Source organism: Actinacidiphila sp. bgisy160 (genome assembly GCF_057707815.1).
On record NZ_JBYIQW010000035.1, the window covers coordinates 1 to 57,671 of the forward strand.

At 69.7% G+C, this 57,671-nt stretch carries 50 protein-coding genes and 4 pseudogenes (1 of these 54 running past the window's edge); 35 read left to right on the forward strand and 19 right to left on the reverse strand.

Annotated features, from left to right (window positions below; genetic code table 11):
• Window positions 1-610, reverse strand: a 610-nt coding sequence (locus tag AC3EUJ_RS24645; protein WP_431964858.1) for a GntR family transcriptional regulator, incomplete at its 3' end; no start/stop codon positions are given.
• Window positions 611-1,003: 393 nt separating this feature from the next.
• On the opposite strand from AC3EUJ_RS24645, the gene AC3EUJ_RS24650 reads away from it, so the two are divergent.
• From AC3EUJ_RS24650 to AC3EUJ_RS24705, 12 genes and pseudogenes are all read left to right on the forward strand, one after another.
• Complete coding sequence (locus AC3EUJ_RS24650; RefSeq protein WP_488180966.1) at window positions 1,004-2,428, forward strand: extracellular solute-binding protein; 1,425 nt, start codon at window positions 1,004-1,006, stop codon at window positions 2,426-2,428.
• Window positions 2,429-2,508: 80 nt separating this feature from the next.
• A complete protein-coding gene (locus AC3EUJ_RS24655) occupies window positions 2,509-3,375 on the forward strand; it encodes a carbohydrate ABC transporter permease (RefSeq protein ID WP_431964862.1) in 867 nt (288 codons plus the stop codon).
• Window positions 3,375-4,286, forward strand: coding sequence for a carbohydrate ABC transporter permease (locus AC3EUJ_RS24660; RefSeq protein WP_431964864.1), 912 nt, complete (start codon window positions 3,375-3,377; stop codon window positions 4,284-4,286). The genes AC3EUJ_RS24655 and AC3EUJ_RS24660 overlap by 1 nt, the downstream gene beginning before the upstream one ends.
• The gene (locus AC3EUJ_RS24665; RefSeq protein WP_431964866.1) at window positions 4,286-5,353 is read left to right on the forward strand and encodes an ABC transporter ATP-binding protein; all 1,068 of its coding nucleotides are present in this window, start codon (window positions 4,286-4,288) and stop codon (window positions 5,351-5,353) included. Before AC3EUJ_RS24660 ends, AC3EUJ_RS24665 begins: the two co-directional genes overlap by 1 nt.
• A complete protein-coding gene (locus tag AC3EUJ_RS24670; RefSeq protein WP_431964868.1) occupies window positions 5,353-6,429 on the forward strand; it encodes an ABC transporter ATP-binding protein in 1,077 nt (358 codons plus the stop codon). Before AC3EUJ_RS24665 ends, AC3EUJ_RS24670 begins: the two co-directional genes overlap by 1 nt.
• A gap of 35 nt (window positions 6,430-6,464) precedes the next feature.
• On the forward strand, window positions 6,465-6,629 hold the full coding sequence (locus AC3EUJ_RS24675) for an FAD-linked oxidase C-terminal domain-containing protein (RefSeq protein WP_431964870.1): 165 nt from the start codon (window positions 6,465-6,467) through the stop codon (window positions 6,627-6,629).
• A 76-nt stretch (window positions 6,630-6,705) separates the two neighbouring features.
• Window positions 6,706-8,166: an NAD-dependent succinate-semialdehyde dehydrogenase gene (locus AC3EUJ_RS24680; RefSeq protein ID WP_431964872.1), complete on the forward strand. Its 1,461-nt coding sequence runs from the start codon at window positions 6,706-6,708 to the stop codon at window positions 8,164-8,166.
• Window positions 8,163-8,642, forward strand: coding sequence for an Ldh family oxidoreductase (locus tag AC3EUJ_RS24685; RefSeq protein ID WP_431964874.1), 480 nt, complete (start codon window positions 8,163-8,165; stop codon window positions 8,640-8,642). The genes AC3EUJ_RS24680 and AC3EUJ_RS24685 overlap by 4 nt, the downstream gene beginning before the upstream one ends.
• Window position 8,643: 1 nt before the next feature.
• Complete coding sequence (locus AC3EUJ_RS24690) at window positions 8,644-9,879, forward strand: iron-containing alcohol dehydrogenase (protein ID WP_431964876.1); 1,236 nt, start codon at window positions 8,644-8,646, stop codon at window positions 9,877-9,879.
• 263 nt (window positions 9,880-10,142) lie between these two features.
• Window positions 10,143-10,692 (forward strand): annotated as a pseudogene (locus tag AC3EUJ_RS24695) (IS701 family transposase); the annotation flags it as partial.
• Window positions 10,693-10,713: 21 nt separating this feature from the next.
• A pseudogene (locus AC3EUJ_RS24700) lies at window positions 10,714-11,294 on the forward strand (transposase); the annotation flags it as partial.
• A gap of 247 nt (window positions 11,295-11,541) precedes the next feature.
• On the forward strand, window positions 11,542-12,102 hold the full coding sequence (locus AC3EUJ_RS24705; RefSeq protein ID WP_431964878.1) for a hypothetical protein: 561 nt from the start codon (window positions 11,542-11,544) through the stop codon (window positions 12,100-12,102).
• A gap of 56 nt (window positions 12,103-12,158) precedes the next feature.
• On the opposite strand, the gene AC3EUJ_RS24710 is transcribed toward AC3EUJ_RS24705, so the two are convergent.
• The gene (locus AC3EUJ_RS24710; protein ID WP_431964880.1) at window positions 12,159-13,334 is read right to left on the reverse strand and encodes an ISAs1 family transposase; all 1,176 of its coding nucleotides are present in this window, start codon (window positions 13,332-13,334) and stop codon (window positions 12,159-12,161) included.
• A gap of 126 nt (window positions 13,335-13,460) precedes the next feature.
• Between AC3EUJ_RS24710 and AC3EUJ_RS24715 the strand changes: the two genes are divergently transcribed.
• The 5 genes from AC3EUJ_RS24715 (at window position 13,461) to AC3EUJ_RS24735 (ending at window position 17,258) form a co-directional block, all read left to right on the forward strand.
• Entirely contained in the window at window positions 13,461-13,652 is a 192-nt protein-coding gene (locus AC3EUJ_RS24715) for a hypothetical protein (RefSeq protein ID WP_431964882.1), read from the forward strand.
• A gap of 101 nt (window positions 13,653-13,753) precedes the next feature.
• Window positions 13,754-13,927, forward strand: a complete 174-nt coding sequence (locus AC3EUJ_RS24720) for a hypothetical protein (RefSeq protein ID WP_431964884.1) — start codon at window positions 13,754-13,756, stop codon at window positions 13,925-13,927.
• A gap of 1,038 nt (window positions 13,928-14,965) precedes the next feature.
• Entirely contained in the window at window positions 14,966-15,802 is an 837-nt protein-coding gene (tatA, locus tag AC3EUJ_RS24725; protein WP_431964990.1) for a Sec-independent protein translocase subunit TatA, read from the forward strand.
• A complete protein-coding gene (locus AC3EUJ_RS24730) occupies window positions 15,741-16,610 on the forward strand; it encodes an AraC family transcriptional regulator (protein WP_431964886.1) in 870 nt (289 codons plus the stop codon). The genes tatA and AC3EUJ_RS24730 overlap by 62 nt, the downstream gene beginning before the upstream one ends.
• 207 nt (window positions 16,611-16,817) lie before the next feature.
• The gene (locus AC3EUJ_RS24735) at window positions 16,818-17,258 is read left to right on the forward strand and encodes an NlpC/P60 family protein (protein ID WP_431964888.1); all 441 of its coding nucleotides are present in this window, start codon (window positions 16,818-16,820) and stop codon (window positions 17,256-17,258) included.
• Between the two features lie 201 nt (window positions 17,259-17,459).
• On the opposite strand, the gene AC3EUJ_RS24740 is transcribed toward AC3EUJ_RS24735, so the two are convergent.
• The 5 genes from AC3EUJ_RS24740 to AC3EUJ_RS24760 all read right to left on the reverse strand — a co-directional run bounded on the left by AC3EUJ_RS24740 (window position 17,460) and on the right by AC3EUJ_RS24760 (window position 24,361).
• Window positions 17,460-18,332, reverse strand: coding sequence for a class I SAM-dependent methyltransferase (locus tag AC3EUJ_RS24740; protein ID WP_431964890.1), 873 nt, complete (start codon window positions 18,330-18,332; stop codon window positions 17,460-17,462).
• 115 nt (window positions 18,333-18,447) lie between these two features.
• Window positions 18,448-19,041, reverse strand: a complete 594-nt coding sequence (locus AC3EUJ_RS24745; protein WP_431964892.1) for a helix-turn-helix domain-containing protein — start codon at window positions 19,039-19,041, stop codon at window positions 18,448-18,450.
• Window positions 19,042-19,675: 634 nt separating this feature from the next.
• A complete protein-coding gene (locus AC3EUJ_RS24750; protein WP_431964894.1) occupies window positions 19,676-20,314 on the reverse strand; it encodes a CBS domain-containing protein in 639 nt (212 codons plus the stop codon).
• A gap of 358 nt (window positions 20,315-20,672) precedes the next feature.
• Window positions 20,673-22,637 carry a SpoIIE family protein phosphatase gene (locus AC3EUJ_RS24755; RefSeq protein WP_431964896.1) on the reverse strand — a complete coding sequence of 655 codons (1,965 nt, stop codon included), beginning with the start codon at window positions 22,635-22,637 and terminating at the stop codon, window positions 20,673-20,675.
• Window positions 22,638-23,419: 782 nt separating this feature from the next.
• The gene (locus tag AC3EUJ_RS24760) at window positions 23,420-24,361 is read right to left on the reverse strand and encodes a ferritin family protein (RefSeq protein ID WP_431964898.1); all 942 of its coding nucleotides are present in this window, start codon (window positions 24,359-24,361) and stop codon (window positions 23,420-23,422) included.
• Between the two features lie 239 nt (window positions 24,362-24,600).
• On the opposite strand from AC3EUJ_RS24760, the gene AC3EUJ_RS24765 reads away from it, so the two are divergent.
• The 9 genes and pseudogenes from AC3EUJ_RS24765 to AC3EUJ_RS24805 all read left to right on the forward strand — a co-directional run bounded on the left by AC3EUJ_RS24765 (window position 24,601) and on the right by AC3EUJ_RS24805 (window position 32,901).
• Window positions 24,601-25,155 carry a DUF2231 domain-containing protein gene (locus AC3EUJ_RS24765; protein ID WP_431964900.1) on the forward strand — a complete coding sequence of 185 codons (555 nt, stop codon included), beginning with the start codon at window positions 24,601-24,603 and terminating at the stop codon, window positions 25,153-25,155.
• Window positions 25,152-25,460, forward strand: a complete 309-nt coding sequence (locus AC3EUJ_RS24770; protein WP_431964902.1) for a hypothetical protein — start codon at window positions 25,152-25,154, stop codon at window positions 25,458-25,460. Before AC3EUJ_RS24765 ends, AC3EUJ_RS24770 begins: the two co-directional genes overlap by 4 nt.
• Entirely contained in the window at window positions 25,430-25,846 is a 417-nt protein-coding gene (locus AC3EUJ_RS24775; protein ID WP_431964904.1) for a ferredoxin, read from the forward strand. Before AC3EUJ_RS24770 ends, AC3EUJ_RS24775 begins: the two co-directional genes overlap by 31 nt.
• 135 nt (window positions 25,847-25,981) lie before the next feature.
• Window positions 25,982-28,303 carry a heavy metal translocating P-type ATPase gene (locus AC3EUJ_RS24780; RefSeq protein ID WP_431964906.1) on the forward strand — a complete coding sequence of 774 codons (2,322 nt, stop codon included), beginning with the start codon at window positions 25,982-25,984 and terminating at the stop codon, window positions 28,301-28,303.
• A gap of 580 nt (window positions 28,304-28,883) precedes the next feature.
• Complete coding sequence (locus tag AC3EUJ_RS24785; protein WP_431964908.1) at window positions 28,884-30,011, forward strand: ABC transporter permease; 1,128 nt, start codon at window positions 28,884-28,886, stop codon at window positions 30,009-30,011.
• Window positions 30,008-30,724 (forward strand): ABC transporter ATP-binding protein, encoded by a 717-nt coding sequence (locus AC3EUJ_RS24790; RefSeq protein ID WP_431964910.1) that lies wholly within the window; start codon window positions 30,008-30,010, stop codon window positions 30,722-30,724. The genes AC3EUJ_RS24785 and AC3EUJ_RS24790 overlap by 4 nt, the downstream gene beginning before the upstream one ends.
• Before the next feature lie 61 nt (window positions 30,725-30,785).
• Complete coding sequence (locus AC3EUJ_RS24795) at window positions 30,786-31,394, forward strand: TetR/AcrR family transcriptional regulator (protein ID WP_431964912.1); 609 nt, start codon at window positions 30,786-30,788, stop codon at window positions 31,392-31,394.
• A 254-nt stretch (window positions 31,395-31,648) separates the two neighbouring features.
• Window positions 31,649-31,781, forward strand: a pseudogene (locus tag AC3EUJ_RS24800) (IS21-like element helper ATPase IstB); the annotation flags it as partial.
• A gap of 628 nt (window positions 31,782-32,409) precedes the next feature.
• Entirely contained in the window at window positions 32,410-32,901 is a 492-nt protein-coding gene (locus AC3EUJ_RS24805; protein ID WP_431964914.1) for a MarR family winged helix-turn-helix transcriptional regulator, read from the forward strand.
• Window positions 32,902-33,068: 167 nt separating this feature from the next.
• Here AC3EUJ_RS24805 and AC3EUJ_RS24810 read toward each other — a convergent pair whose 3' ends face one another.
• The 3 genes from AC3EUJ_RS24810 to AC3EUJ_RS24820 form a co-directional block, all read right to left on the reverse strand.
• A complete protein-coding gene (locus AC3EUJ_RS24810; protein WP_431964916.1) occupies window positions 33,069-34,553 on the reverse strand; it encodes a DHA2 family efflux MFS transporter permease subunit in 1,485 nt (494 codons plus the stop codon).
• A 495-nt stretch (window positions 34,554-35,048) separates the two neighbouring features.
• On the reverse strand, window positions 35,049-35,630 hold the full coding sequence (locus AC3EUJ_RS24815; protein WP_431964918.1) for a TetR/AcrR family transcriptional regulator: 582 nt from the start codon (window positions 35,628-35,630) through the stop codon (window positions 35,049-35,051).
• Between the two features lie 335 nt (window positions 35,631-35,965).
• Entirely contained in the window at window positions 35,966-36,175 is a 210-nt protein-coding gene (locus AC3EUJ_RS24820) for a hypothetical protein (protein WP_431964920.1), read from the reverse strand.
• Between the two features lie 334 nt (window positions 36,176-36,509).
• On the opposite strand from AC3EUJ_RS24820, the gene AC3EUJ_RS24825 reads away from it, so the two are divergent.
• The 3 genes and pseudogenes from AC3EUJ_RS24825 to AC3EUJ_RS24835 all read left to right on the forward strand — a co-directional run bounded on the left by AC3EUJ_RS24825 (window position 36,510) and on the right by AC3EUJ_RS24835 (window position 37,749).
• Window positions 36,510-36,710: a hypothetical protein gene (locus AC3EUJ_RS24825; protein ID WP_431964922.1), complete on the forward strand. Its 201-nt coding sequence runs from the start codon at window positions 36,510-36,512 to the stop codon at window positions 36,708-36,710.
• A 78-nt stretch (window positions 36,711-36,788) separates the two neighbouring features.
• Window positions 36,789-37,076: pseudogene (locus AC3EUJ_RS24830) on the forward strand (alcohol dehydrogenase catalytic domain-containing protein); the annotation flags it as partial.
• 97 nt (window positions 37,077-37,173) lie between these two features.
• Window positions 37,174-37,749, forward strand: coding sequence for a zinc-binding dehydrogenase (locus AC3EUJ_RS24835; protein WP_431964924.1), 576 nt, complete (start codon window positions 37,174-37,176; stop codon window positions 37,747-37,749).
• A gap of 194 nt (window positions 37,750-37,943) precedes the next feature.
• On the opposite strand, the gene AC3EUJ_RS24840 is transcribed toward AC3EUJ_RS24835, so the two are convergent.
• From AC3EUJ_RS24840 to AC3EUJ_RS24860, 5 genes are read right to left on the reverse strand one after another with little or no spacing between them, the layout of a single operon-like run.
• Complete coding sequence (locus AC3EUJ_RS24840) at window positions 37,944-38,801, reverse strand: MBL fold metallo-hydrolase (protein ID WP_431964926.1); 858 nt, start codon at window positions 38,799-38,801, stop codon at window positions 37,944-37,946.
• Window positions 38,798-40,225, reverse strand: a complete 1,428-nt coding sequence (locus AC3EUJ_RS24845; protein ID WP_431964928.1) for an MFS transporter — start codon at window positions 40,223-40,225, stop codon at window positions 38,798-38,800. Before AC3EUJ_RS24845 ends, AC3EUJ_RS24840 begins: the two co-directional genes overlap by 4 nt.
• Before the next feature lie 25 nt (window positions 40,226-40,250).
• Window positions 40,251-41,378 (reverse strand): zinc-binding dehydrogenase, encoded by a 1,128-nt coding sequence (locus tag AC3EUJ_RS24850; RefSeq protein WP_431964930.1) that lies wholly within the window; start codon window positions 41,376-41,378, stop codon window positions 40,251-40,253.
• Window positions 41,375-42,250, reverse strand: a complete 876-nt coding sequence (locus AC3EUJ_RS24855; RefSeq protein WP_431964932.1) for an NAD(P)-dependent oxidoreductase — start codon at window positions 42,248-42,250, stop codon at window positions 41,375-41,377. The genes AC3EUJ_RS24850 and AC3EUJ_RS24855 overlap by 4 nt, the downstream gene beginning before the upstream one ends.
• A 51-nt stretch (window positions 42,251-42,301) precedes the next feature.
• Window positions 42,302-43,225: an SDR family NAD(P)-dependent oxidoreductase gene (locus tag AC3EUJ_RS24860; RefSeq protein WP_431964934.1), complete on the reverse strand. Its 924-nt coding sequence runs from the start codon at window positions 43,223-43,225 to the stop codon at window positions 42,302-42,304.
• A gap of 132 nt (window positions 43,226-43,357) precedes the next feature.
• Here AC3EUJ_RS24860 and AC3EUJ_RS24865 point away from each other — a divergent pair, with 132 nt between their 5' ends.
• From AC3EUJ_RS24865 to AC3EUJ_RS24875, 3 genes are all read left to right on the forward strand, one after another.
• Entirely contained in the window at window positions 43,358-44,242 is an 885-nt protein-coding gene (locus AC3EUJ_RS24865; protein ID WP_431964936.1) for a helix-turn-helix transcriptional regulator, read from the forward strand.
• Between the two features lie 224 nt (window positions 44,243-44,466).
• Window positions 44,467-46,791: an LLM class flavin-dependent oxidoreductase gene (locus AC3EUJ_RS24870; RefSeq protein WP_431964938.1), complete on the forward strand. Its 2,325-nt coding sequence runs from the start codon at window positions 44,467-44,469 to the stop codon at window positions 46,789-46,791.
• 264 nt (window positions 46,792-47,055) lie between these two features.
• Window positions 47,056-47,442 (forward strand): winged helix-turn-helix transcriptional regulator, encoded by a 387-nt coding sequence (locus AC3EUJ_RS24875; RefSeq protein WP_431964939.1) that lies wholly within the window; start codon window positions 47,056-47,058, stop codon window positions 47,440-47,442.
• A 246-nt stretch (window positions 47,443-47,688) separates the two neighbouring features.
• Here AC3EUJ_RS24875 and AC3EUJ_RS24880 read toward each other — a convergent pair whose 3' ends face one another.
• On the reverse strand, window positions 47,689-48,318 hold the full coding sequence (locus tag AC3EUJ_RS24880) for a cysteine hydrolase family protein (protein ID WP_431964941.1): 630 nt from the start codon (window positions 48,316-48,318) through the stop codon (window positions 47,689-47,691).
• 586 nt (window positions 48,319-48,904) lie between these two features.
• On the opposite strand from AC3EUJ_RS24880, the gene AC3EUJ_RS24885 reads away from it, so the two are divergent.
• The 3 genes from AC3EUJ_RS24885 (at window position 48,905) to AC3EUJ_RS24895 (ending at window position 52,318) form a co-directional block, all read left to right on the forward strand.
• A complete protein-coding gene (locus AC3EUJ_RS24885) occupies window positions 48,905-49,516 on the forward strand; it encodes a nuclear transport factor 2 family protein (RefSeq protein WP_431964943.1) in 612 nt (203 codons plus the stop codon).
• A 54-nt stretch (window positions 49,517-49,570) separates the two neighbouring features.
• Window positions 49,571-50,671, forward strand: a complete 1,101-nt coding sequence (locus AC3EUJ_RS24890) for a Gfo/Idh/MocA family protein (RefSeq protein WP_431964945.1) — start codon at window positions 49,571-49,573, stop codon at window positions 50,669-50,671.
• A gap of 408 nt (window positions 50,672-51,079) precedes the next feature.
• Entirely contained in the window at window positions 51,080-52,318 is a 1,239-nt protein-coding gene (locus AC3EUJ_RS24895) for an acyl-CoA dehydrogenase family protein (protein ID WP_431964947.1), read from the forward strand.
• A 534-nt stretch (window positions 52,319-52,852) separates the two neighbouring features.
• On the opposite strand, the gene AC3EUJ_RS24900 is transcribed toward AC3EUJ_RS24895, so the two are convergent.
• From AC3EUJ_RS24900 to AC3EUJ_RS24910, 3 genes are all read right to left on the reverse strand, one after another.
• On the reverse strand, window positions 52,853-53,806 hold the full coding sequence (locus AC3EUJ_RS24900) for a fatty acid desaturase family protein (protein WP_431964949.1): 954 nt from the start codon (window positions 53,804-53,806) through the stop codon (window positions 52,853-52,855).
• Complete coding sequence (locus AC3EUJ_RS24905) at window positions 53,796-54,716, reverse strand: pyridoxal-phosphate dependent enzyme (RefSeq protein WP_431964950.1); 921 nt, start codon at window positions 54,714-54,716, stop codon at window positions 53,796-53,798. Before AC3EUJ_RS24905 ends, AC3EUJ_RS24900 begins: the two co-directional genes overlap by 11 nt.
• Window positions 54,717-54,794: 78 nt before the next feature.
• A protein-coding gene (locus AC3EUJ_RS24910) for a non-ribosomal peptide synthetase/MFS transporter (RefSeq protein WP_431964951.1) crosses the window boundary here: on the reverse strand, window positions 54,795-57,671 show its 3' portion. Its footprint extends 4,446 nt past the window's final position; the window shows 2,877 of its 7,323 coding nt (coding positions 4,447-7,323); its start codon lies off the right edge, out of view; the stop codon is at window positions 54,795-54,797.

A 57,671-nucleotide genomic window follows, 5' to 3' on the forward strand; every position in this document is an offset into this window, starting at 1 on the left:
GAACCTCCTCGTGCTCGGCCATGGCCAAGTGAGTGACCTGGGTGTCGTGGAGAAGCCGGAACAGGTGCACGTGCGTGTGCAGGCGAGCCAGCGCTTCGCGGATGACCTGGTTCTCCGCGCTCAAGGCGATGAGATTGTGAAAAGCAGCGTCGCGGAGCCCGAAGGCGCCATAGGCCATGAGCCCGGTGCCCCCCTCCAGCTCCGCCATCTCCTCCAGCAGTCGCCGCAGGCCGGCCACCTGCTGCGATGATGCGCGTTCGGCGGATCTGCGCGCCGCTGCCGGCTCCAGGAGCAGGCGGAGCTCAAGCATGTCCTCGAATCGCTGACGGGTGATTTGGGGAGGAATGTGATAGCCGGCATGGGGCACACGCACGACCAGGCCCTCGGCCTCCATGCGGTTCAGAGCGTCTCGGATCGGCGTCTGCGAGACCCCCAGCTCTCGCGCCAGGACGTCGATCGTGACGCGGGAACCAGGCTCGATCCGTAGCGACATCAGCTGTCCGAGCAGCGTGTCGTACACCTCGTCGGCAAGCCGGCCACGAGATCTTCCCGGCGGCGTTCCGCCCGTCATGGCCCCCCGGCCCCGCGCGATCATCGCTTCGTCGTCCATCGTGACGTGAGGTCCCTTCTAGCGTCTTGGCGAACCTGTTGACATCGGTCGCAATGCTGCGGGATGTTGATGCTCCCATTCAGATCGTATAGGAAAGGTGACGGACGCCAGCCCTCCTTCACCCGTCGCGGAACCGCCCGCCATCGCTCCGCTTCGATCAGTTGGAGCTCCTATGAGCATGCTCGACGTCCCACTCGGTTCGCCGCAGGGCCGCACAAGGGCGGAAGGACCTGTCGACTGCTTGAAGCCCCATTACCTCGCGGCGTACTCGTGACGCCGGTCCGCGGGTCAGCCCTTGCGGCAGCCGTCGACCCGCCTGCACACCCCCAGCAACTGCTCGGCGAAGCACGCAGCAAGGCTCCAGAGCTCCCCGCCCAGAAGGCAGGCAAGAAGATGCGGCATCCAGAGCGAATAAGACGACTGTCCGTTTCCGGTCGAACGGCGCAGCTGGCGACGGCGGCCGTATTAGTGGCCGCGACCATGGCGGCTTGCGGGCAGGACGACGGCGCGGATTCGAGCGCGCCCAAGGCGCCGGCGACCATCCCGGAGCTCACCAAGGACCCGCTGACCCTCAGCTTCATCTGGTTCGACTGGCCCCCCGCTCACGCTCTGGAAGCCTTCGCGAACGCGGAGTACACCAAGGAGCGGCCGAACGTGACCATCAAGGTCAACACCGTGCCGAACGCGAACTGGCATGACGCGATGTTCACCCAGTTCGCAGCGCACAAGACCGACTTCGACATCCCGATCCTGGACTCGCAGCACATCGGTGAGGCCGTGACGAACGGCAACATCCTCGACATCACCGACTTCGTCAAGAAGAACATCGACGTCAAGGCCTACAACCCGTACCTCCTGGCGGCCTACGGCCAGTTCCCGCAGGCGGAGACCGGGAAGCGCGACGAGAACGCCAGCCTGTACGGACTGCCGCTGCTCGGCGACACCTGGACGATGATCTACCGCAAGGATCTGATCGGCGACAAGCCACCGCAGACCTGGGACGAGATGATCTCAGTCGCCGAGAAGTGCCAGGCGGACAACCCTGGTGTCAGCGGGCTGGCTTTCCACCAGGCCAACGGCTCCGACGCCGCGGCCGTGACCTACAACACGGTCAACGGCGTCTACGGCGGCAACCTCTGGGACGCCAAGACGCGCAAGATCGAGGGCGTCCTCAACGACGCGGCGGGCCAGGAGGCGATGGACGTCCTGGTCAACAAGATGAAGCCGCTGACCGCCAAGGGCTCCGGCAACTGGTTCATCGACGAGGTGAACGCGGCGGTCGCCCAGGGCAAGGCATGCATCGGGTTCAACTGGATCGCCGCGAGCGGCGGCCTGCTCGACCCGAAGCAGTCGACGCTCGGCACCACGCGGGAGCAGATTCTCGACAAGCTGGGTTTTGCCACCCTGCCGAGGCAGAAGACGAACCTGGTGCCTCTCGGCGGCATGGGGATGCACGTGTCGGCCTACTCCCCCAAAGCGAACCAGGCGGAGGCCCTGAACTTCATGAAGTGGTTCGAGCGGGCTGACATCCAGAAGAAGTGGGCCGCGGCTGGTGGCGTGCCCGCGCGTACGGACGCCCTTCAGTCGCCCGAGTTCCTCAATGCCGGGCCGTTCAACCAGGTGTACGCCGACTCGGTTCCGCGGATGCGGGACATGTGGAACGTGCCCGAGTACGCGCGCCTCGTCGACATCGAGAACACCAACGTGAACGCGGCTCTCAACGGCGCGAAAAAGCCGAAGGATGCGCTCGACGACATCGCCAAGGAGCAGCAGAGCGTGCTCGACTCCGGCAGCCGCAAGGGCGGCGGCGGACTGTGAGTGACCCCACCCCTCTGACGACCGACCACGCCCGGCAGGTGGCGTCCGCGACGCCGCCTGCACCAAGTCGGTCCCGCCGCTTGAGCGACCGCGGGCTCGCCGTGGCCTTCGTCTCCCCGGCGCTGCTGCTGCTGCTCGCCATGTCGGTGTTCCCGTTGCTGTGGGCGTTGTACCTGTCGTTCACCGACTACTCGGCCACTCGCGGGGGGCCGGCCCATTTCATCTGGTTCGAGAACTACACCGCCATCCTGACGTCGGCGCAGGTCCACCTGAGGGCCTTGACGACGTTGATCTACGTGTTCGGCGCGGTCACCCTGCAGACGGTGCTCGGTTTCGCCATCGCCTACCTGATCTCACGGCGCACGCACGGGCGAGGACTGCTGACCACTCTATTCCTGGTTCCGATGATGCTGTCGCCGGTCGTGGTCGGGCTGTTCTGGCGATTCATGCTCGACGCGCAATTCGGCGTGATCAACAGCATGCTCGGCTCGCTCGGCCTGGGGCAGGTGGAGTGGCTCACCCAGCAGCGAACGGCACTGATGTCCCTGATCGTGGTCGACACCTGGCAATGGACGCCGTTCATCATGCTCATCGCACTTGCGGGCCTCACCGCGGTTCCCAAATACCTGTACGAGGCCGCTTCGATCGACCGGGCGTCCGAGTGGTTCCGGTTCCGCACCATCACTCTTCCGCTGGTGTGGCCGCTGCTCCTCATCGCTGTGCTGTTCAGGGCCATCGAGGCCTTCCGGCTGTTCGACCTCGTCTACATCCTCACCAGCGGAGGTCCGGGGGTCTCCACCGAGACGTTGTCGTTCCACGTCTACAAGGTCGCGTTCCTGGGCTTCAACACCGGAACCGCCTCGGCGTACGGGATCCTCATGGTCCTCGTCGTCATCGTCCTCACGCAGCTCTACCTGCGCTACTTGAACAAGCTCAAGGAGGACTGATGGCCGTATCCGTCGACGAGGCCGCGTCCACAGGCCCTGTCCAGGATCACACGCCCCCCGCGCGTCGCCTCCGCGGCCGGGGTCGTTCCGTGCTGGAGGTCGCGCTGCTGACCGTGCTGGCCGTCGTGATGCTCTTTCCGGTGCTGTGGATGATCGAGACGTCCATCAAGGAGAACCGGGACGTCTATGCCATCCCGGCCAAGTTCTTCCACTTCAAGGTCACCATGGGCCATTTCAAGGACGTGTTCGTCGCCCCCGGCGGCGGTCGCTCGGCCTTGTCCGTCTCGTTCCTCAACTCCCTCCTTGTCGCCGGGGCCTCCACGGCGCTGGCCACCGTGCTGGGGGTCCCGGCGGCCTGGGCCTACTCACGCTTCGCCGTGAAGGCCAAGAAGGACCAACTGTTCTTCATCCTGTCCACCCGCTTCATGCCGCCCGTGGTGGTCGTGATCCCGATCTTCCTCATGTACCGCCAAGTCGGCCTCATCGACACCAAGCTCGGCCTGATCCTCATCTACGCCGCGTTCAACGTCCCGTTCACGATCTGGATGATGAAGGGGTTCGTCGACGAGGTGCCCGCAGAGTACGAGGATGCCGCCATGCTCGACGGCTACACCCGCTTGCAGGCGTTCCGGCGATTCACCCTTCCCCTGCTCCTGCCCGGCATCGCCGCGACGGCGGTCTTCGCACTCATCTTCTCGTGGAACGAGTTCGTGTTCGCCATCTTCCTCACCTCCAGCGACGACGTGCGGACGGCCCCGCCTGCCATCGCCGGCCTCATCGGTGGAACCACGGTGGACTGGGGTCTCGTGGCCGCCGCCTCCCTGGTGTTCGCCCTACCGGTGCTCGTCTTCGCCTACCTGGTGCGCAAGCACCTCGTCGCCGGTGTGACGCTCGGGGCGGTGCGACGCTGATGGCGGGCATCGAGGTGACCGCGCTGCACAAGCGCTACCCGGACGGGACGGTCGCAGTTGATCACGTGGACCTGTCCATCGGCGACGGCGAGCTGTTCGTGATGCTCGGCCCTTCGGGCTGCGGCAAGACGACCACGCTGCGAGCCATAGCCGGCCTGGAGCGGCAGACGACGGGCGACATCCGCATCGGCGACACGCTGGTCAACGACCTGCCGCCAGCAGAGCGCGACATCGCCATGGTGTTCCAGTTCTACGCTCTCTACCCGCATCTGAGAACCCGCGACAACCTGGCGTTCCCGCTGCGGGCCGAGGGACTGCCCAAGGCGGAGGTGCGCGAGCGGGTCGACGAGGCCGCCCGGCTGATGCGGCTCGGTCCGCTCCTGGACCGGCGACCGCACCGGCTGTCCGGCGGGGAGCAGCAGCGCGTCGCGCTTGCTCGCGCCCTGGTGCGACGACCGCGCGCCTTCCTCATGGACGAACCCCTCACCAATCTGGACGCGGAGCTGAGGGCGGACATGCGCACGGAGATCAAGCACCTGCAGGGGGGACTGGGGACGACGATGGTCTACGTCACCCACGACCAAGTCGAGGCGATGTCGCTCGGCCACAGAATCGCCATCCTCAACAAGGGCCGCGTCGAGCAGATCGGCACGCCGCTGGAGGTCTACGACCGTCCGGCGAGTCTTTTCTGCGCCGCATTCATCGGCTCCCCGCCGATGAACCTGATCGAGGTGGAGGTGGCCGACGGGAAGCTGCGCAGTCAGGGTGGACTGGTCCTCACGCCACCGCCAGGCCTGCCGCGCGACCGTCGCCTGGTCGCAGGCGTCCGGCCGGAGGCGCTGGAGGTCACGGAACCAGGGGCGGAGCGTTCGGCCCCGGCCCGCGTGGTCTCGGCGGAGTGGCTGGGAGACGAAATCATCTGCGTGATCGACCACGGTGGCCGGCGCGACGTACGGGTTCGGATGCCACCGACTGTCCGTTTCGCCGCTGACGCGCCGGTCGGGCTGCGGCACACCGGCGGGCCCCCGCCGGTCTACGACGTGCGCACGGAAGAGCTGGTGGCCTGATGGGAACCGTGGCAGTGCACGGGCTGTGCAAGTCCTTCGGCAAGGTCCAGGCCCTGGACGGGGTGACGCTGGACGTGCCGGACGGCTCGTTCTTCGTCGTGCTCGGGCCCTCCGGGGCAGGCAAGACGACGACCCTGCGAGCGATCGCCGGCCTTGAGAGGCTTGACGCCGGGTCGGTGCATCTGGACGGGAGGGACGCGACCGGTGACTCCCCGGCCGCACGCGACCTGGCCATGGTCTTCCAGAGCTACGCCCTCTACCCGCGACTCACGGCGTACGAGAACATCGCTTCGCCACTGCGGGCACGCCGCTGTTCTTCGAGCGAGATCGCCGCTGCCGTCGAGCAGATGTCGAGCCTGCTGCACATCGAACGCCTGCTGCAGCGTCGTCCCGCGCAGCTGTCGGGCGGTGAGATGCAGCGTGTCGCGCTGGCGCGGGCGCTGGTCCGTCGCCCGCGCGCGTTTCTCATGGACGAGCCGCTGACGAACCTCGACCTCAAGCTCCGCGTCGAGATGCGCACCGAGCTCACCCGCATCCACCGGAGTCTCGGGGGAACCTTCGTCTATGTGACCAACGACCAGGTCGAGGCCCTGTCCATGGCCGACCAGGTGGCGGTCCTCAAGGAGGGGAAGGTGCAACAGGTCGGAACGCCGACCGAGGTGTACGAGCGACCAGCCAACCAGTGGGTCGCAGGCTTCGTCGGGAGCCCGTCGATCAGCCTCCTCCCCTGCCGCGCCGAGGGGGATCGTCTGGTCGGGGCGGAAGGCTGGACGCTGCCGCGGCCCCGCTGGACCACGGCTGAGGACGGTCGTCCGCTGCTGCTGGGCCTGCGGGCAGAGGACCTGTCCATCGAGCAGCGTGGGGACGCGTCGTTGTCGGGTGAGCTCTACGGCCTTGAGCCGCTCGGTGACCGAACGGTGGTCGACGTCCGAGTGGGGACGGAGATCCTCAAGGTCAAGGCGCGACCCACCGTCACGGGTACGCCGGGCGAACGGCTGCTTGTCACGGTCGACCTGGACCGCGCGCACCTGTTCGATGCGGGCACCGGGCTGGCGCTGTCCGAGGCCGGGAGGTAACCGCGCAGGGCGGCGACGTCACCACGCGCCCGCACGTGGCAATCGAGCCTCGGCGGACCGTCACCGGTGAGCACGGCCTGACGACGCTGAAGCGGCCATGGCCCGAGAAGGCGATCGGTGGCGCGGGGCGTCGCCCTGCAGCCAGGGCCAAGGCCACGTTCGACCCGCTCGGCAACCTCGACCCCGACGAGGTCGTTTGACCCGTTCGTCAACGCGCGTGGCGCGATCGTTGAGGTCAGGCCGGACATCACCAAGAACATCACAGGAGGCGACGCAATGAGTGACCCGATGAACGTCCTGCCCCCCGAGCACCGGCGGCTCCGGATTGGCGACGCCTGGCGCGACGCCGCCAGCGGAGCCACCTTTGCCGTCGAGGATCCGGCCACTGGCAAGACCATCGCCGAGGTGTCGGACGCCGACGTCGTTGACGGGCTCGCCGCTCTGGACGCGGCGAGCAAGGCAATGGCGGAGTGGGCGGCGACACCGCCGCGAAAACGGTCGGAGTTGCTGACCGCGACGTACCGGGCACTGACCGAGCGATCCGAGGAGATCGCCCGGCTGATAACGCTCGAGATGGGCAAGCCGCTCGCCGAGGCTCGGGGAGAGGTGGCTTACGGCGCCGAGTTCTTCCGTTGGTTCGCCGAGGAGGCGGTGCGCGTCGAGGGGCGCTACAACACCGCTCCCGCTGGTGGATATCGCATCCTCACCGTGCCGAAGCCGGTCGGACCGTGCATCTTCGTGACGCCCTGGAACTTTCCGTTGGCCATGGGTGCCCGCAAGATCGCTCCTGCGCTGGCGGCGGGCTGCACGACGATCACCAAGCCGGCAGCCCAGACGCCACTCACCATGCTGTTCCTGGCCCGCATCATGGAGGAGGTCGGCGTTCCCCCGGGCGTCGTCAACGTCGTGACAACCGAGCGTGCCGGCGAGGTGGTCTCAGCACTGCTGGCCGACCGTCGGACCCGCAAGCTTTCGTTCACCGGGTCGACCGAGGTCGGGCGCGTGCTGTTACGACAGGCGGCGGACAACGTGCTGCGCACCTCCATGGAACTGGGCGGCAACGCGGCCTTGATCGTGTGTGCCGACGCGGACCTGGACGTCGCGCTCGAGGGTGCCATGGTGGCCAAGATGCGCAACATCGGGGAGTCCTGCATCGCGGCGAACCGAATCTACGTCGAGGAGCCGGTGCGCGAGGAGTTCACGGCGCGCTTCGCCCAGCGGATGGGCGCGCTCTCGGTGGGCCATGGTCTCGACGACGGCGTGGACGTCGGGGCGTTGATCGACGAGGCCTCGGTCACCAAGATCGACGAGCTCGTCGCCGACGCGGTCAATCGCGGCGCCCGTGTCTTGGTGGGCGGCGAGCGTCCGGATGGGCCGGGCCACTTCTACCCGCCTACTGTCCTGGTCGACGTGCCCGAAGACGCGCGGATACTGCGGACGGAAATCTTCGGCCCGGTGGCGCCGATCATCTCGTTCACGTCCGACGACGAGGTCATGGCGAAGGCCAACGACACCGAGCACGGCCTGGCCGGATACGTCTTCACCCGTGACCTCCAGCGGGCGCTCCGGTTCACCGAGGGGTTGGAGACGGGGATGGTCGGCATCAACCGTGGTCTGATCTCGGACCCGTCAGCTCCGTTCGGAGGCGTGAAGCAGTCCGGGATCGGCAAGGAGGGGTCGCACGAGGGCATCCTTGAGTACCTCGACGTCACCTACGCGGCGATCGACCTACCGTGACCGGTTTGCTGCTCCGGGTGCCCGCCGAGGATCACCGCGCCCTGTGCACACATGACCTGACCGGCCTCCACCCGTGGGGCGGGACCCGGGCCATGGCCGGCACGAATCCGCCGGCACCCGGGGACGCCGTCGACTCCGCCGGTGTGCGCGCCACAGACGCGGCCGCGGCGGTGGATGGGGCGATCAGCCCTTTCGGCGGTCCCAAAGGCTACGCCCTCGGGCTCATGATCGACGTGCTGGTCGCGACCTTGACTCGTACCGCCCTTGGCGACGATGTCCGCGGGACCCTCGACCCGACTGACCCGCCCACCAGGGGCGACGTCTTCATCGCGATGGACCCGAGGGCGCCCGGGCACGACCGAGTCCGGGAGCCCGGCGCGCGCCTGCGCCACCCGGAAGCCGACGCCGTCCCGGTCTCGCAGGTGAACTGGACGTCCGCCCAGCACATCACCGCCGACGTTCCAGAGAGGCACTGACATGCTTGAGACCGTCCGCGGACCACGCCAGCTGATAGTGGGCGAAGGGGTCGCGCAGAACATCCCACGAGTGGTGGCCGAGTGTGGCTCGCGAGTCCTCATCGTGACCGACCGGGTTCTTCTGGGGCAGCCGGGCGTGGCCGAGATCGTGGCCGCCGTGCGGGAGAAGGTCGAAGTCGTCGGGGTGTTTGCCGACGCCACTCCGGACGTGCCACTCGCCGATGTCGCCCTGGCCGTCTCGGTCGCCGCAGAGGTGCACGCCGACGTCATCCTCGCCATCGGGGGTGGCACGGTGATCGACCTCGCCAAAATCGTCGGCGTCATCCGGCGCCACGGTGGGACGCCGCGCGACTTCTACGGCGAGTCGAAGGTGCCGGGGCCGACGATTCCTCTCGTCGCGGTCCCGACGACGTCAGGCACCGGCTCCGAGCTCACGCCCGTCTCGGTGTTGACCGACCCGGACCGCGAGCTGAAGGTGGGGGTCTCCAGCGTCCACATCGTGCCCGACTTCGCCATCGTCGACCCCGAGCTCACCTACACCTGCCCTGCGACCGTCACTGCCCACTCCGGCATCGACGCGTTTTGTCACGCGGTGGAGAGCTACACCGCGCGACCCCGGGCCCACGGACCGCGCGACCCTGTGGAGCAGGTCTTCCTCGGCCGCAACCCGATCACCGATCACTACGCGCTCCTGGCCGCGAAGCGGATCGCCCGCAGCTTGCCCCTTGTCGTCAGGGACGGAGGCGACAAGGACGCGCGCGCGGACATGTCCTATGGATCCATGCTGGCCGGGCTCGCATTTTCCCACGCAGGCAACGCGGCTCCGCACGCCCTCCAGTACCCCATCGGCGCAGCCACCCACACACCGCACGGCCTGGGCGTCGGGCTGCTGCTGCCCTACGCGCTGGACGCGGCCAGGGATGCCATCAGCGACCGGTTGACCATCCTCGCCGGGGTGTGCGGGCTCGACGTGACCGACGCCTCGGATGCCGAGGCCGCAGATACGTTCCTCACCTGGCTCGACGGGCTCCTAGCCGACATCGGCATCCCTGCCACCTTGGCGGACATCGGCGTGGCACGCGCCGACCTCCCGCGCTTCGCGGAGATGGCCAGTGGCGTCACCCGCTTGATCCAGAACCATCCAGGCCCGACCGACACCGCCAGTCTGACCGCGATCCTCGACGCGGCCTGGATCGGGGACCGGACCCGACACGTCCTGACTCCGGAGCAGAGATAGTGACGGGCCTTTCACATGACGACGGGTTCCCTGCCCCACCCTGGGTATCGGAATTGTCGGCTACGACTTAGTACTCCAGCAGTACTTCGTGGCTTGACCTGGGGAAACGTCGAGTGGTGGGAGTGTAGCGGGCAGGATGCCGTCACGGACGGCTTCTGCCCGCTCACCCCTCGAAGGAGTGCCCACGACGGCAAAGTAGTCCCGGGCCGGGGAAGCCTCGCGTCGTGATCACCGAACAGGCAGCCGAGACCTGGGACCGCGACCTGGACCACCTTTTCACCACCATCGGGCACCACTTCAGCAGCCTCGAACCACGCCGCCGCATGCGGGACTACGTACGCGGACTGTTCGCCCCGGTGGCCCGCAAGAACAGCTGGCAGCTCGCCGAACACGTCGGCCACGCCACCCCCGACGGACTGCAGCACCTGCTCTCCCGAGCCCACTGGACCCCGACAATATCCGCGACGACCTGCAGACCTACATCGCCGAACACCTCGGCCGTCCCCACGGGGTACTGATCATCGACGACACCGGCTTCCTGAAGAAGGGCACCACCTCCGCCGGAGTTCAAAGGCAGTACTCCGGAACCGCCGGCCGGACCGAGAACTGCCGGATCGGCGTCTTCGCCGCCTACGCCAGCCCGCTGGCCGCGCTCTGGTGGACCGCGAGCTCTACCTGCCCAAGTCCTGGACCGACGACCGCGACCGCTGCCGCGGCGCCAAGGTCCCCGACCAGCGGGAGTTCGCCACCAAGAACACCCTTGCGGCAACGATCGTCCGCAGGGCGCTGGCCTCGCCGCTGCCGATCGCCTGGTCACCGCGGACGCGCTTACGGATCGGGTATGCCGCAGAACGCGGCGAGGTGGACTTGTCGCTGGTCAGCGTGGACTCTGCTACCTCCCGCGCTCACCACCACGCCGCCGGGATGGTTCTGGACGAGGAGCAGTTGAAAGCTCTGGTGGAGGCCGCCGAGTCCGAAAAGGGGGCGGGAAGAAGGGACAAGAGCCGCAAGACGAACAGGACGGAGACCCGGAACGAGCCGAGCGGCGGCGGCTGCGGCGACGCCGCCGGGCGCGTTTGAAGGCTGCTGACCTGGGTCGTTCCCAGGGTGGGCGGACCAGCAAAGTGCACTTGTCAGCCGACCGGCGCTGTCGTCCGCTGTCGTTCGTCCTCACTCCCGGCCAGGCCGGTGACAGTCCGCAGTTCGCGCGGGTCGTGGACAAGATCAAGGTCCGTGGCAGGAGGGGCCGGCCCCGCACCCGCCCGGACGCGGTCGCCGGCGACAAGGCGTACTCCTCCCGCAGCAATCGCACCTACCTGCACAAACGCAAAATCCGGGCGGTGATCCCGGAGAAGGCGGACCAAGCGGCCAACCGTAAGAAGAAGGGCTCGCGCGGAGGCCGCCCCGTCAGCCACGGGTCGTGTCCCCTGCCGTGACACGAGAAGGGACGCCATCCCGCGATGGCGGTGTTCGAGCGTCTCGGACTGGAGCGGGCCCGGGTGCTCAGAGTCTCGGTCCGCCCCCAGGGCTGATGCGTTCTCGGGTCGTGAGATGAGAGCCCCGACCTGTCTTGATCCACTCGTGGTTCCCCATGTGGTGTCCTGCTATGCCGACGCCAAGTAGGCTGCGCCAGGCGATCGGCAATCAACTTCGGGTGGGGCCTTGTCGAAGCCAGCAAGAGTGCTGTGGGAAGGGACCTACTGGGGTTTCCGCGGGGGCAACCTGAAATTTGCCGGGCCCGTGAGCCATCCGGCGCTGCTGGAGCTGAAGACCAGCCTTCTCGGCTATGTCATCGTCTCTGGCATGGAGGTGACCGGGGACGGTTTCAGGGAGGGACCGTACCTCGCATCGTTGATCGGGCCGAGGCCGAGCAGACTACTGATCCCACCGCAAGTCCACGGCTTGTGGATCAAGAGGGGTTCCTACAGAACGAACGGCATCATGCTCAAGTGCCGTGCCCGGGTTCTCCCGATCGAGGCTGCACGGCCCCTCGTGGGCGAGGTGCGAGGGTCTTCGGAGGACGTGCTTGCCCACTCCGGGGAGCGGCGGCGGGTCACCCTGGAGTGGCACGATGGGCCAGGCCGGCTGCTGTTCAGAAACCTGGACGGCACTGGCGAGCAGGTGCTCAACGCGCAGGACGGACGCTATCGCGGCAAGGTCACGCTGCCCGGACGCCCCGGCCTGGCCATCGTTGACTGTCCCGGCCGCTGGTCCATCGGCTGAGCCAGCCCCCCGCGTTCGAGAACGGCGTCAGCCCGATTGTCAGGACCGATGTGTTCTCAGCAGGTGATCTCGAGGAGCGCGGTGGCGTGCTCGGGGTGTGACCGGTAGTGGTCGGCTGCGGCAGCGATGTTGGCCCAGCCGGCCTGACGCATCAGCCCGATGGCGAGGTTGCGCAGGGTGGCCATGGCGCGGGGCGCGCTACCGGTGCGGATCTTGGAGGCATCCTCGGCGAACGTCACGTCTCGCACGTGGTGCAGGGCCTCCACGGACCAGTGGTCCTGGACGAGTTGGGCCAGGTATGAGGGGCCGGCCTGGTCGGGAGCGAGGCTGGTGACAACGTAGACGGTCTTGTGCTGGATCTTGCCTCTCTTCTTGTGGACACGGCGTCGCTTGATCTCGATGGCCTGGACCGCGTGCGGGAACAGCAGGCCGGCCTGGACCGTGCACACCTTCAGACGCCGCACCTGGCGGCGTCCGTGCCCGGCGGTGCGGGTGCGGTCCAGCAGCGGTATCTGCTTCCAGGGCAGGCGGCGAAGCTGCCGCTGCAGCTTCTTCTGGTTGCCCTTGGCCACCAAAACGTAGTGCCCGCCCGCAGCGACGATTTCCTTCGCGGTCTTGCGCTGGGTATGCATGGCATCGGCAGTCACCACCACGCCGCGCAGGTCGAGGCGGGCCAGCAACGAGGCGAAGGCCGGGATCTCGTTGCTCTTGGCCGCCACCTGGCGCTGGGCGACGACGGTCTGGGACTCGTGCAGGGCGGCGGCCAGCAGGTGCACCGTGACCTCGTCGGTGCGCGAGCCACGCACGCTCTTGCCGTCCACGGCCAATCCGACCAGGACGCCGTCCTCCCGGACTGGATCGGCAGCGTGACGGGCGAGCCAGGCGCCGACGGCGTCGTCCAGCGCGTCGCCATCGATCCGGGCCAGCAGCCGGCCGAGCGTCGAAGCGTCGGGGGTGGCGTGCTGAAGGCCGAGCTCGGCGCGAACTTCCTCGCTGGCGGTGGTGGCATACCGGGCGATCTGGGCGAGCGATCGGGCTCCACCGAGCACCGCCACGAGACACAGGGCCAGCAGCGTGCCGATGAGGTAGCGGCGTCCGCGTGCCCGGCGCGGATCGGGAACCGCGGCCAGCACCTCGGCCAGCGCGGCCAGATCACGTGGTTCGACGGACGAGCAGGGAACAGTGGCGTCCTCGCAGTGGCGCGCGAGGACGTTGATCACGGAAGATGGCACGCGGACGCGACTCCAGGTCGATCTTCGGTCTCAGCAACCTTGATCATCTGGTGTCACGTCTCTTGCTTCCACTCCGACAAGCGGCTCATCTGGCACCAAGTCCGATGAACCACCTCGTCCCGCCAGTTGAGAACGCATCAGCCCTGGGTCCGCCCCGAGCACCTGAAGGACGCGGCAGGCGCACCGCAGCAGCCCAGCCTCAACGCCGCCCGGGAGAACAGCCGGCGCCTGGACCCGGTCGTCGACCGGGTCCATGCCCGCTTCGGCCCGGGCACCGTCACCCGGGGCACGCTCGCCCACCGCCGCCACAGCGCCTGATGGCGTCTCGGCTCACTCCACGGCCGCGGGGCACGGCCCGTCACCGCCCCCCAACCGCCACGGCCGCCGAACGGGCCCGGCTGCTACGCCGGGCCGCCCTCATGGACCGCATCGCCCTGAACGACCCCCGCCCCGGCCCCCTCCCAGCAGCCGCAGAAACCGCCGGACAACTCCTCCTGCACGACCGCCGCCATCCCGACCTCGTGGCCGGCCCGCACCACCCCGACGCGACCACGCCCGCCCCCAGCCGCCGCTTCTACGTCCGCCAGGAGTAAGCCGCCTGGACGGCCGCCGGACGCCCCGGAACCTGAATCGACATCGCCCCGACCAGAAGAAGGAAACATGACCCGCAACGACATCGACACCCCGCACGCCCCCGCAGCAACCGGCCGGCACCACTCGCCTGGACTCCCACGCCCGACCGCCACACGTGAACAACGCGCCAGCCGGCAACAGGAACACTCACGCCAGGAAAAGCCGACGAACGCACCATGGCCGAACACACAGACCCACCGGCCGTTCCCGATGCCCGAACGCGGCTCCTCCCAGGTGCAGCAGCCGGCCCTCCATCCGGCCCAAACACCCCCGCACACCCCCCGAGCCGGACAGCCGGCGCACGTGGCCATGCCGGTCACAGGCGGCGAACCGCACCCCGCCACAAGCCCGTTGCCGGCCCGGCTCCGTGCGGTTGCTGCGGCGACGGGCGACGAATTCACCTGCGAGGCCCGGCCTGACGACGCCGTGGGAATCTCCCGACGGCGCAGCCGGACACCGGTGAAACCACGGTCCCAGGTGCACCGGGAGACCTCCTCCCAGGCGCCCGCCCACGAGACCGCGAGCGCGGGCACGGACACCGGCCTGCCCGGTCACCTCCCGCGGATCGCCTTCTGCGACGACGAGTGCCGGCAGTCCCTCGGTGCAGAGCCCTGCCGGGTCGTGGACATCGACCGCGTCCAGCAGCGTGACGTCCCGGCCGAGCGCGGCCGGGACGCGGAACGGGAACTCTTCGCCCCATCGGCGGACGGGCAACCGTGCCGGACGCACCCGCCCGCGGGAACACGCCGTCGTCCGCGGCCGAAGGCGTGTGCCTCCCGCGGCGTCGACCTTCCGCAAGACCCGGTCGCGAGCAGGACGCCTCTTCGAGCAGCGACCGGCGCTCTGCGCACGCCCGCGGAGCGCCGGGGCCATACCCGGGGCAGCAAGACACGATGCGCCGCGGGCGCCCCCGTTCCCACCGCCGCCTCGCAGGAACAAGCGGCACGGATCGCAGAGGCAGGCATGAAAGCCGACGCGTCCGAAGGGATGGTGTGACGATGTTCCGCAATGCGCTGGAGCCCTGGCACCTGCTGATCCTGGTCGCGGTGCTGGTCTTGATCTTCGGCTCGAAGAAACTACCCGACACCGCCCGGGCGCTGGGCAAGTCCATGCGGATCCTCAAGAGCGAGACCAAGGCCGTGCACGACGACGGCGCCTCAAACGAGCCACACCCCGAGCCCGAGCCCGAGCCCGCACCGGGACCGGGGACGCTCCCGAAGACACCGCCATCGCCCGCACCGCGCCCGCGGACAACACGACCGGCCACTGAGACCGAGTCCGGTCGTGCGCGCCCTTGGCTCATCCCCGCACGAGACGCTGCCCGAAGCCTTGCCGGCCGGCTCACCTCGCGCTGCCGGGCGCCCACACCGCTGTCTGCGAAATCGGCCGGCGTCCGGGCCGGAGCAGCGTTGCTTCCCGGCTCGAGCCCGGCGCACGACAGTGGACGGTCAAAGGACCCTGGTGAGCCGCCCGCCCTCGGGCCAGGCAGGGCAGATCAGACCACGGGAAGCGGTGCCGATCCGGACCAACTGCTCCCGTATCCGTCGCCATCTGCTCAGGTGGCGCCGCACTCCATCAGCGGCCACGATCGGGCGGGTACCGGGAGCCATCGACGGCGCTGCCCTGGACCGGGCGTCGGCGCCGATCTGGCCGACCGACGCCGCGCCACCGGGCCCGCCGTGACGTCCTCCGCCTCGGATGATCGGATCGGTTCGGAACGGTCGGGTGCGGCTGGGGCGGCAGCTGCCAGGGTTGCATCGAAAGGGAGGCCTCGTGATCTCGGCACTCAACCAGCTCGTCGATCTTGTCGAGGAGCACCTCGCGGAGGAACCTGACGTCCGCGGGCTGGCAGCGGCGCTCGGCACGACCGAGTACCACTTGCGCCGGATGTTCTCGTCGCTGGCAGGCATGCCGCTGTCGGAGTACGTACGCCGGCGGCGCATGACCGTTGCCGCCGCCGATGTCGTCCGGGGCGAGGGCGATCTGCTGAGTATCGCCGTCCGGCACGGATACGGCTCAAGTGAGGCATTCGGACGCGCGTTCCGGGCGGTCCACGGCGCCGGTCCCGGTGACGTGCGGCGTGATGGAGGCCCCTTGCACACACAACCGCAGCTCAGGTTCCGCCTGACTGTCGAAGGGAGCAACCCGATGGACACCCGCCTCATCGACCGACCCGCGTTCCGGCTCGTCGGACACGCGGCCCGGGTACCGCTCATTTACCAGGGCGTCAATCCCCACATCCAGCGGCACATCGCCGCACTGCCGCATGAGGAGCACCTGCGGCTGAAGGCCCTCGGCGACACCGAACCGGAAGGCCTGCTGCAGGTCTCCGACGACCTCGACCCCGACGGCGGGGAGGGCCGCGAACTGACCTACCTGCACGGAGTGGCCCTCGCCCACGACACGGCGGCCCCGGACGACCTCGACACCATCGAGGTGCCGGCTGGGAGGTGGGCGGTCTTCCGTACCAGCGGACCGCATCCGCAGGCCCTGCAGACGACCTGGGCGGCGACCGCGACCGAGTGGTTCCCTTCCAACCCGTGGCGGCTGCGGCCGGGTCCCTCGATCGTCGCCGTCCTCGAGCGCGCGGATGACTTCAGCACCGCGACCTGCGAACTGTGGCTGCCTGTCGAACCGGCGTGACGCACCATCGAACGCGGCCGAGGGCTTCGGTTGGCGGATGCCGCCAACCGAAGCCCTCCGTCACATCCGGCTCCGCCTGGTGCGGACCTGGACGATCCAGCGCGAGAGCCCGTCAGTGTCTGCCGAACCCGGGCTGTCCCGCGACCGCACTGGCGGTGTGCGTGCGGGAGCACCCTGTCCCGGCCCGGCCTCAGGGACGATGGGGTCATGGATCCGCTGCTGCGCCAACTACCGCCCGCCTTCTGGAGCGTTCGGTACGTGGGCTCCCGGTTTCCGGGGTCGTCGGAGGTCGCCGGCCTTCCCAGCCTTGAGGAGGGTGCGAACTGCCAGTTGTTCGCCTACGAGGTGCTTCGGCACTTCGGCCTGGCTCCGCCCGGTCTGCGTTCGAGTGAACTGTGGGCCGATACGCAGGCCACAGCTCGTGTATCGGTTGCGCAGCCGCTTGACCTGGTGTTGTTCAACGCCACCGATGATGCTTATGGCGCCCACGTAGGAGTCTGGGTGAACGAGAGACGGGTGCTGCATCTTTGTGCAGAGATAGGGCGCCCGGTGGTTTGGGAGATGACAGAGTTTGCGCAACGGCAGCGTTACCAGGTTTTGGTCGGCATCAAGCGTGTGGTCGACAGGACGGAGGACATTGTCGGCTGACTCGACAGGCCGGGGGGAGGCGTAGCGTCCTGAGGCCCCGACGGGCGGGCGTGCTGAGGGCTGCCTCGTAGCAGCCGGCCACGGGTTGAGATGATCTCGTAGTGGCTGTTGTGATCAGGGCGTCACAGCCGTCCTGCCGGCCGTGGAGTCCGCCCCGGGAGGACCGCGTCCTGCTGATCACGGCCCTGGGGGCACTTGGGATCAGGTGCGGCGGGCGGCCCAGACGGTGCGCTCGGTGCGCACCGCCAGGTCGTCGCGGCGCAGGATGCTGTGCGGGCTGGCGGTGTCGAGGAGCCGGTCGAGGGCGGTGACGTCCTCTGGGGAGAGCTCGGTGGCGGCGGCGCTGCGGATGCGTTGCAGGCCGCCGAGGGCGTAGCGGCCGACCGCTTCGCTGCGGGAGCCCTCGACCTTCACGGCGATGGTGCGTTCGCCCTCGACCGTGAAGCCGGCGGCGGTCAGCAGCGGGCCCCAATCGGCGCCGCGGTGGGGCCTTTGCTCGGCCTGGAAGCGGTCGGTCGCAGCATGGCAGCGCTCTTCCAGGCCAGGCCGGTCCTCGGGGGCACTCTCGGGCAGGAAGCGGGGGAAGCCGGCCAGTTCGACGACGGCGAACAGGCCGCCGGGGGTGAGCGCGGCGTGGACGTTGCGCAGTGCGCGATCGGGGTGGGCCATGTGGTGCATCGAGGCCGACGCCCACACCAGATCCGGTGAGCCGAGGTCGGGCCAGGCGGAGTCGTCGAGGTCGGCCTGCACGATACGCACGCGCTCCTCCAGGCCACGGGCGCATGCCTTTGCGTGAAGGTGCTGGAGGTATCCGGCGGATGTGTCCACGGCGGTGACGTGCGCGTCGGGAAAGCGGTCGAGGAGGGCAAAGGTGCCAGCGCCCGTTCCACAGCCCAGATCCACGATCTGACGCGGGCCGGTTTTCAGCGGCAGCCATGCGGTGATGGAGGCTATGTGCTCGGCGAGGACCTCGGCGTCCAGGTCGAGGATCTCCGCCAGGCCGTCTTCGTCGTGCTGCTGGTGGCGGCCGTGCTGAGCGCTGTGGTGGAGGGCGTGCGCGTGTGCTTGCTTCATGCCTCTACGGTAGGACAGTCATGCGTCTGTGGCATGACTGCTCCCTGTTTACGCAAGGAGATGGCCCGATGCGCTGCCCGACGCGCAAGATGCCGCCGTCGCGCGGCCCGCGCAGTCATCCACCGGCACCCTGAACGTCGCCGTCACTGCCCTCGTGCTGGTGGCCGCGGCGCGCGTCGCGGTCGAAGATGCCCAGGATCTCGCAGGGGCCACCTTCGGCGCCGATCGCGTGCGGCATCATGGTCGGGAACTCGGCAGCCTGGTGGGTCTCGACGCGGAGCCGGCGGTGGCCGAGCATGAGGATCGCGGTGCCGGACAAGACGACGAGCCATTCGCGCCCCGGGTGGGCACGCATGCGTGCCGGGTTCTCGGGTGGCGGATCAGTCATGCGCTGGCGCACCACACTCATACCGGGGTCCCCCTTCACCAGCCAGCGCATCGAGCCGCGGGCACCGTCGATCATCGGGCTGCTGACGACGTCGTCAGCCGCGGTCTCCACCAGTTGATCCAGCGTGGTGTCCAGAGCGCGTGCGAGAGTGACCAGCTGATCCAGCGCGAGGCGGCGCTGGCCGTTCTCGATGCGGCTCAGCGAAGACTGGCTGAGGTGGGCACGGGTGGCCAGTTCCTCCAGGGACCAGCCCTGCGCCACCCGCAAAGCGCGGATTCGTTTGCGTACGAGACTGTCCAGATCGCCGTCTTCTTGCGTCATGAGCAACATGGTATGCCCACCCCGCAAGCCGAGGGTCAGCGTCGGCTGCAGACCGAAGCCGGCAAGAACTGGCCCAGGCATTCGCGATCACATCGATCCCCACCGCCGTGATCGTGCGGGACGGCATCGCCATCTACCGCGAGCCCGGCGCACTACCGGAGGCCGACCGCGACGATCTCATCAGCCAGGCGCGCTAAGGGTGTTCCCCCGCGGCGTATGCGATGAGGCGTTCGGCCAGGTCCGTCAGGGGGCGCTGAGGATGTGGGGCAGGTGGTGTTCGACACGGTGGACGCGGCGGGTGCGGTGGCGCGCGTGTGCGGGGCGAAGCCGATGGGGTGGTCGTTGATGGCGAGGCGGTGGAAGTGCCGGGAAGGTGGTTCTTCGTAGAGGAGCGTCACCGGCACAGTGCCCGGCTGGGGCCGCTGGGGGGTACGGCTGAGCGGGACGTGATGGTGGAGCTCGTCTGCGGGGTCGGGGGCGTGAGCGCGCAGGAGGAAGGGCTTGTCGGGATGCAGGAGCTGCGGCCGAGACGTGGGGCCCGCCGAGCTCGCCTTCACAGACGACGGACACCATGGCCCCTCGCCCGGCCACCGAGCCCATGCAGGTGCCACGGGTGCGGCGGCCTGCCCGCGGCCTAGCGAACGGCGGCAAGGCGGGCGTCCACTGCGACGACACCCTCGATCCCCTGGCACAAGCCCACGACCACCGGGATCAGACGCGGTTCCGGGACGTGACCGCGCAGGGTGACAGTCCCGTCCTGGGCCTCGACCGCGACGGCGCCTTCCTCCAAACCCAGGATGCGCCCCAGGACGTCCTGCTCGATTTCGCCGCGGATCTCGATGTCGGAGCGGACGAAGATGTCGAGAAGATCGCTGCGGCTGACGATGCCGGCCAGCAGCCCGTCGTCGCCGACTACCGGCAGCTGCTTGACGTGCCGCCTGCGCAGTTCCCGAGCGGCCCGGGGGATCGTCCAATGGGCGCGGGCAGTGAAGACAGGACTGCTCATGAGCGCGCCCGCGGTCCGGGCCCGCGCCTTGTCCCAGACGCGCTCGTCGTCCCCGTCCTGCCCCTGTGGATCGGGCATGCCGGTCTCGTGCCGCAGCACGTCGGACGCGGACACCACTCCGACGGGGGCGCCGTCGTCGTCGACAACCGGAGCCGCGGCAATGTCGTTCGCGTCCAGCAGGGCCGCGACTTCCTGGAACGGCGTGTCGGTGCGGAGTGTGACGACGTCCTCGGTCATCACATCACCGACCGTGCGGCGGTGCGGCATGGCACCGGCCTCCTCCACTTCGACAGGCGACCGCGGAGAACCGGACCGGACGGACGGCGCGTGTCCGCCTCCGCCTGGCTCCTCCAAGGGCGGCCACGACCTCGTCAGCTCATCCGGACGCGACCTCACCTTCCATGACAGCACCACACCGCTCCGGCGACCAGTGACGTGCGGGCCGGCAGAGGGAGCCGGCCGGCCCACTGGGTCGGCGCCTCTCGCCGCGGTGGCGGAAGCAGCCGACCATACGGTCACACGCTGGGCTGTCGAAGATGTCTTCGGCGTACAGGCTGGGCACGACCGGTCATACGAAGTCGCGCTGGACAACGCCCAGCCCGCGTGTGCGACGACGCGGGTGCCGTCACGCGCGCCGGATGATCAGCACGGCCGCGTCGTCGATGTGGTCTACCGCAACCATGGCGTCGAGGATTCGATCAGCGGTCTCCTCGGCGTTCAACCCGTCGTGGGCGGCTTGCGCGGCCAGCGTTGCGACTCGCTCCAGCCCGGCTTCCAGCGTCAGACTCGGGCCTTCGACCACGCCGTCGGTCACCAGGATCAGCGCGGCATTCTTGTCCAGCGTGAAGGTTCCCTCGTTGTAATCGGCGTCGGGTAGGACTCCGAGCACCGGGCCGCCCGGCAACTCACGGATGCTGTGCCTGCCGTCGTCGCATGCGTACAGCAACGGCACATGTCCGGCGCTGGAGCCCGTGACCTGTCCGTCGCACGGGTCGACGTACAACATGGTGCAGCTGGCGAATCGCGCCGCGTCCATGGTGACGAGCAGTTCGTTCGTGCGCGTCAGCACGGTTGCAGGGTCAGGTTCGCAGGCGGCGATGGCACGCATCGAGGCACGCACCTGTCCCATGGCTGCGGCGGCGTTCACATCGTGCCCCTGGGCGTCGCCGATCTCGAAGGCGACCGCGCCGCAGGGCAGTACGAAGGCGTCGTACCAGTCTCCGCCTATGTCCAACCCGTCCCGGCTCGGTCGGTAACGGACAGTGACTTCCAGGCCCGGGAGGTGCTTCGGCAGCGTGGGAAGCATGGCATCTTGGAGCGCCATGGCCAACTCGACTCGCACTTCTCGAGACCTGACCCGCCTCAGTGCCTGGCCCGTAAGGTCGGCCAGAGTGATCATGAGGGCCCGCTCATCCGGGGACGAATGGTGCTCGCCCTCGTAGGTCACCGCCCAACCCCCGAGGGGCTGACCGCCGACCGAGCCGAGGGAGGTGATCGAGACGGCGTAGCCGGATTCGAGCTGGTCGAAGTACGGCACCATGACCCCGTGCGGCCAGTGGCGTATGTACTCCTCCCGGTTGCGCATGAACTGTGGCTTGCCCGTTCGGATCGCATAGGGCAGTGCGCTCGGATCCTCCAGCGACAAGCCGTGCACGGCGGCCACCGGCATCGGGATCCCGGCATCGGAGGAGACGCGCAGGCGGCCTTCGGCAACGAGCGCCAACGCGGCGCCGGTACCACCGAAGGTCGCGGCGAGGCGGGTCAGGAGGACCTGCTGTACTTCTTGCTCCGTGGCCGCGGTGATCAAGGCGGAGGAAAAGGCCGCTATCTCGTCGGCTCGCTGCCGCGCAGCACTCAGCGCGACCAACGCTTTGCGTCGGCGCGCTTCCCGCTTGGTGTCGTCGCGGATCACTCCGAAGACCCGCTGAGGGCCGCCGTACCCCAGCTGCACTCGACAGGCCTGGCAGGCCAGAAGGTGCCAGCCATCGCGCTCGGTCAGGAACCTCAATTTGATCCAGGGGGACTCGGCGGCGGTCGAACGCACGAGCCGCCGTAGAGCCCCCCGGTCATCAGGGTGAACTCGCCGGACCACACTGGACAACGATACGGATGCCTCCGGGAACAGCATTGCCAAGGCGGGTGCGCCACCCAGCCACTCCAGCTGGTGCTCCTGGGGTGAGTACATGCACACACCGAGATCGGCGGCCTTGGCCGCCAACCGGAACGGGATCACAAGACCGCCCAGGTCGTTCCCCGCGTTCAACGAGTGCACCCACACCAGCTGCTCGCCGTCCGCAGGATCCCTCGTCAGTCGCGCCTCGACCAGGCAGACCAGCCGTGCTGCGCCCGGCCCAGGGAATTCCAGCACCCGCATCACGACCGTCATCGTCGTGGCGGCGTGGGCCACGAGGCTTTCGACCGCAGTCCGCTGGCTTTCGGGCAACAGATCACCCAAGTTGCGACCCACGCACTGCTTCGCCGGCCTGTCCAGTACCTTTGCCATGGCCTCGTTGAGGCTGTGGATGGCACCGTCCAGGGTCAGGAGAGCCGAGGGGGTAGCCCTTCGGAGAAGATGGTCCGAGGCGTCCATCGGTGGCTCCCTGACACATGGCGAAACCGCTTCCTCAACCATATTCGCGCGTGCTGCTCCGTCGACTGTCGGCAACTCGGATCTCTTGATCATCCTGGCTTACCGCGGCCGCCGGCGAGATCGGCGCTGTGGGGTCCGCCGGGCCTGGTGGACGCCGGGGTCGGACGTTGATCCACTGCGGCAGGCAGGCGTCGGCGCTGTCCGAGGCGGTGATCAGTTCTGCGCGTGCGGCCAGGACGAGCTGTCTGCCGTCAGCGGGCACGGCGTCGAAGTCCTGACGCGCCGCTGCCGTCCAGTCCATCTGCCTGCGCGGGTGGGGAAGGCCGTCCGTCACTGGCCGTGGCCGGCTGCTGTTCGGCCCGCTGCTGCTCAAGATAGGCAACGGTCCAGCCTCTGCGGGTGATCGCGGCGGCCTCACCCGCGATGCGGGTGAGGCCGAGGATCTCGCCACTGCTTCCGGGCTCGCCGGCCGACCACCCCGCACCCGCCATGACCAATGGCGGGTGCGGCCAACGACGAAAGCCGCGCCGATCGGGCGGGGGCGCCCGACTTGGACGGGAACTACAGGGAGTCCAGGCCGGAGGGACGGGCCCCACGCAGACGCGGGCACTCTCGTGACGATGTCCTGGCCATCGCAGCGGATTGCGCTTCGTGGCCGGGGTACACCGCCGCGCGACGCGGGACACCGCGGTGGCATGGGCGCACTGAAACCAGGCCGGAGCGCAGGTCACAGCGTCTCCCGCAGTCCGGTCACCACCCCGTGACCAGCGGGTGCGGCGCGGTCACCGCAGCGCTTGGCGTGCGGCGACGAAGTCGCGGGCGTGTCCGGCCTCGTCCCCGGCGTCGTCGCGGAACAGGGCGGCCGCTCCGGTGTCGCCGACGGCCTGTGCCTTCCGCGCGAAGTCCGGATACATCGTCCGCGATTCGTACTGCTCACCGGTGACGGCCTTGGTGAGGTTGTCGCGCGTGGAGCGGACCAGCCCCGCCAGTGCCGCCTCACCGGTGAAGTGCTCGCGCAGTTCGACGTCGCCTGCGCCGGTGAACAGCCGTGCCAACGGCTTGTTGCCCCAGGCTTCGGCGTGCTTGGCGAACAGGGCGTATTTGGCGTGTGCCAGCGCCTCGCCGTGCATGGCGGTGTCCAGGTTCGCCTTGGTGCGGGCCGCACGGACCTGGGGCATCCCCGCGCGAACGCGCACCGGGCTGACGTCCGGCGGTTTGGGGATGCTGCCCTTGCCTGTCGTCAGCACGCGCAGCGCCGCCAGGAACCGCTGGTGGTGGCCCGCCTCGTCCTTGGCGATCTCCGCGAACAGCTCCGCAGCCTTGGTGTCGCCGTCCTCCTTGGCCTGCCGGGCGAAGCCCGGATACATCACCCGCGACTCATACGACTCGCCCTCGGCGGCAGCGCGGAGATTGGCGGCGTCGCTGCCCACCAGGCCGGTCAAGGTGGCCGCCTCCGTGAAGTGCTCCCCCAGCTCGACCGAGGCCACCCGCTGGAACAGCGAGGCCACGGCGGACAGTTTCTGGGCTCGCGCCTGCTCGGCGAAGACCGAGTACGAGGCGTTCGCGAACGCCTCACCCCCCAGGGACTTCTCCAGGTCCGCGGAAGTTCCGGCGTGCAGACCGTGCGGCATACCACCCGCTGGCGGACGGATGGCGGCGGCGGGGGTGCTGAGGCCGACGGCGAGCGCCACTGCTGCCAGGGCGCATATGCGGTGCGGGATCACACTGACCTCCTCAAGGTCTTGGAATCTCGTGCTGCGGGCATCTACGCCATGGCACCAAGGACACCCGTGTCGGGCCAGGCCGGACCGTCATCCGAGTGAACGACTGTTACTCGTCGTCACGCTTCGCCCGCTGCTCCATACGCGCCCGGTTCCCCGGGCTGACGACGCGTCCACCGGACAATGCCCGCAGCAGCAGCCATGTCGGCGCCCGGCCGGCGCTGCATGTCAAAGGAGATCCCGTGAGTGTCGGCTTGTTCAATGGCCTCCCCAGCCATCCCCTTTTCGTTCACGGCGTCGTGGTGCTGATTCCGCTGACGGCGCTGGCGCTCGTCGCCTGCACGCTCTGGCCGACCGTGGCCCGCCGGTTCAGCTGGCCGCTGCCCGTGCTCGGACTTGTCACCTTGGCGCTGGTCGTACTGACCACCGAGTCCGGTGAGTGGCTGGAGGAGCGGGTGAAGGAGACCGCGCTGGTGGAAAGGCATACCGAAATGGGTGAAGGACTGACCCCGTGGGCGATCGCCCTGTTCGTCCTCACCACCGCCGTGTGGTGGCTGGGCCGCGTCACCGCCCCGAGGGATCCCGCCAAGGGCGACACGGTCACTCCCGCCACCTCTCGCCGGGCATCCAGCGCGGTTCGGCTCGCCTCCTCGGTACCCGTACGCGTCGCGGCCGTGGTGCTCGCACTGGCCGTGACCGTCGGCGCGGTCTTCGAGGTCTACCGGATCGGCGACTCCGGTGCGAAGGCGGTCTGGCAGGGCGAATTCACCACCGGCGAGCCGGGGGCGGGTCAGTGACGCACTCACGCCGGGCCGTGGTCGTCGTCCATGCGATGGAGAGCGAACCCGCGAGCCGCAAGGACCAGTTACTGCTGACCGTCGCACCCCACCACGTCCTCGGCGGCGCCGTCCTGGCCGCGCTCGCGGTCGGCGCGGACCCCGTTCAGATGTGCCGGCCGCGCAGCGCGCCGTCCAGTACCGGCAACTGCGCGCGGCTCTGGACGAACGACACGTCCCTCGCGCGGCGCGACCTGGCCCCCGCTGGGTTGCCGCGCCCCGGGCGGGTGTGCTCGTGGCGCTTCCCCACTCGGTCTGCGGGCTGAACGACCAGTGCGGTCCCTGCCGCTTCGGGCTGCCCGCCGTGGCCGGGGACTTCGCCGCGCCGGCCGCCGGATGGCCCGACCCCGATCTGCTGCCCCGGCCGCACCGCAGGAGCGGCGTCCTCCACACCGGGGCGCCTACCGCCCGGCGTACCCCCGGAGACCTGGCGACGACCGCCTCAAGGACCCTGTGCGTCGACGACCGCACAGCCTGCACCGGGCGCGGCTTGTGCGGCGAACTCCTCCCCGAACCGACCGGCCTCGGCGCATGGGGCTCCCCCGTCATCAGGAACCGGGCCGTCCCCGACCACCTGCGCGCCCACGCCCGCCGGGCCGCCGCAGCCCGCCCCGCCCCGTCCTGGTCCTGCCGCCTCGACACCGGCCGGTGATGACGAGCACGCGCCACCACGGCCGTCCGGACCCGGAGCAGAGCCGGACGGCCCCTGCCTCCGGGACCTGCTGCCACCATGGGATGGAGAGGAACAGCCCCAACGGTCACCGCGCCGCACAGACCGAGGTGCGCCATGAACCACACCACAGCTCGACCACGCCACCTGACCGCCGCAGTCACCTCCCGGCTCGAACCCGTCCTCCTGACCGTCACCGCGGCAGCACTGACGGGTGGCGGCATCGCCTGGCTCGCTGATGCGCGCGGCCTCGCCGACCTGTTCTGGGCGCTGGGCACCGTTGCTGCCGTCGTCCCCGCGATCGGGTGGGTGCTGGCCGCGCTACGGCGTGGACACGCAGGGGTCGACCTGATCGCGGTACTCGCGCTCGGCGGCACCCTGGCTGTGGGCGAATACCTGGCCGGCGCCCTGATCGCGCTCATGCTCGCCACCGGCCGCACTCTGGAATCCGCCGCCCAGCGGCGTGCCTCCCACGACCTGCGCGCCCTGCTCGAACACGCGCCGCGCTCGGCACATCGCCGCACCGACACCGGAGTGGCCACGGTGCCCCTGGGAGAAGTCACCGTCGGCGACCTGCTTGTCGTCCGCCCCGGGGAGGTCGTGCCCGTCGACGGCCGCGTGGAAAGCGCCGCCGCCGTCCTCGACGAGTCAGTGCTCACTGGCGAGCCTCTCCAGGTCGAGCGGGTCCAGGGCGAGGCAGTGCGCAGCGGCGTGGTCAACGCGGGCGGCGCCTTCGAACTGCGCGCCACCACCACCGAACAGGACAGCACCTACGCCGGAATCGTCCGCCTGGCCCAGCAGGCCGGGGCCGAGTCCGCACCGGTCGTACGGCTGGCCGACCGCTACGCGGCCTGGTTCCTCCCGCTGTCCCTCGTCGTGGCGGGGCTGGCCTGGCTGATCAGCGGCTCTGCGGTACGCGCGGTCGCCGTCCTGGTCGTCGCCACCCCCTGCCCCCTGCTGCTGGCCGCCCCGGTCGCCATCGTGTCCGGCCTGTCCCGGGCCTCCCGCCTCGGCGTCGTCATCCGCGACGGCGGCGCACTGGAGAACCTCGGCCACGCCCGCACCCTCCTGCTCGACAAGACCGGCACCCTCACCCGCGGCCGCCCCCGCGTCCTCGACGTCACCGCCGCCCCCGGCGTGAAACCTGCAGAGGTACTGCGTCTGGCAGCCTCGGTCGACCAGTACTCGCCGCATGTCCTGGCCCAGGCCATCGTCGACACCGCCCGGGAACGCAAGTTGAAGCTGTCCGCACCGACCGACGTCAGCGAGGAACCCGGCCGCGGCGCCACCGGCATCGTGGACGGCCACCAGGTCTCCGTCGGCCGCCCCGACCCCATAGCCACACACCCCGTCTGGGCCCGGGCCGTCGACAACCGCGCCCTCCTCGACGGCGCGGCCGTCGCCTGGCTGACCCTGGACGGCCGGCCGGCCGGTGCCGTCCTGCTGCGCGACCCCCTGCGCCACGACGCCCCTCGCACCCTGCGCCACCTGCGCACGGCAGGCATCGAACGGCTGCTGATGCTCACCGGCGACCGCGCCGCACCCGCGCATGAAGTAGCCGCCGTCCTCGGCCTCGACGACGTACGCGCCGAACTCAGCCCGGCCGACAAGGTCGCCGCCGTACGCGAAGAGCGCGAGCGCGCGGTCACCGTCATGGTCGGCGACGGCGTCAACGATGCCCCCGCCCTCGCCGCGGCCGACGTCGGCGTGGCCATGGGCGCCCACGGCTCCACCGCCTCCTCCGAAGCCGCCGACATCGTCTTGACCACCGACCGGGTCGACCGCCTCGCCGACGCCGTCACCATCGCCCAACGCGCCCGCCGCATCGCGGTCCAAAGTGCCCTGGGCGGCATGCTGATGTCCCTGGCCGCGATGGCCGCGGCTGCCGTCGGCCTGCTCCCACCCGCCGCCGGCGCGCTGCTGCAGGAAGGCATCGACGTCGCCGTCATCCTCAACGCCCTGCGCGCCCTGCACGTCGGCCAGGCCGCACGACCGGCCCTCACCCCCGCCGCCGAAGCGCTCATCCACCGTTTCGCCGCCGAACACGACGACCTCCAGGACGTCCTCGACGCCGTACGCGACGCCGCCGACCGCCTCTCCGACACCCCCGGCCCCAAAGCCCTCTCAGCCGTGGAAGAGACCCACCGGTTGCTCACCGAACGACTCCTGCCCCACGAATACGCCGAAGAACACCAGCTCTACCCCGCCCTCGCCCCCACCCTCGGCGGCCCCGAAGCCACCGCCACCATGAGCCGCGCCCACACCGAGATCGAACGCCTCTCCCGCCGCATCGCCACCCACCTTCAACTGGCCCACCCCGACGGCAGCCTGGCCCCCGAACAACTCGACGACCTGCGCTCCTGCCTCTACGGCCTCAACACCGTCCTGCGCCTGCACTTCACACAGGAAGAAGAGAACTACTTCTCCCTCGCACCCTGAAACCGCAGACCACCTGTACCGATCCCCGCCCGGCGCTCCCCCACCACCGCCATCCTGTCCGTGGGTCCGAAGGAGCGGTTCCGGCAAAACAGAGCCATCATCTCTCGCCGCCCCGGCCGGCCGCCGTGGCTCGTCAGTCGGGTGGCGGCGGCATCAGACCCTCGGCCAGGGGCATGTGACATGGGCATGCAAAGTTAGAGCCTGCCTACCCGCGAGGCCTTGGGCCGGCAGCCCGCATGGCGCGACATCCGGGCTCGCAACCGGTTGGTCTCGACGAGCACCCGGTCCGCATTGCGGATCCCATTCCGCCGGAGCAGGCGTTCACCGAGGCAGTTCACCGTGCAGGAGGCGTGCCACAAGCTCACCCGGACTCCACCTGGGCCTGGACGGGATACGAACCGCGCGCAGGAGGAGAGCCCGGTCAGGTGCATCTGTGCAGTACACAGGGCACGCGCGCGAGGTGCCGACAGGCGCGTCGGTAACATCCGCTAAGATATCGACGCTCGCGTCGTCAAGTTTGAGCAAAGGGCCATGTGCGTCCTGGCGCCGCTCCCCGTCACCCTCGTCGCTCGGAGATCCCGTGTTCCTTGCCCTACGCGATCTGCGCTTCGCCCGCGGTCGCTTCGCCCTGATGGGTGCGGTGGTCGCACTCATCGCCGTACTCGGCGTCCTGCTGTCCGGACTCGCCTCCGGTCTGGCGGATGCCGGTATATCCGGTCTGCACGCGCTGCCCATAACCCATATGGCCTTCGACGAGAAGGCGACCAGTGAGCAGTTCTCGCGCTCGACCGTGGAGCAGGAGGACTGGCAGGCATGGTCCAAGGCCCCGGGTGTGAAGCGGGCGGAGCCGTTCGGGAACACCCTGGCCAACGCCCAGGTGACCCAGGGCGCCAAGAAGGGCGAGCAGGTCAACCTCGCCGTCTTTGGCATGGCGCCGGACTCGCCTCTGGCCCCCAGCCCCACCAGGGGCGAGAGCCTGGAGCAGGGCGGTGCGGGCATCGTCATCACCCGGGAGATCGCCGACCTGGGTGTGGAGATCGGGGACGTCCTTACTGCGGACAGGAGCGAGGTGCGACTGAAGGTCGTCGGCCTGGTCGACAGGACCATCTCCTACGGCCACATCGGCGTCGCCTACGCCAACCTCGACACCTGGCGGCACCTGCACTACGGCCTGCCGGGTGACCTGCCCGAGGCCGCACGCCGACAAGCCACAGCCGTCGCCCTGACCTTGGAGGTCGGCACCGACGTCTCCGCCGTGGAGAAGGCGACCGCCACCCGCGCCAAGACCAAGGAGGCCACCTTCGACGCGTCCCCCGGCTACGCGGCCGAGTCGAGCACCATGGCCCTGATCAAGGGCTTCCTGTACGCCATCTCCGCCCTGGTCGTCGGCGCGTTCTTCACCGTCTGGACAGTACAGCGCAAGGCCGAGATCGCCCTGCTGAAGGCGCTCGGCGCCCCCACCGGATACATCCTGCGCGACGCGCTCGCCCAGGTCGTCGCCGTGCTCGTCGGCGCCACGGTGATCGGCACCGCCGTCGGCCTGGCCCTGGGGAGCGCGATGATCGGCAAGGCCCCCTTCTCCCTCTCCGCCCCGGCCATCGCCACCTCCTCCGGCCTCCTCATCGGCCTGGGAACCGTGGGCGCCGTCGTCGCCGTCCGCCGCATCACCGCCGTCGACCCCCTGACCGCTCTGGGAGCCACCCGATGACCACGCCCTCCACCGGCCACCGAACCGCCGCGGACGCCGCGGGCTCCGGTGGACTGCGACTGGACGACGTCACCCTCACCCTGGGCGACGGCGACACCGCCGTCACCGCCCTCGACCACGTCGGCCTGAGCGTCGCGCCCGGGGAGTTCGTCGCCGTCGTCGGCCCCTCGGGATCCGGCAAGTCCAGCCTCCTCGCCGTCGCAGGCGGCCTCCAGCGGCCCACCTCGGGCACCGTCCACATCGCCGGCACGGAGCTGACCGCCCTGTCGGACAAGCAGCGCACCGCGGCCCGCCGTCACCACATCGGCTTCGTCTTCCAGCAGTCGAACCTGCTGGCCTCCCTGACCGTCCGGGAACAACTCCTGCTGCCCCTGCACATCGACGGACACCTCGACGCCGCAGCCCGGACCAGGGCCGACGAACTCATCAAGGCGGTCGGCCTCACCCACCGCGCCGGCGCCCGCCCGCACCAGCTGTCCGGAGGCGAACGTCAGCGCGCGGGCCTGGCCCGGGCCCTGATGACCTCCCCCGCCCTCCTGCTCGTGGACGAGCCCACCTCCGCGCTGGACCGGGTACGTTCGGCGGAGGCGGTACGGCTGATCGCCGAGCAGACCCATGCGCGCGGCACAGCCACGGTCATGGTCACCCACGACACGGCGATAATGGACAGTGCCGACCGGGTGCACGAGATGGTCGACGGCCGCCTCTCCTGACCGGGGGCCGCAGGCCGGCATCTCCCTCCCGGCCCGTCCGCCACCCAGGAGCCTGCGCCGCATGCCGAAGATCAACGCCTCCACCGTCGCCGAACACCGCGCCCAGCAACGCGAGGCGCTGATCGGGGCAGCGATCGACATCCTGGTGAACGAGGGCGCCACCGCCGTCACACCCACGGCGGTCGGCGCCCGTGCCGGTCTGGCCCGCTCCAGCGTCTACCAGTACTTCAACTCCTCGGCAGCCCTGCTGGCCACCGTCACGGAAGAGGCATTCCGGCGCTCCAACCAGGCACTCACCAACGCCATGGCCGCCGCAAACGGCCCGCTGGAACGCGTCGAGGCGTTCTTCAGGGAAAGCCTCCGCCTCGGCGCCGAAGGCGCACACCGGCCTGCCGCCGCCCTCATGAGCGCCGGCCTCCATCCCGCCTGCCAGGAACGGCTGATGGAACTCCACCTGGAACAGGTCGAACCCTTCCGCGCCGCCGTGAGGGAAATCGGCGTCCCCGACCCCGCGCTCACGGCGGACCTGATCGCCGGGATGCTGCACACAGCCCTTGCCGCCGCCGACCGCGGCACCCCGCTCGACACGGTCACGGAACGCACTCTCGCACTCGTGCGCCGCTGCCTCACTACGGGCGGACAGCATGAACCACGAGGCGATGGAAGGTGACTGACATCCGGTCAGGACCTGCCTCGCGGAACGCCGGGGCGGCCAAAGCCGGGCTGGAAGTGACACCCGATCAAGGCGTTGCGGAAGAACGAAAGAACCGTCCGAAGTGTGAAGCCTCGGCCGGCAGCCCGTGCCGCACCCGCGGCGGGAAGGCCGCGGCGAAGTACCACTCACCCGGCGCGCCACCGCGGTGGCGGTGTTCCGGCAGTGCTGCGCGGATGTCTGTGACGCGGCACGCCCGCGTCAAGGACGGGAGTCAGCCGCTCTGCCTGATCGGCGATTCCGGCACAGGCAAGTCCCACATGCTCATCGCCCGTCCGCTACACCCTTGCGACGAAGCTGGTGAACGAGCTGGTCGAGGCCGCAGGGACCAGCCAAGCCTCACGACATGCTTCGCTCCTGGAGTGCGAACGACGCTCGTTCTTGCCACGTCGTGCCGTCGTGCACGATGAGTTCAACCGACGAGGCGGCACCGCCGTCATTTTCCGTGACATCCCGAGTACAGATGATCACTGAACGCTGTCAGAACCCATGGACAACCGCTGTCGCCTGAAGTGAACGAAGCCACGCCGGGCTGGGCCGGGAGGCTGCGGTAGAAGTGGTCCGCGATCACCGAGGGGGCGATCAGCAACTTCCCCGTCACGGGCCGGTCTTGAGGATGTGCCCGGCGGGGCTGCGGGTGTGGAGCCGGCCGGGCAGGGGGGTCAGCGCCCCCACGGCAAGGAGTACGGCCGGGCCGCGGTCGCGAGCCGGCTGACCGGGGGTACCACCACGACCGCGCCGAACACTTCCGAGAGCGCCCGCCCATGTCGCAGGTCGCGTGCGCCGCGGGCATCCGGACGTAGCCGCGATCGTCCGATTCGGCGCGCTGCCGCACCGGAAAGCCGCAAAAAAGCAAATATCATACATATATCATCTACACTATAGACGATAGCATACGTCTGCAGCAACTAAGGTGGTCGCTGTGACTTCACAGCGCAGCACCAGAGCAGAGGGCCCGGAAAGCGGGCCTGACATGGAGGATGACTTCGGCTTTGCCCTCGGTGTGGTCTTTCGCGCCTACGCGAAGGTCGTCGAGGCGGCCGTCGCCGAGATCCCCGGGGGTCCCCGCGGCTACTTCACACTCATGGCTGCCATCCAGGGCCACGCCAACAGCCAGCGGGCCTTGGCCAAGCGACTGGGAATCGACCGCACGATCATGACGTATCTCCTGGACGACCTGGAACGCGCCGACCTGGTGGAACGCAAGCCGGACCCCGCCGACCGCAGGAGTCGGCACATCGTCGCCACCGAGCACGGAAGACAGCGCTGGGAGCAACTCAGCGGCCCGGTCGGCCTGGCCGAGCAGCAACTCCTGGACATTTTGCCCGAGAAGTCGCGGGCCACCTTCCGCACCTTGCTGCGCACCCTCGCCCACCACGTAAGCCCGGACAACCCCATGGCGATCGCCTCCCAAAAGCCCGACCGGCCACCCGCTGGTCGCTCGGGCCGGCGATCCACCACCTGACCTCGCGGCTATGACTCGCACAGTTCGCCAGGCTGGAAGGCAACATCGGCGTGAGTCATCTCCTGGAGCAATCCCTGGAGCGGTGTGCTACCGGGACACGGCCGCCGACCGGTCCCTGGCCGCAGTACGGCAGGGCCGGGGCGCGGCACGTCCCGGCCCTGTTCTCGTCACTCCGCGTGCTGGAGTTCTGCGGTCTCCGCGCTCCCGGCCGCGACCTTCGACTGGCTCCTCGGATTGCCGGCGTTGACGGCGAAGAACGCGACCAGAGCCGCGGCAGCGAGGAATCCCGTGCCCCACCAGTAGGCCATGGAGTAGCCGTGCACCAGCGACAGGTTGGTGAGGGATGCGGAGCCGTGGTGGGAGGCGACGTATCCGGTGGTGGCGCTTGCGGCGATGGTGTTCAACAGCGCGGTGCCGATGGAGCCGCCCATCTGCTGAGCGGTGCTGGTCATTGCGGAAGCGACTCCGACATCGCGAGGCTCGACACCGTGGGCTCCCAGGCTGAATGCGGGCATGAACGCCGTGCCGATTCCGACACCCACCACGATCTCGGCAACCGCGATGAAGCCGAACGAGGAATCGACGTCGAGCAAGGCGAGCAGCAGCACACCGGCGCCGGACACCGCGTAGCCGACACCCATCAGCAGGCCGGGCCGCACCCGGTGCGAGAGGCGGGCACCGATCTGCGTGGAGCCGATGGCCTGCGCGGCGGCCATCGGGATGAAGGCCGCACCGCTCTGCACCGGTGAGTATCCCTTCACCAACTGGAAGTAGTAGCTGAGGAAGAGGAACATCCCGAACATGGACATGACGGACAAAGCCAGGGAAAGATAGGAGCCCGCCCGGTTGCGTTCCGTAAGGACGCGCAGCGGCAGCAGCGGCGACTTCACCTTGGCCTCCAGCACGACGAAGGCCGCCAGCAGGAGGATGGACAGGACGAACATGCTGATGGTCACACCGGCGTCCCAGCCGTCGCTCTCCGCTTTGGCGAAGCCGAACACCAGGGCGACGGCACCTCCGCTGGCGAGGATGGCCCCCGGGACGTCCAGACGTCCGCGGCCCGCGTGCGCGCCGGCGTCACGGACGACGGCCAGGACGCCGGTGATGCCGATGGCAGCGATGGGAAGGTTGATGTAGAACCCCCAGCGCCAGTCGGTGTACTCGGTGAACACTCCACCGAGCAGCAGGCCGAGGGCGCCGCCCGCGGTGGCGATGGCGCCGTAGATGCCGAAGGCCTTGGCACGCTCTTTGACATCGGTGAACGCCAGCGAGATCAGCGCCAGGGCGGCGGGAGCGAGGAGCGCGCCGAAGACGCCCTGGAGGGCGCGGGCAGTCAGGAGCGTGGACAGGTTCTGCGCCGCGCCGCCTATGCCGGAGGCCAGGGCGAAGCCGACCAGTCCGATCACGAACACCCTCTTGCGGCCCCAGAGGTCGCCCAGGCGCCCGCCCAGAATGAGCAGGCCTCCAAAAGCCAAGCCGTAGGCGGTGATGACCCATTGCCGACCGCCGTCGGTGAAGTGGAGGTCATGCTGAGCAGACGGCAGAGCGATGTTCATGATCGCCCCGTCGAGGAAGACCATCAGCTGGGCTATGGCGATGAACAGCAGGGCCAACCAGCGCCGGGGGTCGGGATGGTGGACGTCTTGGGACATGACTGGCATTCCTTGAAGGTGTCGGTTGCCGGCCAGGCCTTTGCAGCCGGGCCGCGTGAATGGAAGGTCTGCGCCTTCCCGGGGGTGCAGGCGCGCTCGACGGCGTCGGTCAGGCGCGGAGATGGCATGACGTCGGGCGCCATGCGAGTTCCGGCGGCCCGGGTCCGGGGCGAGCCGGGAGGGCAAGCGGGCGTCGTTGCCGCCCATGGGGTGACGGAGTTCGGTGGGCGCGTCGTGACCCACGCACGACTCCGGTTCCCGGAGGAAGCGGACAACGGTGTCCGCGCCTCACGCGGCGGCCAGGCGGCAATGGGCGGCAATGGGCGGCAATGGGCGGCTTGCATCCAAGGCTCTTCGGGCATGGGGCCCAGTCATGATTCCTCCGCCGAACCGGCCATCCCACATCCATTTTAATACGAACGATCGTTAAATTAAGTACGCATGCACATACCCAGCTCGTGTGGCGACATGACGTCGGAACCCGCCGCTGCGGAGTCAGCGAAGGCAGTTCAGGGCGACCTCCGCGGCCCGCGTCAGCGCGGCCCGATCCGGATTTATGGCCCCCATGACCCGCAGGCCCTGGAAGGCCATGGCGAGGAATCCAGCGAGGTCTGCGGCGCTCTGGCCAGCCGGGATCTCGCCCCGTCCTTGCGCCTCGGCAATGACCTCGAAGAGTGTGAGCTCCAGCAGCTGCGTCGTTGCGCGAAGCCGCTCGGCCACCTGCGCATCGCTGTGCGCACGCTCCATCGCCGCCCCAACAATCAGGCACGACGCCTGGCCGGGGCCGCAGGTCACTTCGTCGATCACCGCCGCGAAAGCCGCACGGATCGTCTCGCGCGCATCACCGCCGGCACGCAGCATCTCGATGAACGGCAGTGCGTAGCGCCGCCGGTACAAGTCCAGTGCGGCCAGGTAGAGACCTTCCTTGCTGCCGAAGGCCGCATAGATCGATCCACTGCCGATCTCCATGGCGTTCGCCAGGTCACGCACGGACGTGCCACCGTACCCGGTGCGCCGGAACGCCTGCATGGCCGCCGTGACGGCGGCCTCGGTGTCGAACTCGCGAGTACGTGCCATACACCCGACCGTACCTATTGATGGAACGATCGGCAAATAACCGTGAGGCCCTGCGGAGCCGCCGGTCAAAGCCGGCTGCTACGTGCGGCGGCACGGCGTCACGGCGGGAGTTACCGGTCCTGGATCCTGCAAACGAGGTGCGACAGCAACCGGCGGTCGCCCCAGCACGGGGTCCGGACGCGCCCACAGCAGGTCGTCGGGGCATGTGGGAGCGCCGGTACCCGTGGCCCTCATTCCAACCGTCGCCGACAACGGTGCCCCGGCCGTTCGCAGGTACCGGCGGCACTCAGCCCCGGCACGAGGTGGAGACCGAGAAGGCCGGCGTTCGACAGACGTCACATGGTTGAGTTCCGGCTGTCGGGTTCGGCGGCGGTCATGCCGTATGCGTCCGCGATGAGGCCGAATGACCGCAGGCGCGTCTGCAATCCGTGGACGTAGCTGGTGATGAGCAGTTCGTCGGCCTGCGTGCGTTCCACCAGCCGGTCGAGGCCCTCCCGTACGACGTCCGGGGTGCCGTACTCCACGGTTGCCGTCCCGTTCCTCACGAATTCCTTTTCCGAGGGACCGAAAACTGGTTCCGTGCTTCCTGCGGAGTGGGCATGAGGGCCTTGTGGCCACGCTGGGTAGGCATCATGGATATGACACCGGTGAGGACCTGAGCATAGGCCTCGCTCTCGTCCCCGGCAGCCAGCGCCTGCACGGTCACCATGGCGTAGGGCCGGTCCAGGACCGCCGAGGGCCGGACCGCAGGGAAGTGGGGCGCCTCCCGTCACGAGAATCTGTGTCGTTCGCCCAAGTATAATCTTTATCGTTCGTTCAAACAGGACGTATGCTGCACCCATGGGGTGCGTCAGAGACATCGAAAGGTTGCCCCACGCAGTGCTCACTGAGGCGGCGGACGAGACCGTACGCGACCGCCGCGGGCAGCCCTGGCTGATCGTCGGCACCGAATGGATCCGGCTCGGCCTGGACGAAGCGCCATTCCCACTCCCCCGACTTCACCGCTGCCATACACGCCACCGCCTGATGAACGCCATCGAGAGCGCCTCGGCCGAACGGACAGTACACATCTTCGGCTGATCCGGCCGGACGCCCCGGCCGGGCACGACACCACCCCGCTGCACATACGCAACTCCGGCCCGTATCAAGAGGAAAAAGATGAAAACAGTTGGAGTATCCGAATTCGGAGGGCCGGAAGCGCTGCGCGTTTTCGAGGTGCCCGAGCCTCATGCCGGTCCCGGGCAGGTACGCATCCGGGTCCACGCCGCCACGGTGAACCCCGGTGACCGCTACCTGCGTATGGGGGCGCTCGGCCCCACATCCCCCGCACCCCCGTATGTCCCTGGCATGGAAGCAGCCGGGGTGCTGGACGAGATCGGCACCGGGACGGAGACCGATCTGCGCCTGGGGGACCGGGTGATGGCGATGGCCGACCCGACCAGTGCCCTGGGCGGCGCCTACGCGCAGTACGTCGTCCTGCCCTCGGAGCAGGTCGCCCGCGCGCCCCCAGGGCACGACCCACGCCGAGGCGGCAACCCTGCCCATGAACGGGCTGACCGCGCGGCTCGCTGTCGACCTGACCGGGCTCTCACCAGGGCAGACACTCGCGGTCACCGGCGCGGCGGGAGCCGTCGGCGGCTACGTGACCCAGATGGCCAAAGCGGGCGGACTCATCGTCGTCGCGGACGCCTCGCCGGCCGATGAGGAGCCCGTGCGCTCGTTCGGTGCCGACATCGTCGTACCCCGGGGTGGCGATGTTGCTCGGCACATCCTGCGGGCCGTGCCGGCGGGAGTGGCAGGGCTGATCGACGCAGCGGTCATCGGTTCGGCGGCGGTGGCCCCGGCGGTCCATGACGGCGGCGTCATCGTCACCGTCCTCGGCGAAGGACCCCGCGCCCTCAGCCCCGACGTGATACGGCAGCGGTCTCTGCGCGTGCGCATGGCCTTCGTCCCCGACTACCTGGGCGACCGCAGCCGGCTCGACGACCTGCGTGAACAGACCGAAGCCGGCAAGCTGACCCTGCGCGTGGCTCGCACCTTCGCTCCCGAACATGCCTCCGAGGCCCACCGTCTGTTGGAGGCGGGCGGCGTACGGGGTCGCCTCGTCCTGGAGTTCTGAACCGCCCCGCCTGCGTTCGCGGAGGCGGCGCAGGGGAACTCACCGCGGAGGCGGCCGGCCGCGGCACCGGATCCGTGGCCCCTCGCGTCGCGAACCGCCCGCTCGGGGGGACGGGCCCGCTCAGCGCGACGCGTGGAACGCGCCGCGCTGAGTTCCGGCCGCGGAAGCGGAACCCGCCCGGTGCGGATCAGGTGTCACTTCCCGGCCACAAAGGCGCGGGTGGGGAACACCGTTCCGGTGAAGTGAGGGCCGATGGTCACGGTGCCGGGCCGGGAGAGTTCCCCGACGAGCGCGTGCCGGGAGGCGACCGCGGCCTGGGGGTCGAGGTCGCCGGTCCAGCACATGTCCGGGTGCAGGACCTCGGCCGCCGTGTGCACGGCGTCGCCAACGACGATCGCGCGTTGAGTGCCCTCCCCGGACAGGACGAAGCTCACATGTCCCGGGGTGTGCCCGGGTGTGAGAAGGGCCTCGATTCCCTGGTGCGGCTGGTCGCCGGTGCGCAGGTCGTGGCGGCGTGAGCCGATGACGCTGTACTGCCGCGGGGTCGGTGCGGTCAGACGTGCCATGTTGGCGGGCTGACCCCAGAAGTCGAATTCGCCGACGCCGACGAAATACTCGGCGTTGGGGAACGTGGGTTCGGTGGAGACGTCGTCGGGGGTGATCCAGCCGACGTGGTCGGCGTGAAGGTGGGACAGGAGGATCGCGTCGATGTCGTCCGGCCGCAGGTTGGTCTCCGCGAGACTGTCCAGTAGTTGCCCGCCCGCCATCACGCCGACGGCCAGGGCGGGGTCCGGGGACGGTATGGGGATGACACGCGGCCCGATTCCGGTGTCGATGAGTATGCGTGCGGCAGGTGTCTCGACGAGAAGGGCGCCGACACTGAGCAGCAGCATGCCGTCCTCGTCGAGCAGCTTCAGCTCGGGATCCCGCGCGAGGTGCACATGTTCCGGGTAGGCCTGCAGAGGATGGGCGCGGATGATGCCGTCGGGAAGGTAGCGGACATTCAGGTCCCCCAGACGCATGGCTTCGCCGGGTGCGGGTGTCGCGGTCATGTTCTTTCTCCTGAAAAGGCTTGTACGGGGCGCCGGCGACCGGTCACTCCGCTCACCACGGCGACGAGCAGCCAGATGATCACTCCGGCGAGAGCCGCCACGACATAGCCGCCGTCGTCGGGGTAGGGCGATCCATGCGGTGTGCGGGATTCCAGGACGACGGCGGTCAGCACGCTGCCGACGCCGTAACCGACATAGCGGAATACCTGGTTGAAGCCGAGTGCGCTGCCGCGTTGATCGCTGCCGGTGTTCTCCACGATGAGCCCCGGTGCGGTGGAGAAGATGATGCCGATTCCGATGCCCGCCACGAGCATCGCGGCCACCAGACCCGGCAGGCGGTGCCGCCAGAGGGCGAACAACGCCATCGCGGCCATCATCACGACACCGGCCAGCGGCAGCGTCCAGCGTGCCGGGAGCCACCTGCCCAGTCGGCGGGTGATCCATCCGGCGGCGAGACTCCCCAGCGCCTGCGGAAGCATGAGAAGACCGGCGACCACGGCGGACTTGTCGAGCCCTCCGGTCGTCGCCGGGGCCTGAATCATGCGGGTGCTCACGGACAGCAGCAGGTACATCCCGATCCCGGCCAGCAGCACGGTGACATGGGCGCTGAGCACCGGACGCACCCGCAGCTGCCGGAGGTCGACCAGCGGGTGTTCCGTACGCGTCTCAAACCAGGCCCAGGCCGCGCCCACGAGCAGCGCCGTAACGCCGGCTGTCACGGTGGCGGGCGACGTCCAGCCCCAGTTCCCGCCTTCGGAGGCGGCCAGGATCAAAGCCGTGACCGGTAGGGCGAACAGGACGGCGCCAGGCACGTCGATCGCTGACGCGGGGCGGTCACGGGGGGCGGGGACGACGGCCGGCGCGGCGAGCAGGGCCGCCACGGTGACCGCGGCACCGAACCAGTAGGCGCCGGAAATGCCCGCACCCTGGGCGAGAACCCCGGTGAGGGGGTAACCGAGCCCGACACCCGCCGCGTTGACGATCGAGAGGATCGCGACGGCGCGCTTTCGCCGATCGGGATCGCCGGAGAAGGTGTCGCCGGCGACCGCGATGGTCATCGGTGCCAGGCCCTGCCCGGCTCCCTGCAGGGCGCGGCCGATCAGGAGCACAGGGAAATTCGAGGTTCCCAGGGCGGCGACGACCGAGCCGATCGCCACGAGCGTGAGTGCCACCAGAACCGCGATGCGCCGGTGACGGGTGTCACTGAGCCTGCCCATCACGGGGGTGATCGCCACCGCGACGAGGACGGTGATGGTGAGGGTCCACTGAGCCGTCGCCAGGGACACCTGCGTGGACTGGGCGATGGCCGGCATGAGCGGGGCGCCCAGGCTGCTGACCAGGGCGCCCACGAGGGTGATCAGAAGAAGACCGGCGACCCGCCCCCGGTCCCCCCGCGCAGGGGAGACCGGGGCGGTGTGTCTCACGGTGGGGATGGGATTCACCGCTACCTCAGGCCCAGTCGAATTCGATGACGGGCTTGATCTCGCTCCACGTACGCATCCGCTCGAACGCCGTGTTGATCTCGTCGAGCCGGTACCGGTTCGAGAGCAGGGCGTCCCAGGCGAAGCGGTCCGCGTGGGTGCGGAGGAAGTCCAGGGCCTTCCAGTAGTGGTCGACGCCGGCGGATCGGGACCCGATCAGCGTCGCCTGCTTGTGCATGATCACACTGGGGTTGAACGGCATGTCGCGCTGATGGGCCTGGCCGACGATGAGGTAGCGGCCACCGGGCCGGAGCATGTCGATGCCCTCGGAGAAGGCCGACGGGACGCCGGACATCTCCAGCACGACCTCGGCGCCCAGGCCGTCGGTCAGGTCCTTCACGAACGCTGCGCGCTCCGCGGGGGAGGTGACCTCGGCGACATCGACGCATACGTCGGCGCCCCACTGGGCGGCGACCTCGAGTCGCTCGGCGGGACCGCCGATCACGATGACCCGGCCCGCACCCTCGGCGACCGCCTTGGCCACGGCGAACAGTCCGACCGGTCCGGCGCCCTGCACCACGACCGTGTCGGTCGCGGCTATTCGGCCCAGCCGTTCGAAGCCGTGCATCACCGTGCGCAGCGAGCACGCCGCGGCGGAGGCCACCGCGTCCGGGACATCGTCCGGGACGCGGACCCTGCCCGCGGTCGGGTACACGTACCCGAATTCGGAGAAACCGCCGTGCAGGAACGGGTAGGTGTGAGCGCTCTCGGTCATGTAACGGCGCCGGTTCTCGCACAGGCTCGGCTCGCCGTCGATGACGCAGGCGCGGCAGCGGCCGCACATGCCGTGGGTCCAGACGATCCGATCGCCCTCCGCGAGCGGCTGGCCGAGCGAGTCGGTGCGCGGACCGTCGCCGAAGGCCGCGATCCGTCCCACCATCTCATGCCCGAGAATCAGGGGAAGTGTGCCGCCGACCTCGCCTGCGGAGCCGTCTGCGACATGGATGTCGGTGCCGCACAGCGTCGCGGCGGTCATGCGGACCAGCAGCGCGTCCCGCTCGATGACCGCGGGGATCTCCACGTCCAGTACCTGTAGTGCTTCGCCGGTGGCGGTCAGTGCGGCCGCGCGGCTGGTCGCCGGGATCTCGGCGGTCACGCGTCACCCCGCTCCGCTGTGGCGTCCTTGCGGGCACGGGCCACCATGCGGGCCGCTTCGACCAGACCCGCGGCGCCGGCGAGGCCGCGTTCCAGTACCTCGGAGGGGTCACCGCCGCCTGCGCGCACGGCGTCGGCGAAGTGGTGCATGTCCTTGTGCATGAGCGTGTGGACGTGTTCGGCCAGTTCCGGCGTGATGTCGCCGCCGAGGGCGCGGAGCGCCGCGCTGCCGCCACTGCTGGCGGAGACCACGTCGATGAGGGCCGGAATGTCCAGACCGGCCTGGGCGGCCAGACCGAGGACGTCCTCGGCGTTCTTCATGTTGGTGATGGTCAGCGCGTTGTTGAACAGCTTGGTGAACTGCCCAGCGCCGGCCGGCCCCATCAGCTTGACCGTGTCACTGAACGTGGCGAACACCGGCAGGGCCGCCTCGAAGGCGTCCCGGGACCCGCCGGTGAAGGTGGTCAGGGTGCGGGCGCGGGCGCCGGGGCTGCCGCCGCTCACGGGCGCGTCGAGGTAGACCCCTCCGGCCCGGGCGACGTGTTCGGCGATGCGTACGGCCTCGGTGGGGTCGCCGGTGCCGTGGTTGACGATGATCGTCCCCGGAGCGACAGCGGCCAGCAGGCCCTGGCCGTCCAGGACGTCCCAGAGGTCGGCGTCGTCGCGCAGGCACAACCCGATCATCTGGACGGACGCCCCGAGTTCGGCCACGGTGCCGTGAACGGTGTGCGGGACCTTCTCCACCGCGGACAGCGAGGCGGGGCGCCGGGCCCAGACGTGCAGCTCGAAGCCGTGCTCGCCGATGGCTTCCGCCATGGGGCCGCCCTGGTCACCGAGACCGATGAAGCCGATCTTCTCGATTGTCACCTTCATTGCGCATTTCTTTCGTCGGAGCGGATGAGAGACGGGGCTGGACTTCCGCGCTCAGCGGACGATGTCGCTGGCGAACTCCCACAGACGCTCGGCGTTCGCCGGGTCGATCGCGTAGCGCGCCACGCCGGGAACGCCGAGCTGCGTGGGACGGGCGTCCACCACCGGCGCCTGGTTGACATCCTCGAAGTAGCGACCGCCGATCCCCTCGACCAGGGGCGACGCCGCGAGGAACACGGTGGTCGCGGCGCCCTGCTCGACCGTCTTGCGGTAAGGCTCCGGCGTCCGCAGGCCGCCGGTGTGGCGCTGCAGGTTGGTCGCGATCGCACCGGGGTGCAGGGCGTTGGCCGTGATGCCCTCATCGGCCCAGCGGCGCTGCGCCTCGACGGCCAGGAGAACCTCCGCGGTCTTGGACTGACCGTAGGCCGCAAGTGCGTCGTACGGACGGAAGCGGAAGTCGATGTCGTCGAAGACGACCGGGGAGAACAGGTGGCCGCCGGAGGACACCGAGACAAGGCGCGCACCGTCAGCGTCGGCGAGCGCGCGGTGCAGCCCCAGGGTCAGGGCGAAGTGCCCCAGGTAGTTGGTGGCGAACTGCTGTTCGTGGCCGGCGATGCCGCGCTCGAGCTCCGGCGGCATCATGATCCCGGCGTTGTTGATCAGGACATGCAGCGGGCCCTGCCAGGCGGCGGTGAACGCACGGACCGATTCCAGATCGGACACATCCAGGCGGGCGACGTGGATCGCGTCGTTTCCGGTGGCCTTGCGCAGGTCCGCCGCGGCTTGCTCGCCGGCCTCGGGACGGCGCACGGCGAGCGTGACCTCGGCGCCGCCGGCCGCCAGAGCGCGGGCGGTCTCGACGCCGATGCCCGAGTTGGCACCCGTGACGACCACCCGCTTGCCGGACAGGTCGACGCCCTCGATCACCTCCGTTGCGGTGCTGTCGCGATTGAACGGGGTGCTGAAGAGCTCGGACATGTGATGCATTCCTCCTGGTTCGCGGACTGTCCCGCCAGGCTGCACCGAACGCCGCCAGGCGGACCAGGACGGGCTGAGACTGGGACTGGCAGGGCCACCCAGGGAATCGGGATGCCTTCGTACGCTGGAAACATGCCAGCCACCGAAGACGCCAACGCACTGGGCCGCTACCTGCGCGCCCGCAGGGAGCTCATCTCACCGGATGAGGCCGGCGTTCCCGATCAGGGCAACCGGCGCGTCCCGGGGCTGCGACGCGAGGAGGTCGCCTTCCTCGCGGGAATCAGTTCCGACTACTACAACCGCCTGGAACAGGGTCGCGACAAGAATCCCTCCGAGCAGGTCCTGCGCAGCATCGCCCGCGCACTGCGGCTGGACGAGGAGGCCACGGCCTACCTGCTGCAGATCGCCGCACCGAAAAGCCCGCAGCGCAAACGGCCCCGCAGGCCCGAGAAGGTCAGCGACGGCATTCGCACCCTCATCGGCGCCTGGCCGCTCACACCGGCATACGTCCACGGCAGGTACATGGACATACTCGCCGCCAACGACCTCGCCATCGCGCTCTCGCCATTCAACGCCCCCGGCCACAACGGCATCCTCACCGCGTTCCTGGAACCCGAGATGCGAGAGCTCTACCAGGACTGGGAAGACATGACCGCCCGGGTCGTGCCCTACCTGCGCTCCATCGTCGGCGCCGACATCCACGACCCGCGACTCGTCGAGATCGTCGGCGAGCTCACCCTGAGCAGCGAACGCTTCCGCACCCTGTGGGGCCGCCAGGACGTCAAACACAAGACCACCGGCACCACCTTGTTCCGCCACCCGCAGGCCGGCCCACTGGAACTGCGCTACGAAAAGCTGCTCATACCGAGCTCCGGGCAAACGCTGATCACCTACCACGCACAGCCGGGCAGCGCCTCCGAGGAACGCCTCCACCTGCTCGCCAGCATGCACGCCCCCGACCGTGCCGGCAGTTCACCGGCCGCCGACCAGCCCGCCCCCGGCAACACCGCCTCGTAACAATCGGGGGCAACATCATCGGCCGCACCGAAATGCGCGAACGGTGCGGCAGGCGGCGCTCCACGGCCTGAGCCACACCAGCGCGTGAGGTGTCCTGCCCTCCGCACACGCGGCATGCGACGACCTTTCGCCATGCCCGGAAATGTGCAGCTCCATAGATGTGTTGTCTTCTATACGATGTATCTGGAAGATGAACTGTTTGACAGCCCACCCAGAGGAAGTGCATGCCCGACTACGGCCACGAGCTCTTGCTCGGCACATTCATCACCCCCAGCGCACAGGACTCGGCGCAAGCCGTGGCGCTCGCGGAACTCACGGAGGCTGCCCAGCTGGACCTTGCCACGTTCCAGGATCATCCGTACAACACGGACTTCCTGGACACCTATACGCTGCTGACCTGGGTGGCGGCCAGAACCAGCCGCATCCACGTATCGGCGAACGTCACGAATTTGCCCCTGCGGCCGCCGTCGATGCTTGCCCGGACGGCGGCGAGCATCGACGTCCTGTCCGGGGGCCGGTTCGAGCTCGGACTCGGCGCGGGCGCCTTCCCCGACGCCGTTCACGGCATGGGCGGACCCCGTCTGAGCCCTGGGCAGGGCGTCGAGGCACTCGATGAGGCACTCGACATCCTCCGCGGCGCCTGGCAGAGCGGCGAGAACGGCTCCCTGCGTTTCCATGGCGAGCACTACACCATCCCGTCGATGAAGCGTGGACCACGCCCCGCCCATGACATCGGCATCTGGCTCGGCGCCTACAAACCGCGCATGCTCAGCCTGACAGGCCGCAAGGCCAACGGTTGGCTTCCAACGCTGGAATACCTCCGGGCGCCGGGGATGGCGGAGGCGAACAAGATCATCGACGATGCCGCCCACGCGGAGGGCCGCGACCCCAAGGAGATCCGGCGCCTGCTCAACCTCTTCAGCGTGGACTTCACCGCCACCCGGCGCGGCCACCTGCAGGGTCCGCCGCAGCAGTGGGTCGAAGAACTGCTTCCACTGGTCCTGGAGCAGGGTTTCTCGGCGTTCCTCATCGGCCGCGACGACCCCCGGCTGATCCGGACCTTCGGCGAGGAGGTGGCACCCGCCCTGCGCGAGGCCGTCGCCCGCGAGCGGGCGACCACCCCCACCGGCACGGTCACGGTGCCCGACCGCCCGGCAGTCGTCCTCGCCGAGCGGCGCGACACCATCGATTACGACGCGGTCCCCGAATCCCTGGCGAAGAAGGTCGTCGAGCCGGGTGACCCGGCCTACGAGGACGTCCGCCACAGCTACATCCACCCCGGATCGCCCGCCCTGGTCATCCGAGCCGAGAACTCCGACGACGTCGTGGCCGCCCTCGCCTACGCGCGCGCTCAGGACGTCGGACTCTCTGTGCGCAGCGGCGGCCACGGCATCAGCGGCCGATCCACGAACGACGGCGGCATCATCATCGACCTGTCGAAGATGAACTCCGTCGAGGTCCTGGACCGGGCCACCGGCCGCATCCGCGTCGGCCCCGGCGCACGCTGGGGACATGTCGCCCGCGCGCTCGCACCGCACGGACTGGCCATGAGCTCCGGCGACTACGGCGACGTCGGTGTCGGCGGCCTCGCCACCGCCGGCGGGCTGGGGTACCTGGCCCGCAAACACGGCCTGACCATCGACCACCTCACCGCCGCCGAGATCGTCGTCGCCGACGGCCGCAAGCTACGCGTCGACGCCGAGCACCACTCGGAACTGTTCTGGGCGATCCGAGGCGCGGGCGGCAACTTCGGCATCGTCACCGCCTTCGAGCTCCAGGCGTACGAGGTCGAGAACGTCGCCCACGCCACGCTTGTCGTGGACGCCACCAACACGGCCGGCTTCCTCCTGAAGTGGGGACGGCTGGTCGAAGCCGCCCCGCGGGAGATCACCAGCTTCATATCGATGTTCCCCGGCCGCCGCGGCGGGCCGGTCACCGCACAGATCACCCTGGTCTACGCCGGAGACGACACCGAGGACGCGCAGAACGCCCTGACCCCGTTCCTGGGCGCCGGCCCGGTCCTGCACCAGCAGGCGCAGCTCGTCCCGTACCACCTGATCGTCGCCCCGCCCGAGAACCAGCACCGCGGCCAGGGCCTGGCGAACACCCGTAGCGGGCTGCTGGACCACATCACCCCGGAGGCCGCCGCCATCATCGAGAAGGCGATGAAGTCGGGCGACGTCATGGTCATGCAGTTCCGCTCGATGGGCGGCGCCGTGCACGACATCCCGGAGGACGCCATGGCCTGGGCGCACCGCACCCAGAACTTCTCCGTCATCGCCGCCACCGCCTCCAGTCATGTCACCCGCATGAACGCCCACTGGGCTCGGCTGTACCCGCACCTCAACGGCATGTACCTCAGCTTCGAGACGGACACCGACCCGGCCCGTCTGGCGGACGCCTTCCCCGAGCCCGCACTCACCAGGCTCCGCGCCCTGAAGGCCGCATGGGATCCGGACAACGTCTTCAATCGCAACTTCGCCATCCCGCCCGCGGCGCCCTCCCATGGTGCCGCCCGCCCCGGCGAAGCGGCCCCCACCCGGCGCTGACCGTCAAGACCTTCCGTGCCGGGCTCCCGCCGGGCCCGCACCGGGCACCGTTGTCCTTCCCGAGAATGTGAAAACGGCGCTCGTCCCTGGCCGCGTCCACAACGGCGGCAGCGGAGCGGGTGCCACAGCGAGACTCAGATGCAGCAACCCTCGTGCGACGACGTGCCGACCCTGCCGTCCGGTACCGGGACCTGTGCCGACTCTCCGGCCGGCCCTCAGGCTCCGTCAACAGGCAACCGACCTTGAATCATGGGAGTTTCCGGAATGCGTGCTTCACCATCCGCGCAGTGCACAGAACGCACCATCGACGACAGCACCTGCCCGAATCTGCTGGGCGCGCTGGAGCTCGTCGGGCGACGTTGGACAGGAGGAATTCTGGCGGCCGCCGCACACGGGGCCCGGCGCCACGGCGAGTTCCGGACGATGGTCGGTGGTATCTCCGATCGCCTACTGACGCAGCGCCTGAAGGAGTTGGCCGCCGAGGGGCTGATCGAGCGCACGGTAATGCCGACCACGCCCGTGCAGATCCGCTACAGACTGACCCCGGACGGCCGAGCACTGCTGAACGCACTCCAACCCCTGGTCCAGTGGATGGCCCGCCGCTCCGTGCCGGTGGGCTCGGCGCAACCGCCCGCCCACCACCCCGGCTGACCGCAGGGCGGTAGCGGCGCGCGCGCACCGTCTCCATGGAGCCGGGTCGTACCTGGCTGCCGGTCGGCCTGGCCACGGGCGCCACAACCCTGGGGGCAGGTCTCGTCACGGCGGTCCGCCGTCGCAGGATTGCCCGCCCGTCTGACGTCTCGGCGGGACTGTAGCGCCTGCTGCACCCGCCCATGCCAAGGGCCCCGGCTGATCGAGCCGTGCGAGGTCGGCCGGTCCCGTGACGGCGCCATCGTGTCAGGCCTTCGCCCTGCTCGTGGCGGCGAGAAACTCGTCGACTGTGAGGGTGGCGTGGGAGATCGCCGGGTAGCGCAGCACCATCGCGTCGTACGCGGCCCGTCCGCCGGCCGCTGCTGTGGCGTCGGTGAAGGTGGTCACGTGGTAGCCGTGTTCCATGCAACTGCGGGCGGTCGACTCCACGCACATCGTGCCGACCATGCCGGCGATGGCGATGTACTCGACATTGTGCTGGCGCAGTTGAACTTCCAGGTCTGTGTTGGCCAGGACGTCGATGTTCTTGTGCGGGGCGATGACAACGTCGCCGTCGCCGGGTGAGAGCTCAGGGTGGAAGTCAGCTCCCCAGCTCCCCGCTTCGAACATGCGGTTGTCGAACATCTCCTGGTGGATGCCGGAGAGGTGCTTCCAGGATGTGTAGTCCTCCTCTGTGTAGGACATCGGCGCGAAGAAGACCGGAAGCCCTTGCTCGCGGGCACCCGCCAGGAGCCGTTTAAGGTTCTCGAACGTGCCGATCCTGTCGAACTCGTCCTTGAACTCGGGGTAGCCCTTGCCCTTCTCCGAGAACAGCTCGTTGACAGTGTCGATCAGGAGCAGGCCGATGCGTCCCGGTTCGTACGACGTCGTGGTCACAGAGCCTCCTACTGCCGATCCCCCTGCATTCGAGGCTATGCCCGCTGGTTGTTTCCCGCCCGCCGCCGGACCGGGACTCTCACCCAGGGCGGCCCATCGGAACCATACTGGCTCAATCGATCCTGGCCTCCCCTGTCGCACAGGCCGACCCGCAGCTGAACCGAAACCCTGCACCCGGTATCTCAACGATGTCCTGGAACAGCCCCCAGCACGAGGTCGCCCGGACCGACGATGGCGCCGAGCCCGCCTTCGACCGGCAGTGTCCCCGAGAGCGCCGCCAGGCGGGTCAGGCCACACAACCCGTGCCTGAAGGGCAGGGGCGAACGCTTGCACCGACCGACACCGAGGAGGAAGCGTGACTCGCCCCCCACTCTCGAACGATCGCTACAAATATTCCCTACGTTTGAGGCGAAAAGTTCGACTATTTTTTTGACGCATCGTTCCACATAGGGTTCACTGGCTGACGTGGCCGGGTCGCGACCGACCGGTAGCGGCGCTTCCTCGGTGAGCGCCGAGTCGGTCACTCACAGGCCCGGGACTCAACGAACGCCGCCCGCGCACGGATGCGGCGCCGAAAGGACACAGCATGAGCAAGCAGGAATCCCGCACGCCTTCCGCATGGCGTTCACGTGTGGTCGGCGCCGCCGCCGTGGCCGCACTGCTGGCCGGTGGCGGCGCGGGCGCGGCCGCCTGGGCCTCCCCGCCCGCGTCCGCCGCGCACCACCCCGCGCAGTCCGCCGCGGCGCACAACGCGGCCACGGTGCAGCGGCTCGCCGACATCGAGGACATCCGCCAGGTGAAGGCGCGCTACTTCCGCTACCTCGACAGCAAGCAGTGGTCCAAGCTGGCCGCTCTCTTCACCGCCCACCCCACCATCGACGTGGGCGTGAAGTACAGCAGCGGCAAGGAACTCGCCGAGAACACGGCAGCGCTCCTGGGGAACGCCCCCACCGCCCACCAGGGCTTCCTCCCCGAGATCCAGGTGCACGGAGACCGCGCCACCGCGATCTGGGCGATGGAGGACTACGTGAGCTTCCCCTCCGGCTCCAGCTACAAGAACGGCTTCCACGGCTACGGCGAGTACCGCGACACCTATCAGCGGATCCACGGCCACTGGTACATCTCCAGCACCGTGCTGTCCCGGTTCCGGGTGGACACCGTTCCCAACTGGACGCCGTCCGCCGCACCGAAGAAGTAACAACAGCCACCACCCCTCGGCCCGCACAGGGCCCGTCACCCAAGGAGTAACAACATGAGCACCATCGGTGTCGGCATCATCGGCGGCAGCCCGGGCGGCTGGGCCTCCATCAGCCACATCCCCGCCCTCAAGGCCCTCCCCGACTTCACACTGCGCGCCGTCAGCACCTCCCGCCGCGAGTCCGCCGAGGCGGCCGTGCGGGAATTCGGCGTCGAGGCGGCCTACGACAACCACGCCGCATTGCTGGCCCACCCGGGGATCGACATCGTCGTGGTAGCGGTCAAGGTCCCCCACCACCGGGAGCTGATCACGGCCGCGATCGACGCCGGCAAGTCCGTCTACAGCGAATGGCCGCTGGCCCTGAACCTGGCTGACGCCACCGAGCTCACCCGGCGTGCCGACGCCGCCGGGGTGCGCACCGCCATCGGCCTGCAGGGCCGCTACCACCCCGAACTGCGCTACGCGCGCCACCTGATCCAGAACGGCAGGATCGGCCGGGTCATCGGCACCTCCCTCGTCGCCTCCGGCATGGTCTGGAACGGGCAGACCACCAGGGCCCACACCTACTGGTACGACGAGACGCAGGGCGCCACCCCCCTGTCCGGCGCAGCCCTGCACGCCATCGACGCACTCAATGTCACCCTCGGGGAATTCGACCACCTGTCGGCCAACCTCGTACACGGCCGCACGGAGGTGACCGTCACCGACGACGGCGACACCGTGTTCCCTGTCACCGCCCCCGACCAGATCTCGGTCATCGGCACCCTCGAGAACGGCGCCGCGGCCTCGGTCTTCTACCGCGGCGGCGCCTCCCGCGGAGACAACTTCCGCTGGGAGATCAACGGCACCGACGGCGACATCGTCCTGACCGCACCCTGGGGCAACGTCCAGGTCACCGACCTCACCCTCGAAGCCGGCTTCGGCGACGACGCCACCGTGTCCAAGCTCGACGTGCCCGCCGAGTACTCCGCGGGTATCCCCGACGGCCTCGTCGGCCCCGCCAGGAACGTCGCCGCGCTCTACACCCACCTGGGACGAGACCTGCGCGAAGGCACGCACACAGTCCCCGACTTCACCTATGCCCACACACGCCACCAACTGATGGACGCCATCAAGAACTCGTCCCGCCAGCAGACCGCGCAGCACCTCGGCTGACGTCGCGCGGGAAGACCTGTCCCTCCCCGGGCCGCGGGGGGCCACCATGTGGCAAATTTTTAACGAACGCTCGAAATAGTATCGATGCCGGCTTTCGCCGCCACGAGGCTGGGCGCCAGGCGTTCGGGTCGGGTTCGCCCGTGCCGCGCCCATGCTCTCGCCTGGGCTGACGCACTCTGGCAGCAGCTCGACACGGGCTGCCATGGCATGCGACAACCAGACGTCACCGCGGGGACGAAGAAGGTGTCGGCAGCGTTGCCGGCAATGCCGGCTTGGCCATCCGGTCTCACCCGATTGGGCCGGCTTTCGGGTCAGGGCGCCGGCGGATCTCGTGCCGCCCCGCCGGCGCGGTGGGGCGGCACACCTGCTGTCTCCACCAGCAGCGCCGCTTCTCGAGCAACACATTCAATGACCACGACGGAGAAGACACATATGCACAGCTCCACGTCCGACGGCGTACCCGGCGGGCCGGTCCAGGCCGGTCCCAGGTCCGAGTCGGTCGCAGCGGCCGCCGCGTTGCAGCCGCTGCTGCGGAAGCACGCCGCTCGCGGGGACCGGGACCGCGTCGTACCAGCCGAGATCGTCCAGGCGCTGTCCGACGCCGGCGTCTTCCGGCTGCTGACACCGAAGCGGTACGGCGGTCAGGAGGCGGACCTGCGCACCCTGACCGACGTCTCGGAGGCGCTCGGCGAAGCCGACGGCTCGGCGGCCTGGGTCGGGATGATCATCTCCGTGACGAACTGGCTGGCATGCCTGTTTCCGGATGAGGCCCAGGAGGAGGTGTTCGGAGCCGACCCTGATGCACGGGTGACCGGTGTGGCTGCACCGACAGGCATCGGGAAGCGGGTGGCGGGCGGCTGGCGGGTCAGCGGCCGCTGGTCATACAACTCTGGCGCGCCATACGCAACCTGGGCGGCAGTCGGCGCACTCCTGCAGGACGAGGATGGTGCGGTCGCGGATCAGGCTCTGGTGCTGATTCCCGCCTCGGAACTTGTCATCGAGGACACCTGGCACACCGCCGGGATGCGGGGTACCGCCAGCAACACCCTCGTCGCGCAGGATGTGTTCGTTCCCGCGCACCGAATCCTTTCGGTCACGGCGGCGGCGGAGGGGGTCTACCCGCGCTCGTCCCGCGAGGAGGAGCTGTACGGCGCTTCGTTCGGCCCGATGCTGCTGCTGTGCCTGCTCGGTCCCTTGCTCGGGCTGGGCAGGGCGGCTCTGGACGTGGCGGTACGTGCTGCGGTGTCCAAGCCGCTGTCGTTCACCGTTCACAACCGGCAGGCGGACTCGGTGGGGATCCAGATGCAGGTGGCTGAGGCCGCGCTGAAGATCGAGACGGCCAGGCTTCTTACCCACCGCGCGGCCTCGCAGGTCGATCAGGCGGCCGCCGCCGGTCCACTGGACTATGCCGCGCGCGCCCACATCAGGGCCGGGGCGGGCTACGCGGCCCGCCAGATCCTCGAGGCCATCGGCATCCTGCTGGACGCGCACGGTGCCTCTGCCTTCGCCGAGACGAACACCCTGCAGCGCATTTGGCGTGATGCGAACACCGCAGCCCGCCACGCGGGCCTGATCCCTGCCGTCGGCCTGGAGGTCTACGGCAAAACACTGCTGGATGTGAACGAGCGAGTGAGCCTCATGGTCTGACCCGACAAGCGGATGGGGTCTGCGCCCGGTGGGGCGCCGTCCCCATTTCAGACGCGGGACGGCCTCGCCTGTAGGCGGGGCCGTCCGAACCAGCGCACACCGCCGCAGATACAAGGTTGTCGTCCTTTACGACGGCCGGCTTGCCGCGCACATCGCGGAAGTCGGGTGCCTGAGCGGTACCGGCAAAGACGGCGGTCAGCCTCGCGCTCCGGTCCCCGAGGGGCGGGGAGTACGCCTCGTAGACGGGGTGATGTCCAGTGGGCGGCCGTCTCTTCTGCGCCGAGGGAGACCACCGGAACGCCGAGGCGGCGGCCGAGACCTCGGCGACGGCCCGCAGCGGTACGCCCTCCTCGGCGGCCGCACGCAGGGCGGCACCGGCGTCGGCCGACGCCAGGGCCTTGCGGTAGAGCCGGGCGGCGTCGAGGCGGTGCACGGCCGGCCACCCGAACCCCTTTTCCGTCTCCAGGGCCGCCCCGCGGCTCCGGCGAGCCGGCCGTCGCCGCGGGGTACGGCCGGTGCGTGGTGCTGCGCCCGCTACGGCGCCGCCGGCCTACTCCTGAGCGCCTGCCAGAGGATCCGGTAGAAGTCCGCGTAGCTGCGCTCGACGTGCGCGGCGAAGGACCTCGCCTCCGCGTGCCGCTCGCCGAGGCGGTTGATCGGCACCGTCATCGCGGCATGGTGCTCGATGTGCAGGTTGTTGCCGTTGGTGAACCAAGTGGTCAGCCAACTGCCCCGGATGGAGCGGGTGTTGCGCAGCACATCTGTCGTCTCCGTGTCGCACAGCAGGTGTTCCGGCAGCTCCACGAGGAAGTGCATGGGGACGGCGAGCAGCAGGGGAAGCACCCACAGCCGCAGCACGTACTCGCCGTGGCCGAGGGCCGCCAGGACGGCCAGGCTCGCCACGGCGGCGCCCAGCAGGAGATGTTCGGTCACGATCCGCCGCCGCATCGCCGGCGCGATGTGCCCGAACGCGTACGTCCAGCGCCCCGTGGCCGCGCGCACGATCTCAGCGACGACGGTGCCCAGGCGCGGGTAGTCCAGCAGGCCGCGCAGCAGTGCCCGGAAGGTCAGCGGCCCACGCGTGTCGAAACCGAAGAACTCGGTGTCCTGCGGGGTGCCCAGGTAGCGGTGGTGCTGCAGATGGCGCACCCGGTAGTGGCTGTAGACCACGAGGAGCGGCATCCCCAGGGGCACGCCGACCAGGCGGTGGGGGAAGGCGCGCCGGAAGGCGGAGTGGTGCAGGCACTGGTGCTGCAGCTCCACGGCGTGGGTGAACATGGCGGCCAGCAGGACGATCCCGGCGCCCGCCGCCCACAGGTTCGTCTGCAGGGCCAGCACGGCGCCGGCGCAGGTGAGGACGGCAAGGACGGCGAGCTTGCCCAGGAAGACCCGCTCGTCGGCGGAGGTCACCTTGAGCCGGGTGAACAGGACGGCCGGGCCCGCGGGCGGAGCGCTGTCGCGCTCGGTGAGGAGCCGCTCAACGGCCACTGAGCACCACCACGTGGGTACCGGGCACCAGGCCCTCGGAGCGGGCCGTGCGGAGCAGCCCCGCCATGGCGACGGCCCCGGCGGCGGTGGGGAACGCGCCGTGCTCCGCCAGCGCATCCCTGGCGTCGCACAGCTCGCGGTCGTCGGCGCCGAGGACGGTGCCCCCGGTGGCCGCGATCGCCGTCATGGCCTCGTCGCCCTGCAGCGCGTGCCAGTTGACGAGCGGCTGGTTGTGGTCGGTGGTGGTGACGGACTGCGGCGGCAGCGTCCGGTACGGGCCCGGCCAGCAGGTCACCATCGGGTTGTTGCCCGCCGAGCCGACACCGTTGATCACCGTGTCCCAGCCGTACAGTTCCAGCCGGCGTCGCACCGCGATGACGGTCGTACCGTTGCCGACCGGCAGCCAGACCACCGCGGGGGCTGCGGGCAGTGCGGCCCGCAGCGCGGACACGACCACGCCGTGCCCCTCGAACACCGCCTCGGCGTAGGGGCCGTCCACGTTGCCGTCGACGCAGTCACCGGTGGCGGCGAGCCGGCGGGACTCGTCCACGGCGTCCTCGTACGCCCCGTCGACGAGGTGGACGCGCGCTCCGGCGGCGCGCATGGCCTCGCCGCCGTCGCTCCAGCCGCTGGGGAGGACGACCGTGCACTCCACACCGGCGGCCTGACAGGCCGTGGCCATGGCCCGCCCGTAGTTGCCGCAGGTGGCGATGGTGACATGCCGGTGGCCGTCGGCGACGGCCCGGGCCACGACGGCGCGGGCGGCGGGCTCCTTGTGACTGCCCGAGGCGTAGCGCGTCTCGTCCTTGACCAGGACCCGGGCGCCGGGCACCAGGGCGGAGACGTCGATGAGCGGGGTGCCGAAGGCGTCGGAGGGCGCTTCGGCGGACGGTGGTGCGGGGGTGGGCATGGCGGTTCCTTCGGGGTGGTGGAGGGACGTGCGGCCGGTGCCCGGCACGGTGGTGCGGCACCGGCGTACAAGGGGAGGTCAGGCGCGGGCTGTCGCCAGTTGGGCGTCGGCGTGGCCTTGGAGGTCGTCGAGGTCGCCGACCTCCGCCGGGGGCAGGGCGTCGGGCAGGTCGTCCTCCAGCAGGCGCAGACGGGAGTTCGCCCAGCCGCGGGCCGCCCAGCCCAGCTGCAGCAGTCCGCTGACGACGACGAGCAGCGCCAGCCCGCGTCCCGGGCCGGTGCCGAGCAGCACGCCGACCGTGTCCGCCAGGGCGCCGCCGGGCTCCAGGAGCGGCCTCACGTACCGCTCGGCCAGCGGGCCGACGACCAGGTAGCCGAGCGGCATGGTCAGCATCATCAGCGTCATGAAGATGGCCAGCACCCGGCCCTGGAGTTCGAGGCCGACCTTGGTCTGCACGAGGGCGATCCAGTGGCCGTCGGCCAGGGACTCGCCGAAGGCCAGCAGGAACATCCCGGTCACGATCAGCGGCGGGCTGGCGATACCGACCATGGCCATCGCCAGGCTGGCCACCGCCATGGAGATGATCATGCCGTGCGTCCTGCGGCCGGTGCCGCCCCACAGGCCCATCACCAGGCTGCCGCACAGGCCGCCGATACCGGCCGCGCCGAGTGCCATGCCCAGCATGAGCGGCGACTGCTCGATGAGCAGCATGGGCGTGATGACAGCGAAGCCGAGCGTGTAGAAGGCGTGGTCGATGACGAAGAATCGCAGCGCCGCGCGGAGTCCGGGCCGGCGGGCGATGTAGCGCCAGCCGCCGGTGATCTCCCTGCCGAACGACTCGTCCCGGCGGCGGAAGAGGGTGTCGGGGAAGCGGACCGCCAGGAGCGTCGCGACTCCCGCCGCGAAGCTCGCCACGTCGATCATGATCACGCCGGAGACGCCGATCACCCCGATCAGCCCGGCGCCCATCATGGGCGCGAACACCGTTCCCACGCCCACGCCGAGCTGGCTGATGCCGTTGGCGTGCCCGAGATACCGCTTCGGGACCAGCTGGGCCACCGCGGCCAGGTAGGCGGGCCGCTGGAAGGCGCCCGCGACGGAGGTGACGGACACGGCCAGGTACACCTGCCACATCTGCAGGCCGCGGCCGAGGACCAGCAGGCCGAGCGCGCCCATCGCCAGGCCAGCGACCGCGTCGCTGGTCAGCATGATCACGCGGCGGTTCCAGCGGTCCGCCACCGCGCCGGCCAGCGGTCCGGCGACGATGCCGGGAAGCATGCCCACCGCGTTCACCACGGCGAAGTCGGCGATCGACCCGGTGCGCTGGTAGACCCAGATGCTCAGGACGAGCGTGCTGAGGCTGCTGCCGATCATCGACAGGAACTGGCCCAGCGCCACGACCGCGAAGCGGGACAGGCTCGGCCTGGTGCCCCGCGTGCCCGCCGCCACCGGCCCGGACGACCGGACCGTGCCGCGAGGACCGTCCGGGCCTCGCCGGACTGCCGGCCGGGCCTCGTCCACGGGCGGGCCGTCCACGGGCACCGGCGGTTCCTGCCACCGTTCGGCGTGTTCCACCAGTGTCCGGGCCAGGGGCTCGGAGTGGGTCTTCACGAAGAAGTGGCCCGCCTTCGGCAGCACCGCCAGGGAGACGTCGTCCGCGAAGTGCTCCCACTCGTGATGGCGTTCCTGGTACAGCTCGGTGACCCGGTCGCGGGAGCCCACCACGCTGACCACCGGGGCGCGCAGCCTGGGCGCCGCGAAGTCCTGGTAGGCCTTGGTGTAGAACTCCTCGGCGTCCCGCGCGTCGTGCCGCACGTTGCGCAGCACGAACTGCTCCTGCTCGGGGTCGTCCAGATCGGTGAAACCGCCCCGCGCCCGCAGGTAGGACAGGTACTCCCGGTCGGAGGTGAGCCAGTCGGTGGGCGCCAGCCGGTGCAGCCAGTCGAAGAAGCGCCCGGGGAGCCGCGCCGTGGGGAAACTGGCCCCCAGGCCGACGCCCACCACGTCGACGCCGGCGGCCTCCGCCTGACGGGCGACCTCCAGCGTGACGGCCGTTCCCAGGCAGTGCCCGTAGACCATCACGGGCCCCTTCACCGCGCCGAGTTCCGCCACCACCTTGGCCGCCACCTCGGCGCCCGGCAGCAGCGGGTCGTCCGGCCGGCTGATGTCGTGGCCCGGCAGCTCGACCGCGTACAGCCCCCAGTGCGCGGGCAGTTGCTCGGCCAGTGGCCGGTATGCGACGGCGCTGCCGCCGGAGAAGGGCACCGCGACCACCGTGACGCCGCCCGCGCCCGGATCCGCCTCCTGCGAGGTGAGCCGGTGCAGCAGCGGCGCCGGCTCCTCGCGCCGCTCCTCGCCGCGCTCCGCGCGGTCCGCGAGCAGGGCGGCGAGGCCGCGCACGGTCGGGGTGCGATAAAGCTCCACCAGCGCCAGGCCCGGGTCGATCTGCCGGACGATCCGCAGCGCCGCGAACGAGTCTCCGCCGAGGGAGAAGAAGCTGTCGTCGACGCCGATCGCCGACTCCTCCACGCCCAGCGTCCGCGCCCAGATCGCGGCGATGCGCCGCTCGGCCGCGTTGCGCGGCGCGGTGCGCGCCGGGACGTCGGCGGCGTCGGGCGGGGACGGAAGGGCGCGACGGTCGAGCTTGCCGTTCGGGGTGAGCGGCAGCCGCGGCGGGAACACCACCCGCGCGGGCACCATGTGCGGAGGCAGCGAGGACGCCAGCGCCTCGCGGACCGCCGCCTCGGAGAGCGCGGCGTCCGGTGCCGTCACGAGGTAGCCGACGAGCTGGGCGGCGCCGGAGGGCAGGGTGTGCACCGCGGCCGCGGACCCCGCCGCCCCGGGCAGCGCGCCGAGCGCGGCCTCGACCTCGCCGAGCTCGACCCGGTAGCCGTTCACCTTGACCTGGTCGTCCAGGCGGCCCAGGAAGTCCACGGTGCCGTCGCGGCGGTAGCG

Bases quoted from the DNA above. Each gene is read 5' to 3' on its own strand.
- AC3EUJ_RS24890 (WP_431964945.1), top strand. From the start codon at position 49,571: ATGAGCACCATCGGTGTCGGCATCATCGGCGGCAGCCCGGGCGGCTGG.
- AC3EUJ_RS24790 (WP_431964910.1), top strand. From the start codon at position 30,008: ATGACCACGCCCTCCACCGGCCACCGAACCGCCGCGGACGCCGCGGGC.
- AC3EUJ_RS24840 (WP_431964926.1), bottom strand. From the start codon at position 38,801: ATGACCGCGACACCCGCACCCGGCGAAGCCATGCGTCTGGGGGACCTG.
- AC3EUJ_RS24860 (WP_431964934.1), bottom strand. From the start codon at position 43,225: ATGTCCGAGCTCTTCAGCACCCCGTTCAATCGCGACAGCACCGCAACG.
- AC3EUJ_RS24740 (WP_431964890.1), bottom strand. From the start codon at position 18,332: ATGAAGCAAGCACACGCGCACGCCCTCCACCACAGCGCTCAGCACGGC.
- AC3EUJ_RS24835 (WP_431964924.1), top strand. From the start codon at position 37,174: ATGAACGGGCTGACCGCGCGGCTCGCTGTCGACCTGACCGGGCTCTCA.
- AC3EUJ_RS24870 (WP_431964938.1), top strand. From the start codon at position 44,467: ATGCCCGACTACGGCCACGAGCTCTTGCTCGGCACATTCATCACCCCC.
- AC3EUJ_RS24875 (WP_431964939.1), top strand. From the start codon at position 47,056: ATGCGTGCTTCACCATCCGCGCAGTGCACAGAACGCACCATCGACGAC.
- AC3EUJ_RS24720 (WP_431964884.1), top strand. From the start codon at position 13,754: ATGGACCGCATCGCCCTGAACGACCCCCGCCCCGGCCCCCTCCCAGCA.
- AC3EUJ_RS24745 (WP_431964892.1), bottom strand. From the start codon at position 19,041: ATGACGCAAGAAGACGGCGATCTGGACAGTCTCGTACGCAAACGAATC.
- AC3EUJ_RS24780 (WP_431964906.1), top strand. From the start codon at position 25,982: ATGAACCACACCACAGCTCGACCACGCCACCTGACCGCCGCAGTCACC.
- AC3EUJ_RS24855 (WP_431964932.1), bottom strand. From the start codon at position 42,250: ATGAAGGTGACAATCGAGAAGATCGGCTTCATCGGTCTCGGTGACCAG.
- AC3EUJ_RS24805 (WP_431964914.1), top strand. From the start codon at position 32,410: ATGGAGGATGACTTCGGCTTTGCCCTCGGTGTGGTCTTTCGCGCCTAC.
- AC3EUJ_RS24815 (WP_431964918.1), bottom strand. From the start codon at position 35,630: ATGGCACGTACTCGCGAGTTCGACACCGAGGCCGCCGTCACGGCGGCC.
- tatA (WP_431964990.1), top strand. From the start codon at position 14,966: ATGTTCCGCAATGCGCTGGAGCCCTGGCACCTGCTGATCCTGGTCGCG.
- AC3EUJ_RS24690 (WP_431964876.1), top strand. From the start codon at position 8,644: ATGCTTGAGACCGTCCGCGGACCACGCCAGCTGATAGTGGGCGAAGGG.
- AC3EUJ_RS24810 (WP_431964916.1), bottom strand. From the start codon at position 34,553: ATGTCCCAAGACGTCCACCATCCCGACCCCCGGCGCTGGTTGGCCCTG.
- AC3EUJ_RS24670 (WP_431964868.1), top strand. From the start codon at position 5,353: ATGGGAACCGTGGCAGTGCACGGGCTGTGCAAGTCCTTCGGCAAGGTC.
- AC3EUJ_RS24650 (WP_488180966.1), top strand. From the start codon at position 1,004: ATGCGGCATCCAGAGCGAATAAGACGACTGTCCGTTTCCGGTCGAACG.
- AC3EUJ_RS24660 (WP_431964864.1), top strand. From the start codon at position 3,375: ATGGCCGTATCCGTCGACGAGGCCGCGTCCACAGGCCCTGTCCAGGAT.
- AC3EUJ_RS24895 (WP_431964947.1), top strand. From the start codon at position 51,080: ATGACCACGACGGAGAAGACACATATGCACAGCTCCACGTCCGACGGC.
- AC3EUJ_RS24905 (WP_431964950.1), bottom strand. From the start codon at position 54,716: ATGCCCACCCCCGCACCACCGTCCGCCGAAGCGCCCTCCGACGCCTTC.
- AC3EUJ_RS24755 (WP_431964896.1), bottom strand. From the start codon at position 22,637: ATGGACGCCTCGGACCATCTTCTCCGAAGGGCTACCCCCTCGGCTCTC.
- AC3EUJ_RS24750 (WP_431964894.1), bottom strand. From the start codon at position 20,314: ATGCCGCACCGCCGCACGGTCGGTGATGTGATGACCGAGGACGTCGTC.
- AC3EUJ_RS24735 (WP_431964888.1), top strand. From the start codon at position 16,818: ATGGATCCGCTGCTGCGCCAACTACCGCCCGCCTTCTGGAGCGTTCGG.
- AC3EUJ_RS24865 (WP_431964936.1), top strand. From the start codon at position 43,358: ATGCCAGCCACCGAAGACGCCAACGCACTGGGCCGCTACCTGCGCGCC.
- AC3EUJ_RS24795 (WP_431964912.1), top strand. From the start codon at position 30,786: ATGCCGAAGATCAACGCCTCCACCGTCGCCGAACACCGCGCCCAGCAA.
- AC3EUJ_RS24665 (WP_431964866.1), top strand. From the start codon at position 4,286: ATGGCGGGCATCGAGGTGACCGCGCTGCACAAGCGCTACCCGGACGGG.
- AC3EUJ_RS24885 (WP_431964943.1), top strand. From the start codon at position 48,905: ATGAGCAAGCAGGAATCCCGCACGCCTTCCGCATGGCGTTCACGTGTG.
- AC3EUJ_RS24680 (WP_431964872.1), top strand. From the start codon at position 6,706: ATGAGTGACCCGATGAACGTCCTGCCCCCCGAGCACCGGCGGCTCCGG.